General features: G+C 68.1%; 54 protein-coding genes, 1 tRNA gene and 1 riboswitch (2 of these 56 running past the window's edge). Of the genes, 27 read left to right on the forward strand and 28 right to left on the reverse strand.

Annotation, left to right across the window (positions count from 1 at the left end):
* The 4 genes in view from SGRAN_RS20690 to flgB are tightly spaced (at most 4 nt apart) and all read right to left on the reverse strand, a layout consistent with a single transcriptional unit that may run on beyond the window.
* On the reverse strand, positions 1-12 hold the 5' portion of the coding sequence (locus SGRAN_RS20690) for a flagellar hook protein FlgE (protein ID WP_067186545.1). 819 nt of this gene lie to the left of the window's left edge; the window shows 12 of its 831 coding nt (coding positions 1-12); the start codon lies at positions 10-12; its stop codon lies beyond the left edge, outside the window.
* Positions 13-16: 4 nt separating this feature from the next.
* Entirely contained in the window at positions 17-331 is a 315-nt protein-coding gene (locus tag SGRAN_RS20695) for a flagellar hook assembly protein FlgD (protein ID WP_067112837.1), read from the reverse strand.
* Positions 332-334: 3 nt separating this feature from the next.
* Positions 335-742, reverse strand: a complete 408-nt coding sequence (gene flgC, locus SGRAN_RS20700) for a flagellar basal body rod protein FlgC (RefSeq protein ID WP_067112841.1) — start codon at positions 740-742, stop codon at positions 335-337.
* Positions 739-1,095 (reverse strand): flagellar basal body rod protein FlgB, encoded by a 357-nt coding sequence (gene flgB, locus SGRAN_RS20705; RefSeq protein ID WP_067112854.1) that lies wholly within the window; start codon positions 1,093-1,095, stop codon positions 739-741. The genes flgC and flgB overlap by 4 nt, the downstream gene beginning before the upstream one ends.
* A gap of 281 nt (positions 1,096-1,376) precedes the next feature.
* On the opposite strand from flgB, the gene SGRAN_RS20710 reads away from it, so the two are divergent.
* From SGRAN_RS20710 to SGRAN_RS20735, 6 genes are all read left to right on the forward strand, one after another.
* The gene (locus SGRAN_RS20710; RefSeq protein ID WP_067186546.1) at positions 1,377-1,883 is read left to right on the forward strand and encodes a flagella basal body P-ring formation protein FlgA; all 507 of its coding nucleotides are present in this window, start codon (positions 1,377-1,379) and stop codon (positions 1,881-1,883) included.
* A gap of 499 nt (positions 1,884-2,382) precedes the next feature.
* Positions 2,383-2,691, forward strand: coding sequence for a flagellar biosynthesis anti-sigma factor FlgM (gene flgM / locus SGRAN_RS20715; protein ID WP_076078213.1), 309 nt, complete (start codon positions 2,383-2,385; stop codon positions 2,689-2,691).
* Positions 2,685-2,990, forward strand: a complete 306-nt coding sequence (locus SGRAN_RS20720) for a hypothetical protein (RefSeq protein ID WP_067186548.1) — start codon at positions 2,685-2,687, stop codon at positions 2,988-2,990. Before flgM ends, SGRAN_RS20720 begins: the two co-directional genes overlap by 7 nt.
* Positions 2,991-3,068: 78 nt before the next feature.
* Positions 3,069-3,890, forward strand: coding sequence for a transglycosylase SLT domain-containing protein (locus tag SGRAN_RS20725; RefSeq protein ID WP_067187227.1), 822 nt, complete (start codon positions 3,069-3,071; stop codon positions 3,888-3,890).
* Positions 3,887-6,010, forward strand: coding sequence for a flagellar biosynthesis protein FlhA (gene flhA, locus SGRAN_RS20730; RefSeq protein WP_067186550.1), 2,124 nt, complete (start codon positions 3,887-3,889; stop codon positions 6,008-6,010). The genes SGRAN_RS20725 and flhA overlap by 4 nt, the downstream gene beginning before the upstream one ends.
* Positions 6,000-6,743, forward strand: a complete 744-nt coding sequence (locus tag SGRAN_RS20735; RefSeq protein WP_067186552.1) for a sigma-70 family RNA polymerase sigma factor — start codon at positions 6,000-6,002, stop codon at positions 6,741-6,743. The genes flhA and SGRAN_RS20735 overlap by 11 nt, the downstream gene beginning before the upstream one ends.
* 19 nt (positions 6,744-6,762) lie before the next feature.
* Here SGRAN_RS20735 and SGRAN_RS20740 read toward each other — a convergent pair whose 3' ends face one another.
* The 4 genes from SGRAN_RS20740 to SGRAN_RS20755 are packed head-to-tail and all read right to left on the reverse strand — an operon-like array spanning position 6,763 to position 8,651.
* Positions 6,763-7,251, reverse strand: coding sequence for a winged helix DNA-binding protein (locus SGRAN_RS20740; RefSeq protein WP_067186554.1), 489 nt, complete (start codon positions 7,249-7,251; stop codon positions 6,763-6,765).
* 32 nt (positions 7,252-7,283) lie between these two features.
* The gene (locus SGRAN_RS20745; protein ID WP_067186556.1) at positions 7,284-7,694 is read right to left on the reverse strand and encodes a hypothetical protein; all 411 of its coding nucleotides are present in this window, start codon (positions 7,692-7,694) and stop codon (positions 7,284-7,286) included.
* Positions 7,695-7,720: 26 nt separating this feature from the next.
* Positions 7,721-8,101: a hypothetical protein gene (locus SGRAN_RS20750; protein ID WP_067186558.1), complete on the reverse strand. Its 381-nt coding sequence runs from the start codon at positions 8,099-8,101 to the stop codon at positions 7,721-7,723.
* Positions 8,102-8,159: 58 nt separating this feature from the next.
* Positions 8,160-8,651 (reverse strand): response regulator transcription factor, encoded by a 492-nt coding sequence (locus SGRAN_RS20755; RefSeq protein WP_067186560.1) that lies wholly within the window; start codon positions 8,649-8,651, stop codon positions 8,160-8,162.
* A 528-nt stretch (positions 8,652-9,179) separates the two neighbouring features.
* On the opposite strand from SGRAN_RS20755, the gene SGRAN_RS20760 reads away from it, so the two are divergent.
* Genes SGRAN_RS20760 through SGRAN_RS20775 form a run of 4 tightly spaced genes read left to right on the forward strand, consistent with a single transcriptional unit; the run spans position 9,180 to position 13,975 of the window.
* Positions 9,180-9,827, forward strand: a complete 648-nt coding sequence (locus SGRAN_RS20760) for a TetR/AcrR family transcriptional regulator (RefSeq protein WP_067186562.1) — start codon at positions 9,180-9,182, stop codon at positions 9,825-9,827.
* Positions 9,820-11,505 carry an MFS transporter gene (locus SGRAN_RS20765; RefSeq protein WP_067110415.1) on the forward strand — a complete coding sequence of 562 codons (1,686 nt, stop codon included), beginning with the start codon at positions 9,820-9,822 and terminating at the stop codon, positions 11,503-11,505. Before SGRAN_RS20760 ends, SGRAN_RS20765 begins: the two co-directional genes overlap by 8 nt.
* Positions 11,502-12,605 carry an HlyD family secretion protein gene (locus SGRAN_RS20770; protein WP_067186564.1) on the forward strand — a complete coding sequence of 368 codons (1,104 nt, stop codon included), beginning with the start codon at positions 11,502-11,504 and terminating at the stop codon, positions 12,603-12,605. The genes SGRAN_RS20765 and SGRAN_RS20770 overlap by 4 nt, the downstream gene beginning before the upstream one ends.
* Positions 12,606-12,607: 2 nt before the next feature.
* Positions 12,608-13,975, forward strand: a complete 1,368-nt coding sequence (locus SGRAN_RS20775) for an efflux transporter outer membrane subunit (RefSeq protein WP_067186566.1) — start codon at positions 12,608-12,610, stop codon at positions 13,973-13,975.
* Positions 13,976-14,120: 145 nt separating this feature from the next.
* Here SGRAN_RS20775 and ligD read toward each other — a convergent pair whose 3' ends face one another.
* The 3 genes from ligD to SGRAN_RS20790 all read right to left on the reverse strand — a co-directional run bounded on the left by ligD (position 14,121) and on the right by SGRAN_RS20790 (position 19,311).
* On the reverse strand, positions 14,121-16,646 hold the full coding sequence (gene ligD, locus SGRAN_RS20780; RefSeq protein WP_067186568.1) for a DNA ligase D: 2,526 nt from the start codon (positions 16,644-16,646) through the stop codon (positions 14,121-14,123).
* 1 nt (position 16,647) lies between these two features.
* Entirely contained in the window at positions 16,648-17,520 is an 873-nt protein-coding gene (ku, locus tag SGRAN_RS20785; protein WP_067186569.1) for a non-homologous end joining protein Ku, read from the reverse strand.
* 90 nt (positions 17,521-17,610) lie between these two features.
* Entirely contained in the window at positions 17,611-19,311 is a 1,701-nt protein-coding gene (locus tag SGRAN_RS20790) for an N-acyl-D-amino-acid deacylase family protein (protein WP_237233593.1), read from the reverse strand.
* Between the two features lie 161 nt (positions 19,312-19,472).
* On the opposite strand from SGRAN_RS20790, the gene SGRAN_RS20795 reads away from it, so the two are divergent.
* On the forward strand, positions 19,473-21,938 hold the full coding sequence (locus SGRAN_RS20795; RefSeq protein WP_067186570.1) for a serine/threonine-protein kinase: 2,466 nt from the start codon (positions 19,473-19,475) through the stop codon (positions 21,936-21,938).
* A complete protein-coding gene (locus SGRAN_RS20800) occupies positions 21,931-22,305 on the forward strand; it encodes a sulfatase/phosphatase domain-containing protein (protein WP_067186571.1) in 375 nt (124 codons plus the stop codon). The genes SGRAN_RS20795 and SGRAN_RS20800 overlap by 8 nt, the downstream gene beginning before the upstream one ends.
* 52 nt (positions 22,306-22,357) lie before the next feature.
* Here SGRAN_RS20800 and SGRAN_RS20805 read toward each other — a convergent pair whose 3' ends face one another.
* Positions 22,358-22,903: an ECF-type sigma factor gene (locus SGRAN_RS20805; RefSeq protein WP_067186572.1), complete on the reverse strand. Its 546-nt coding sequence runs from the start codon at positions 22,901-22,903 to the stop codon at positions 22,358-22,360.
* A gap of 183 nt (positions 22,904-23,086) precedes the next feature.
* Between SGRAN_RS20805 and SGRAN_RS20810 the strand changes: the two genes are divergently transcribed.
* A complete protein-coding gene (locus SGRAN_RS20810; protein ID WP_067186574.1) occupies positions 23,087-25,219 on the forward strand; it encodes a YadA family autotransporter adhesin in 2,133 nt (710 codons plus the stop codon).
* Between the two features lie 47 nt (positions 25,220-25,266).
* Here SGRAN_RS20810 and SGRAN_RS20815 read toward each other — a convergent pair whose 3' ends face one another.
* The 5 genes from SGRAN_RS20815 to SGRAN_RS20835 form a co-directional block, all read right to left on the reverse strand.
* Positions 25,267-25,902, reverse strand: a complete 636-nt coding sequence (locus SGRAN_RS20815) for a uracil-DNA glycosylase family protein (protein WP_067186576.1) — start codon at positions 25,900-25,902, stop codon at positions 25,267-25,269.
* Between the two features lie 55 nt (positions 25,903-25,957).
* Positions 25,958-26,512, reverse strand: a complete 555-nt coding sequence (locus SGRAN_RS20820; protein ID WP_067186578.1) for a DUF488 domain-containing protein — start codon at positions 26,510-26,512, stop codon at positions 25,958-25,960.
* A complete protein-coding gene (locus tag SGRAN_RS20825; protein WP_067110379.1) occupies positions 26,505-26,720 on the reverse strand; it encodes a hypervirulence associated TUDOR domain-containing protein in 216 nt (71 codons plus the stop codon). The genes SGRAN_RS20820 and SGRAN_RS20825 overlap by 8 nt, the downstream gene beginning before the upstream one ends.
* A 114-nt stretch (positions 26,721-26,834) precedes the next feature.
* Positions 26,835-28,856: a TonB-dependent receptor family protein gene (locus SGRAN_RS20830; RefSeq protein WP_067186580.1), complete on the reverse strand. Its 2,022-nt coding sequence runs from the start codon at positions 28,854-28,856 to the stop codon at positions 26,835-26,837.
* Between the two features lie 68 nt (positions 28,857-28,924).
* Positions 28,925-29,314 (reverse strand): DUF2946 family protein, encoded by a 390-nt coding sequence (locus tag SGRAN_RS20835; RefSeq protein WP_067186582.1) that lies wholly within the window; start codon positions 29,312-29,314, stop codon positions 28,925-28,927.
* Between the two features lie 106 nt (positions 29,315-29,420).
* Positions 29,421-29,640, forward strand: a riboswitch (cobalamin riboswitch).
* A 180-nt stretch (positions 29,641-29,820) separates the two neighbouring features.
* Between SGRAN_RS20835 and SGRAN_RS20840 the strand changes: the two genes are divergently transcribed.
* From SGRAN_RS20840 to SGRAN_RS20860, 5 genes are read left to right on the forward strand one after another with little or no spacing between them, the layout of a single operon-like run.
* Positions 29,821-31,749 (forward strand): TonB-dependent receptor plug domain-containing protein, encoded by a 1,929-nt coding sequence (locus tag SGRAN_RS20840; RefSeq protein ID WP_234002523.1) that lies wholly within the window; start codon positions 29,821-29,823, stop codon positions 31,747-31,749.
* Between the two features lie 14 nt (positions 31,750-31,763).
* On the forward strand, positions 31,764-32,630 hold the full coding sequence (locus SGRAN_RS20845; RefSeq protein ID WP_404950387.1) for an ABC transporter substrate-binding protein: 867 nt from the start codon (positions 31,764-31,766) through the stop codon (positions 32,628-32,630).
* Positions 32,631-32,632: 2 nt separating this feature from the next.
* Positions 32,633-33,631, forward strand: a complete 999-nt coding sequence (locus tag SGRAN_RS20850; RefSeq protein WP_067187235.1) for a FecCD family ABC transporter permease — start codon at positions 32,633-32,635, stop codon at positions 33,629-33,631.
* Entirely contained in the window at positions 33,625-34,401 is a 777-nt protein-coding gene (locus SGRAN_RS20855) for an ABC transporter ATP-binding protein (RefSeq protein WP_067186584.1), read from the forward strand. Before SGRAN_RS20850 ends, SGRAN_RS20855 begins: the two co-directional genes overlap by 7 nt.
* Positions 34,398-35,852 carry a cobyric acid synthase gene (locus SGRAN_RS20860; RefSeq protein WP_067186586.1) on the forward strand — a complete coding sequence of 485 codons (1,455 nt, stop codon included), beginning with the start codon at positions 34,398-34,400 and terminating at the stop codon, positions 35,850-35,852. Before SGRAN_RS20855 ends, SGRAN_RS20860 begins: the two co-directional genes overlap by 4 nt.
* A 47-nt stretch (positions 35,853-35,899) precedes the next feature.
* Here the strand turns inward: SGRAN_RS20860 and SGRAN_RS20865 are convergent, their stop codons facing one another.
* Positions 35,900-37,663, reverse strand: a complete 1,764-nt coding sequence (locus SGRAN_RS20865; protein ID WP_067186587.1) for a DUF885 domain-containing protein — start codon at positions 37,661-37,663, stop codon at positions 35,900-35,902.
* 149 nt (positions 37,664-37,812) lie between these two features.
* Positions 37,813-38,847 (reverse strand): PLP-dependent cysteine synthase family protein, encoded by a 1,035-nt coding sequence (locus SGRAN_RS20870; RefSeq protein ID WP_067186589.1) that lies wholly within the window; start codon positions 38,845-38,847, stop codon positions 37,813-37,815.
* Between the two features lie 118 nt (positions 38,848-38,965).
* Between SGRAN_RS20870 and SGRAN_RS20875 the strand changes: the two genes are divergently transcribed.
* Positions 38,966-39,424 carry an Lrp/AsnC family transcriptional regulator gene (locus SGRAN_RS20875; protein WP_067186591.1) on the forward strand — a complete coding sequence of 153 codons (459 nt, stop codon included), beginning with the start codon at positions 38,966-38,968 and terminating at the stop codon, positions 39,422-39,424.
* Between the two features lie 193 nt (positions 39,425-39,617).
* On the opposite strand, the gene metW is transcribed toward SGRAN_RS20875, so the two are convergent.
* Entirely contained in the window at positions 39,618-40,205 is a 588-nt protein-coding gene (gene metW / locus SGRAN_RS20880; RefSeq protein ID WP_067109378.1) for a methionine biosynthesis protein MetW, read from the reverse strand.
* A 2-nt stretch (positions 40,206-40,207) separates the two neighbouring features.
* Entirely contained in the window at positions 40,208-41,326 is a 1,119-nt protein-coding gene (gene metX / locus SGRAN_RS20885; RefSeq protein WP_067109381.1) for a homoserine O-acetyltransferase MetX, read from the reverse strand.
* Positions 41,327-41,405: 79 nt separating this feature from the next.
* Between metX and hisC the strand changes: the two genes are divergently transcribed.
* Positions 41,406-42,521, forward strand: a complete 1,116-nt coding sequence (gene hisC, locus SGRAN_RS20890) for a histidinol-phosphate transaminase (RefSeq protein ID WP_067186593.1) — start codon at positions 41,406-41,408, stop codon at positions 42,519-42,521.
* A 5-nt stretch (positions 42,522-42,526) separates the two neighbouring features.
* On the forward strand, positions 42,527-43,435 hold the full coding sequence (locus SGRAN_RS20895) for a prephenate/arogenate dehydrogenase family protein (protein WP_067109387.1): 909 nt from the start codon (positions 42,527-42,529) through the stop codon (positions 43,433-43,435).
* A 91-nt stretch (positions 43,436-43,526) separates the two neighbouring features.
* On the opposite strand, the gene SGRAN_RS20900 is transcribed toward SGRAN_RS20895, so the two are convergent.
* From SGRAN_RS20900 to ftsE, 5 genes are all read right to left on the reverse strand, one after another.
* Positions 43,527-43,868, reverse strand: a complete 342-nt coding sequence (locus SGRAN_RS20900) for a hypothetical protein (RefSeq protein ID WP_067186594.1) — start codon at positions 43,866-43,868, stop codon at positions 43,527-43,529.
* 84 nt (positions 43,869-43,952) lie between these two features.
* Positions 43,953-44,678, reverse strand: coding sequence for a lysophospholipid acyltransferase family protein (locus tag SGRAN_RS20905; protein WP_067186596.1), 726 nt, complete (start codon positions 44,676-44,678; stop codon positions 43,953-43,955).
* Positions 44,675-45,205 carry a YdcF family protein gene (locus SGRAN_RS20910; protein ID WP_067109397.1) on the reverse strand — a complete coding sequence of 177 codons (531 nt, stop codon included), beginning with the start codon at positions 45,203-45,205 and terminating at the stop codon, positions 44,675-44,677. The genes SGRAN_RS20905 and SGRAN_RS20910 overlap by 4 nt, the downstream gene beginning before the upstream one ends.
* On the reverse strand, positions 45,202-46,110 hold the full coding sequence (locus tag SGRAN_RS20915) for a cell division protein FtsX (protein ID WP_067186598.1): 909 nt from the start codon (positions 46,108-46,110) through the stop codon (positions 45,202-45,204). Before SGRAN_RS20915 ends, SGRAN_RS20910 begins: the two co-directional genes overlap by 4 nt.
* Before the next feature lie 4 nt (positions 46,111-46,114).
* Complete coding sequence (gene ftsE, locus SGRAN_RS20920) at positions 46,115-46,843, reverse strand: cell division ATP-binding protein FtsE (RefSeq protein WP_067109442.1); 729 nt, start codon at positions 46,841-46,843, stop codon at positions 46,115-46,117.
* A gap of 188 nt (positions 46,844-47,031) precedes the next feature.
* On the opposite strand from ftsE, the gene SGRAN_RS20925 reads away from it, so the two are divergent.
* The 4 genes from SGRAN_RS20925 (at position 47,032) to SGRAN_RS20940 (ending at position 51,885) form a co-directional block, all read left to right on the forward strand.
* The gene (locus tag SGRAN_RS20925; protein WP_067186600.1) at positions 47,032-47,802 is read left to right on the forward strand and encodes a zinc-ribbon domain-containing protein; all 771 of its coding nucleotides are present in this window, start codon (positions 47,032-47,034) and stop codon (positions 47,800-47,802) included.
* 352 nt (positions 47,803-48,154) lie between these two features.
* Positions 48,155-48,231 (forward strand) — tRNA-Arg (locus tag SGRAN_RS20930).
* A gap of 365 nt (positions 48,232-48,596) precedes the next feature.
* On the forward strand, positions 48,597-50,765 hold the full coding sequence (locus SGRAN_RS20935) for a TonB-dependent receptor (protein ID WP_067186601.1): 2,169 nt from the start codon (positions 48,597-48,599) through the stop codon (positions 50,763-50,765).
* Positions 50,766-50,805: 40 nt separating this feature from the next.
* Entirely contained in the window at positions 50,806-51,885 is a 1,080-nt protein-coding gene (locus SGRAN_RS20940; RefSeq protein ID WP_082737389.1) for a PepSY-associated TM helix domain-containing protein, read from the forward strand.
* A 388-nt stretch (positions 51,886-52,273) separates the two neighbouring features.
* On the opposite strand, the gene SGRAN_RS20945 is transcribed toward SGRAN_RS20940, so the two are convergent.
* Positions 52,274-53,290, reverse strand: a complete 1,017-nt coding sequence (locus SGRAN_RS20945; RefSeq protein WP_067186602.1) for a copper resistance protein B — start codon at positions 53,288-53,290, stop codon at positions 52,274-52,276.
* Positions 53,287-55,095, reverse strand: coding sequence for a copper resistance system multicopper oxidase (locus SGRAN_RS20950; RefSeq protein ID WP_067186603.1), 1,809 nt, complete (start codon positions 55,093-55,095; stop codon positions 53,287-53,289). Before SGRAN_RS20950 ends, SGRAN_RS20945 begins: the two co-directional genes overlap by 4 nt.
* A gap of 42 nt (positions 55,096-55,137) precedes the next feature.
* Between SGRAN_RS20950 and SGRAN_RS22435 the strand changes: the two genes are divergently transcribed.
* On the forward strand, positions 55,138-55,512 hold the full coding sequence (locus SGRAN_RS22435; RefSeq protein ID WP_148650940.1) for a hypothetical protein: 375 nt from the start codon (positions 55,138-55,140) through the stop codon (positions 55,510-55,512).
* Between the two features lie 466 nt (positions 55,513-55,978).
* Positions 55,979-56,145: the 5' portion of a heavy metal translocating P-type ATPase gene (locus SGRAN_RS20955; RefSeq protein WP_067186604.1), read on the forward strand. The gene runs 2,209 nt beyond the window's last position; 167 of the gene's 2,376 nt are visible here — the first part of the coding sequence; the start codon lies at positions 55,979-55,981; its stop codon lies beyond the right edge, outside the window.

Raw genomic sequence — 56,145 nt, forward strand, 5'->3', positions numbered from 1 at the left:
ATAGAATGACATGCTCTTATCCTTCCTGCGTGGATTGTGTGGTGGGGGTCGCGGCGATCTGCGCCGCCTTGATGTCCTTGAGCAGCGCGGTCTGCGCGCCGAGCTGGTCGGCGATGCTCTTCAGCGTCGTGTTGGTCTCGCTGATCCCGGCCAGGCTGGAGAATTGCGCCATCTGAGCGACCATCTGCTGGTTGTCGACCGGGTTGAACGGGTCCTGCTGCGACAGTTGCGCGGTCATCAGCCGCAGGAAATCCTGCTGGCCGAGCTGGGTGCCGCTGTTCTTCGGCACGACGGCGATATTGCTTCCGTTGACGGCAGAGGTGCTGGTCATCGCTTATTGTCCCAACCGCAGCGTTTCGTTGATCAGGCCCTTTGCGGTTTCGAGGACCTGGACATTGTTCTGATACTGGCGGGCGGTCTCGACCATCTCGACCAGTTCGGCGGCGCTATCGACCGCCGCTTCCCAGACGTTGCCGTCCTTGTCGGCGAGCGGGTTGTTCGGGTCGTACCGCTTCGTCGGCGCCATCTTCGACGTCGCGACCTGGTCGACCTGCACGGTCGCCCGGCCGGCGTCGTCCATCACGGTGCGGAACACCGGTTTCATCGACCGGAAGGCCGAGGTTTCGCTGCCCGCGACGGTCCCCGCATTGGCCAGGTTCGACGCGGTGGTGTTGAGCCGGACGAGCTGCGCCGACATCGCGCGCCCGCTGATGTCGAAGATCGAGAAGCCGCTCATCGTCATTCGCCCTTCAGCGCGCGCGTCAGCGTGCCGATCCGGCCCTGCAGGAACGCGAGGCTGGAGCGGTAGGCGAGCGCATTTTCGGCGAAGGCGGTCTGCTCGGTCGCCATCTCGACGGTGTTGCCGTCGAGCGACGACTGCACCGGCACGCGATAGGCGACCGCGCCTTCGAGCGCCTGCCCAGCCGACCCGCCCTGCTGCTGCGCGAGATCGAGCGCCTTGGAGAAATCGAGGTCGCGCGCCTTGTAGTTGGGCGTCGCGGCGTTGGCGATGTTCGACGCGATCAGCATCATGCGCTGGCTGCGCAGCTGAAGCGCCGTCGCATGTAGGCCGAAAAGCTTTTCCGAAGCCATCATCATCATCCTTCTTTCGCCGCCTGCCGTTCGAACCGGACGGACCGGAGCGGCATGCGGAAAAACACGCGGGACATGATGCAATGCCCATGCCAATTCCCGATTACGGCCATTTTTCAAACGCCTGAGCGAAGGTTTCGGTGGCCGGCCGTGCCCGGCGCGGCGGCTCGTCAAAAGTTTGACGGCGGCGGCGCGGTGGGCGCGGGAAAGCGCGGCGGCGCGTCCTTGGCACGCTTCCTGCACCGCGCGGGGCCGGCATTTGGGACCGACGAAGGAGATGGGTCATGCAGGGGAAGACGATGGCGAGCCTGGCGCTCGCACTGGCCGCGATCCCGGCGGCAGGCGCGCAGCAGGCGACCGAGGACTGGCAGACGATCGACACGCTCACCGCGATGGTGGCGAACGCGATGGGCCGCAGCGCCGCCCCGATCGACCGCCGCATCAAGCTGGCCCGCTGTCCAGAGCAGGCGTCGATCACAGCGATCGACAGCCAGACGCTCGCGGTCCGCTGTCCCTCGCTCGGCTGGCGGCTGCGCGTCCCGATGACAGGTCCGGCCGGCGCCATGCCGGTCACGGCGCAGAGTGCCAGGCCCGCCGCCGCGGCGCCGGCGATCCGCCGCGGCGATCATGTCCGCGTTTCGATCGACACCGAAAGCTTCTCGATCGCCTATACCGCGGTCGCCGCCGAGGACGGCAGCGTCGGCGAAGCGATCGCACTGCGCGGCAGCGACGCCAGGACCATGCTGAGCGCCGTCGTCACCGGCCCCGGCCGCGCCCGCCTCGCCGATTAGGGTCCGGGAGGATTCGGCCTTTCCACAGGCTGGCCTGCGCCTTCGTCATGCTGAACTCGTTTCAGCATCCATGGCCGGGCCCTTCCTTTTTCGCCGTCTTTCGGTCGAGGGTGGACCATGGACCCTGAAAAAAGTTGGCAATTATCCCCTTCCGACAAGTGAGCGTTCCCCGGCGAAAGCCGGGGTTCAGCTACGTGCGCCTGCCTCGCATGGACCCCGGCTTTCGCCGGGGATCACCAGTGTCCCTGTCTTAAGGGTATAAACGCCAAACAAGTTCAGGGTCCTCTCTGGGGATGACACATGACGTGTCTCCGCGCAGACGGGATCCGGAGCGGCGTGACACCGGCCTTGGTCCCTGCGTCACCGACCCGACGCATCCGACGGGCCGGTCCTTTTTTTAACTTTTTCACAACTTCCGCTTAATCCGTCGCCGCGCTCGCCGTTAAGACAGGCACAGACGGTTCCGTCGCTTTTTCGGCGGCACAGGATGGAGGCGAAGATGTCGGGTGACAGCAAGATCGGGCTGCAGGTCGGCGGCGTTGTCCGCATCGGCACCGCGCGCAGGATCGGCGGCAGCGCGCCTGCCGCGACGCAGGCACCGGCGCCCGTCCGTCCCGCGGCCGAATCGCTTCCCGTCACGCGTCTCGCCGGGCTCGCCCGCGACCTCGCGGGGCAGGACGCGCCGGTCGACGCCGAACGCGTCGCCGCGCTGCGCAGCGCGATCGCCGACGGCCGCTACACGGTCGATCCCGGCGCCATCGCGGGCGCGATACTCGATTTCCACCAGCGCCAGGATACGTCATGCTGATGCAGATGGACGAGATGCAGGCGCGGCTCGACGCGCTGGTCGAAGCGCTCGACGGACAGGACCCCGGCACGATCATCGCCGCGTCGGAGGCGCTGGCGACCGCGGTCATCCTGTTCCGCAACAGCACGATCCCGGCGGGCGCCGAACAACGCGCGCGCCTGCTGATCACGCGGACGCTCGGCCAGCTCGAAGCGGCGGCGATCCGCGTCAACATCCTGAAGAACTGGACGCGTCAGAGGATTGACAGAAACCATGCGATCCGTGGCATGGCGGCGCAGGGCGCGGCCCTAACCTATTGATAACCATATAATACACGGCCATTTATAAAAATGGCACGATGATTGCTTCAGGTTTCGCGAACCAGCGGAACCGACAGCATGACGTCTATCAATTCCTCCCTGCCCTCGACCAGAAGCCCGCTTCCCGTCATGGATGCGATGCACAGCGCCTCGGCGCGCACGGGGGTCGATTTCGACTATCTGGTCGACGTCGCACGCGTCGAAAGCCGCTTCAACCCGACCGCCCGGGCATCGACCTCGTCGGCGCGCGGGCTGTTCCAGTTCACCAAGCAGACGTGGCTCGCGACGCTGCGCCGGCACGGCGCCGGGCACGGGCTCGACTGGGCGGCGGGCGCGATCGGCCAAGACGGCGCTGGGCGCTTCTTCGTCGCCGATCCCGCGCTCCGCCAACAGATATTCGACCTGCGCGACGATCCCGCCGCGGCATCGAGCATGGCGGCGGCGCTGACCGCCGACAATCGCACCGCCATCGAAGGACGGCTCGGCCGCAGCGCCGAGCCCGTCGACCTCTACCTCGCCCATTTCCTCGGCAGCGCGGGCGCGGTGCGCTTCCTCGCCGCGTGGGAGGCGAACCCCGATCAGCCCGGCGCGACGATGCTGCCCGAGGCGGCCGCCGCCAACCGCTCGGTCTTCTATGCCGGCGACGGCAGCATGCGCAGCCTCGGCGAGATTCGCGAACGCTTCCGCGCCAAGCTCGACGAGGACGGCGGCCCCGCCGCGCTTCCCGCCGGGCCCGCCGCCGCACCGGGCTGGCAATTGCATATGGCCCGCTCGGCGGGCGTCGAAGGCGGCCGGGCGCCGCTGCCCATGATGGATATCGAACCGATGCCCCAGAAACTGTCGATGGACTTCGCCGCGCGCACCTATCGGCGCCTCGCCTCGCTGGGAGGCGCGGCATGATCGCCGGTTTCGACCTGCGCCAGGCGGGCCGCATGGCCGGCGCCGCCGCGCTGCCGGTGGCGATGCTGGTGCTCGTCGCGCTGATGGTGATCCCGGTCTCGCCGACGATCCTCGACATCAGCTTCATCGGCAACATCATGATCAGCCTCGCGATCCTGATGGTCGCGCTGTCGGCGTCGAAGCCGCTCGATTTCTCTTCCTTCCCGACGGTGCTGCTGCTCGCGACGCTGTTTCGCCTCGCGCTCAACGTCGCCTCGACGCGCGTCGTGCTCGTCCACGGGCACGAGGGGACGGCTGCCGCCGGCCACGTCATCGAGGCCTTCGGCCGGGTGCTGATCGGCGGCGACTATGTCGTCGGCCTGTTCGTCTTCGTCGTGCTGATGATCATCAACCTCGTCGTCATCACCAAGGGCGCGGGGCGCGTGTCCGAAGTGTCGGCGCGTTTCACCCTCGACGCATTGCCCGGCAAGCAGATGGCGATCGACGCCGACCTCAACGCCGGGCTGCTGACCCCCGACGAAGCCAAGGCGCGCCGGCAGGAGGTCGCGACCGAGGCCGATTTCTATGGCTCGATGGACGGCGCCTCGAAGTTCGTGAAGGGCGACGCGGTCGCCGGCCTGCTGATCCTGTTCGTCAACATCGTCGGCGGGCTGATTCTGGGCATGTCGAGCCACGGGCTCAGCTTTTCGGAAGCCGGCGCCACCTATGTCACGCTGGCGATCGGCGACGCGCTGGTCGCGCAGATTCCGGCGCTGCTGCTGTCGATCGCCGCCGCCGCGATCGTCACCCGCGTCGCGTCGCCGCACGACCTGTCGGGCCAGATCGGCAGCCAGTTCGCCTCGCCGCACGTCTGGATGGCGGTCGGCGGCATCCTGTTCATCCTCGGCCTCGTCCCCGCGATGCCGCAGATGCTGATCCTGCCCGCGTCGGCGCTGGCCTTCGCGATCGGCTGGCAGATGCGCCGCACCGCCGCAGAGGCCGAGGCCGCGCCGCCCCCCGCGGCGCCCGCACCCGACCCGCACCACATCGAATGGGCCGACGTCAGCGACATCGGGCCGTGCCAGCTCGAGATCGGCTATGCGCTCGTCGCGCTAGTCGACGACCGCAAGGGCGCGCCGCTGATGGGCCGGATCACCGGCATCCGCCGCCAGCTGTCGCGCGAACTGGGTTTCGTCGTTCCAGCGGTGAAGGTCACGGACGACCTGTCGCTGCCCGGCAACGCCTATCGCATCTCGATCGCCGGGGTGATCGTCGGCGAGGACGAGGTGTTCCCGCATGAGATGCTCGCGCTCGATTCGGGCGACCTCGTCACCAAGGTCACCGGACGGCCATGCAAGGACCCGACCTTCGGGCTCGACGCGCTGTGGATTCCCAAGGCGTCGCAGAACGACGCGATCGCGGCGGGATACACCGTCGTCGATCCGGCAACCGTCGTCGCCACGCATCTCAACAACAGCATCATCGCATCGGCGGCCGAGCTGTTCGGCATCGACGACGCGCAGGCGCTGATCGACCATCTGAAGGCGCATTATCCGCAGCTGGCGCAGAATCTCTGTCCGCAGGGCTATGCGCTGCCGCGCGTCGCGGCGCTGTGCAAGGCGCTGCTCGTCGAGCGCGTGCCGCTGCGCGATTTCCGCAAGATCGCCGAGGCGATGGTCGCGCTCGCCGGCCAGCAGCTCGGCGACGTCGAGCTGGTCGAGGCGGTGCGCCAGCGCATCGGTGCGCTGATCGTCCAGACGATCGTGCCATCGCGCATGCCCCTGCCCGTCGTCACCTTCAGCCCCGACGTCGAGATGCTGCTCAACCAGTCGGTGCGTGCCAACCCCGGCGCCGAATGGCCGTTCGAGCACGGCATGGCGATGAAGATCATCGAGCAGATCGGGCAGGCGGTCGAACCGCTGCTGCTGTCGACGCGCAGCTTCGCGCTCGTCGCCTCGCCGCTGTGCCGGTCGGCGCTGTCGCGGCTGGTGCGCGCGACCTTCCCCGACGTCGCCGTCATTTCCTACCTCGAAATCCCGGCGAACAAGGCGACCGAGATCGTCGCGACGATCGGCGCCGAAGTACCGCGCCTGACCGGCGATTCCGCAGCAGCGATGGAGGAGCATCAGCATGAGGATTGAGCCCGCCGCCCACTTCGCCGGGTCGGCGCAGCCGCTGCGTCCGCACGCCTACCTGGGCAGCGTCGAGGCGCTGGTCGAGGAATATGCGCCGCTGGTGCGCAAGATCGCCTGGCAGGTCTTTTCGCGCGTGGCGCGGACGAACGAGCTGGAGGACCTGATCCAGACCGGGCTGATCGCGCTGATCGAGGCGAGCCGGCACTATGAGGAGCGCGGCTATGCCTTTGCCACCTATGCGACGACGCGGATCCGCGGCGCGATGATCGACCAGCTGCGGCGCGAGGCCGATGTCGGCCGGTCGGCGATGGTCGCGAACAAGCGGCTGCGCGCGATGCGCGCGGCGCTCGAACAGCAAAATATGCGCGCGCCGACGACCGCCGAAATGGCGGCGGCGTTCGACATGACGGCAGAGGAATATTTCATGTTCGAACAGAATGCGGCGCAGCGCCGCTCGGCCTCGCTCGACGAGATGATGGAGGCCGGGAGCGTCCTGATCGCCGACGACGCGCTGGCGACGGGCGAGCTGTGCGAGCGAAGCGACCTGCTCGCCGCGCTGCGCGACTGCATCGACGCGCTGAACGAGCGCGAGCAGATGGTGCTGCAGCTCTATTTCTTCGAGGAACTGAACCTGCAGGAAATCGGTAGGACGCTCGACGTCAGCGCCGCGCGCGTCTGCCAGATCAAGCGCGACGCGATGGCGAAGATCGAGGCGATGATGCGCGCGCGCACCGAATGAGCCGTGCGCGGAGCGCGCGTCACATCGCGATGGTCCGGCGCGTTTGCCGGATGAGCGCGATCTCCTCAAAATAGCTCGCCATCCGCTCGATGCCCTTCTCGGTCAGCCGAACGAGCGACCGGCGGCGGTCGCGATCGTCGATCGAACGGTGCGCGAGGCCGAGCCGTTCGAGCGCCGCGATCATCCGCAGTCCCGACGACAGCGGCACCCCGGCGCCGGTGGCGAGGTCGCTGGCGCTCAGATTGCGTCCGCTCGTCTGCGCGACCATCAGGTCGAGCATCATGTCCCACGTCGGCCCCGAAAGCGGTTCGTCGCCGAAGTGCCCCTTGCGCAGCCGCCGGATCTGGATGTGAAAGGCCAGCTGGTCGAGCAGCCGGACATTCGCCGCGGCCGCCGTCGGCGCGTCTGGACCGTCATCCGCCTCAGGGCCGCGTGCGGCGAGAAGCGCATGGATCTGGTCGATGCGCGAGCGCAGCTCGGCAATGTCATGGTTCGAGAATTGCTGCATGCGATGCCATCCACCCTCTGGGATTCATCCCGTCAGGCCGCAACCTCGCTCCGTCTGGACGAACCCGATGCATAAAGGATCAGAAGCAGGATCGGGTAGGATATGTAGATCGAAAGCAGCGAATAGGGCCGCGCCAATATCTCCGGAAACATCATCTTCTGGATATGGCCGAAAATGGCGATCAACTGCCATCCGGTGATCCAGTAGGGCCAGAAACGCTGCGTCTTCAGGGCGATGAACCAGAAGCTCAACAGAACCAGCACGTCGATGAAGAAGATATTATATTCGATGCTCGTCCAGGTCGGGGCGGGTGCGACGAGACTGGTGAGGACCGAGGCGATCAATGCCGTATAGGCTGCCCCGCGTTCAAGGGGACCGCCGCGTCGAACCGCGACGGCCACCGTGATGAGCAGAACGGCATAATAGAGCGCCACGGACCCCATGGGACCTCGTCAACCCTGCGCCGGACTCACGACGCCCGGGCGAGCGGCAGCGCCACGACGTCGGCATCCGCCGCGCCGTCGGCGCCCTCGTCGACCAGCGTCGCGCTGGCGGGCTTCACCCCGGCACCGAACATGCGGGTGCCGAGGCCGACCTGCTTCTGCGTCACGGTCAGCGCCTGATGGGCGTCGATCAGCAGCTGGCGAACCTCCCCCGCGGCGGCGAGCGCATTGGCGATCTTCGCCACCGCTTCCTGGCCGACGATCGCCGACATGTTGGTTTCGCGGCGCGCCGCAGGCAGCGTCGCGGCGAGCTGGGCGATACGGATCATCGTTTCGTCGATCGCGTCTTCGGCCCGGTGCAGTTCGGCGGCTATCTTCTGCGCTGCGGAAAGGCGTTCGTTCAGCATGATCTTTGGTCCTTGAAAGAGAATGCCGACGGACCCCCCCGCAGCATTCGGTTCGACATCAGGTCAGAACCCGGCCGAGGCCGACAAGGATCGAATAGAGGGCGGAAAAGGCCAATATGGTCGCCAAGGCGATCAGGATCGGCCAGATGATCCTTTCCATCAACCCATGCCGGTTGGCCGGCTGGGACGCGGTGGGAAACGGCGTGCCGATATCGAATATCCGCCAAAGCCGACTGCGCCCCGGTCCCGCATCGGCGGGGGGCGGACCATCGCCTAGGTCGTCCAATTGATATGTCAAAGGCTGATAGGGAGTAACCTGACCGAAGACACCGTTACGCGCCAGGATGGTCGCCGCCTCTATCCTATTGGAAACATTGAGCTTTCTTAGCGATCGTCGAACCCGTTCATCGACGGTGTGCGGCGATACGTTCATCAGCCGCGCAATTTCCTTGGAATTTTTGTGCTCGAAAACGTGCCGCAACGTTTCGATTTGCGCGGCAGAAAGGAGGCTGATGTAATTGTCGGGGTCGCCCTGCACGGCGCCGTGCATAGAGCATCGGGTCCCGAAATCAAGTTTGGCGGGCCGCGACTCGCGGATGTAACCGTTACATGGTCCGACACGCGCCGCCATATCAACCGATGGCACGCCGCGACAGTGAAATCATTTTGCATGGGACTGCCGAACATCGTCTCCCACCCGCCTGCAGGAGGGGCAGCGAGGCTCGCGAACTCGTTCGCTAGTGCATGATGATGTGAGTTGGAATCGTCATTGCGAGCGGAGCGAAGCAATCCAGGGTGGTTTACACCGCTCTGGATTGCTTCGCTCCGCTCGCAATGACGAGGTAGATCGGTCAATGTCATCAGACTCTGGCCGCAGCGGGTTGGGCAACCGCAACGGTGCCGGTCCACCCCCGCCCCGCCCGCAAGCGGGAGGGGCGATCGAATGGCCGCATAGAGTTCGAAATGCCCCCGCTGACACCACCGCTATTCCGATTCCGCCGCTTATTTCATCACTTGTTGAATTAATCCACGGATCACGCTATCGGAACGATGCGGCCAGCGAGAAGGTTCCCGATCGATGCATGGAGCAGCAACGACAGGCGCGGCGTCGCGCCGCGGGCGCCGGCCCGCCGACCGCGGCGACACCGAACGGACGATCCGGCGCGCCGCGCTGCGGCGTTTCGCCGACCTCGGCTTCGACGCCGCCGCGCTGCGCGACATCGCGGCCGACGCGGGCGTCGATCCCGCGATGATCGCCTATCGCTTCGGGTCGAAGCTCGGCCTGTGGAAGGCGGTGGTCGAGGCGGTCGGCGCGGGAAAGATGGACATGCTGCGCCGCACCGCGGCGGCCAAGGCGAGCGCGGCCGCTTCGCCCCTCGCCGCGTCGATGGAGGCGCTCGTCGACCTCTATTGCGCCAACGAGACCGTCCCGCGCTTCCTGCTGCGCGACGCTGGTCACGATCCGGAACGTGCCGCCTGGGTGTTCGACCATGTCTCGCGCCCGCTGCTCGATCACTTCCTGCCGCTGATCCGGCGCGCGAACGAGACCGGGCGGATCGCCACCCCGGTCCCCGAAATGTTCCTCCTCAGCTTCGCCTATGGCGTCGCGGTCAGCGTCGTACGGCGCGAGATGCTTGCCGGCTTTGCGCCGCAACTCGCCAACGACAATGATTTCCGCGCCGCGCTCTACGCAACGCTGATCGAGCCGCGGCTCCGCCATGGCTGAGCCCGCCGCCCCGCCCGCGCCGCCCGCCGGCGGCTATGTCTTCAAGCCGCACGAGCGCCCGCTGATGCCGGGATCGCCCGCGTCGCCCGACCATCCGCTGCGCCGCCAGATCTTCTATCTGCTGATCGGCCTCTATCTCGCGATCGTCGGCGGCTTCCAGAACGGGCTGCTGATCGCCAACCTGACCGCGATGCAGGGACATCTCGACCTGACCCCGGTCGACGCCGGCTGGGTGACGGTCGCCTACAACATGACCAACGCGTGCATGAGCATCCTGCTCTACAAGTCGCGCCAGCAGTTCGGCATCCAGCGTTTCGTGCGCGCGGTGATGATCGCGCTGCTGATCGCCAATTTCGTGCAGCTGTTCGACGCGGGCTATCGCATGGAACTCGTGGCGCGCGGCGTGTCGGGGATCGCGGCGAGCGGGCTGTCGACGCTCGCCGCCTTCTACATGATGCAGGGCCTGCCGCAGAAGCTGCGCATCGCGGGCTTCCTGCTCGCGATCGGGCTGACGCAGGTCGCGGTGCCGCTGGCGCGCGCGATGTCGCCGCTGCTGCTCGCCGACGGCGACATCGCCAACCTGTTCGTCTTTCAGTTCGCGCTGTCGCTCGTCGCCGTCGGGCTCGTCAACATCCTCCATCTGCCGCCCGGCGAGACGATGCGCTCGTTCGAGAAGCTCGACCTCGTCACCTTTCCGATGCTCGCGGTCGGGGTCGGGCTGCTGTGCGCCTTCCTTGTCCAGGGTCGCATCCAGTGGTGGTCGACGCCGTGGCTGGGCGGCGCACTTGCGGCGGCGGTGGTGCTGATCGGCTTCGCCTTCCTGATCGAGCATTACCGCGCCAATCCGATGCTGCAGACGCGCTGGATGGGAAGCCGCGATCTCGTCAAATTCGCGCTCACCGGGGCGCTGGTGCGCGTCCTGACCTCCGAGCAGAATTTCGGCGCCACCGGCCTTCTCTCGACGGTGGGGCTGGTGAACGACCAGCTCGTCACCTATTATGTCGTGCTCACCGCCGCGACGCTGCTCGGCGCCCTGCTCGCGATCGCGCGGCTCGATCCCACCGACCTGCGCCGCCCGACGCTCGTCTCGCTCGGCGTGATCGCGGTCGGCGCCTGGCTCGACACCCATTCGGGACTGCGCACCGGCCCCGTGAATCTTTATTTCTCGCAAGCCGCGATCGCCTTCGCGGCGGTCTATTTCATGGGACCGATGCTGATGGAGGGGCTGCTGCGCGCGCTGACCAAGGGACCGTCCTATCTCGTCAGCTTCGTCGGCGTGTTCAGCCTGTCGCAGACGCTGGGCGGGCTCGCCGGGGTGGCGGCGCTGTCGGCCTTCCACACGCTGCGCACCAAGGCGCACCTGATGACGTTGGGCCAGACGCTGGCGACGACCAACCCCGACCTTGCGCGCGGAATCGAGACGATCGCCGCCGGCCTGACCGGCAGCATTTCCGACCCGGCGCTGCGCAGCGCGACCGCCGCGTCGCAGGTGGTGCGCGAGGCGGCGCGCGAGGCGACCATCCTCGCCTTCAACGACGTGTTCTTCGTGATCGGATCGCTGGCCGGGATCGCGTTCCTGATCATGCTCGCGCGCTGGGTTTACGATCGGCGGCGCGGCCACAATCCGCTCGCCGCCGAGCTCGAGGCATTGCAGAAGATGAGGGCTGCCAACCTATGACCGACGACCCGAAAACGCCCGCGCCGGCCGAGGCGCCCACCGCGCCGCCGGAAGAGGGCTGGAAACCCGAGCAGTCGCGCGGCCGCATCCTGCTGTTCGGCAGCCTCGTGCTGGTCGGCGCGCTCGCCATTCTCTACGCCTGGGGTCTGCCGCCCTTCCGCCCGGCCAGCCAGACCACAGACAACGCCTATGTCCGCGGCCAGACGACGATCATCGCGCCGCAGGTCGGCGGCTATGTCACCGAGGTGCTGGTGCAGGATTTCGAGCGGGTGAAGGCGGGCCAGCTGCTCGTCCGCATCGACGACCGCATCTATCGCGAGCGCGTCGCGCAGGGCGCCGCGAGCGTCGCCGCGCAATCGGCGAACCTCGACAACAGCGCGCAGAGCCTGCGCTCGGCCGAGGCGCAGGTGCGGCTTCAGGACGCCGCGACGGCGAGCGCGCGTGCGCAGCTCGCCCGCGCGCAGGCCGACATGCGGCGCGTGAACGAGCTGGTCGACGCCGGATCGGTGTCGCTGCGCGAGCGCGACCAGACGCTCGCCGCGCTCCGCCAGGCCGAGGCGGCCGTCCGCCAGGCCGAAGCGCAGCGCGCGATCGCCGCCGAGCAGCTGCGCTCGGTCGGCGTCGGGCGCGGCGGGCTGGAGGCGGGAGTCGCCAATGCGAAGGCGCAGCGCGAGCTCGCCGGCATCGACCTGCAGAACAGCGCCATCCGCGCCCCGCGCGACGGGCGCCTCAGCGAGGTGAGCGTGCGCGTCGGCCAGCTCGTCAGCCCGGGCACCCAGCTGATGTATCTGGTTCCCGAGCGTCACTGGGTCGTCGCCAATTTCAAGGAGACGCAGACCGCGGGCATCCGCATCGGCCAGTCCGCGACGCTGCGCATCGACGCGCTCGGCGGCGCGAAGCTGAAGGGGCATGTCGAGCGCATCGCCCCCGCCGCGGGCAGCGAGTTCAGCATCATCAAGCCCGACACCGGATCGGGCAATTTCGTCAAGGTGCCGCAGCGCATCGCGGTGCGCATCCGCATCGACGACGGCCAGGCGCTGAGCCAGCGGCTCGGCCCCGGCATGTCGGTCGTCGCGACCGTGCATACGGGGCGACCGTGACGATGCGCCCCGTCCCGCGCGCGGCGCTGGCCCTGCCGCTGCTGCTCGCCGCCTGCGCGCCGCCGATCACGCCGCGCCCCGAAGCAAGCACGGTCGCGCCGCCCGCCGACTGGCGCACCGACCTTCCCGCGAGCGGCGCGATCGACCGGCAATGGTGGGACCGCTTCGGCGACCCGCAGCTCGCCGTGCTGGTCGATCGCGCGCGCGCGAACAACAGCGACCTTGCGATCGCCGCGGCGCGCGTCGCCGAAGCACGCGCGCAGGAAAGGGTCGCGCGATCGCTGCTGCTGCCGTCGCTGAGCGCCAGCGCGCCGGGCGCCGAATCGCGCAGCCTCAATCCCTTCGGCGTCGCGACCGAGGGCTTTGCCGCGCAGCCCGTCTTCCAGGCCGCCTATGAAGTCGATCTGTTCGGCCGCAACGCCGCGCAGGTCGAGGCGGCGCGCGCCAACGCCGCGGCGGTCGCGGCGGCGCACGAGGCGGCGACGCTGTCGGTGAGCGCGGCGGCGGCAAGCGGCTATATCGCCCTGCTCGCGCTCGACGCGCGGCGCGAGCTGCTGCAACAGACGCTGGCATCGCGCGGCGAGGCGCTGCGCATCGCGCGCGACCGTGCCGAGGCGGGCTATACCTCGCAGCTCGAACTGCGGCAGGCCGAGGCCGAGTATCGCGCGACCGAGCAACAGGTCCCGGCGATCGAGGCGGCGATCGCGCGGCAGGAGAACGCCCTGTCGCTGCTCGCCGGCGAGACCCCGCACGCGATCGCACGCGGCGCGGGCTTCGGATCGCTGACGACGCCCGCCGTCCCCGCGATGCTGCCGTCGCAACTCGTCCGCCGCCGGCCCGACATCGCGCAGTCCGAATATGCGCTCGCCGCAACCGACGCCAACCTGCGCGCCGCGCGCGGGCAATTCCTGCCGCAGCTTCGCCTGTCGGCGTCGGCCGGCGCGGTGATCTCGTCGGCGCTGTCCGACCCGGTGGGCATCTGGTCGGTCGGCGGCAGCATCCTCGCCCCGCTGTTCCAGGGCGGGCGGCTGCACGGTCAGTTCGACGCCGCGACCGCGCAGCGCGACCAGGCCGCCTTCGCCTATCGCCGCACGGTGCTCACCGCCTTTCGCGAGGTCGAGGACCAGCTCGCGGTGATCGACCGGCTCGGCGCGCAGGAACAGGCGCTGGTCGCGCAACGGACCGCGGTCGCCGACGCGCTGCGCCACGCCACCAACCGCTATCGCGCCGGCTATTCGCCCTACCTCGAACAGATCGACGCGCAGCGCGCGCTGCTGTCGGTCGATCTCGCGCTGATCCAGATGCGCGCCGACCGCCTCACCGCCTATGTCGCGCTCTATCAGGCACTCGGCGGCGGCGCTGAACGCTAGATTGCCGTATTTGCAATCTTCACCACCTACCCCGCCTGTGCCGAGCTTGTCGAAGCACCGCCCTTCTCGCGGCGCGGAAAGAAAGAACGGCCCTTCGACAAGCTCAGGGCAAACGGCGCATATTTGTGGTGTGACCCTTTAGCCCTCACAAATCGGGAAGCGTCTGGCGCGCGAAGCCCCAGCCCTTGAGCTCGGCGCTCGCCGCGCGTTCGAGCAGCGCATCGGCGTCGGCGATCGTCCAGTGGCGCGGGCTGTCGATGTCCGCCAGCGCATCCCAGCCGATCGGCGCCGCGACCGGCGCGCCTTCGCGGGCGCGGGCCGACCAGGGCATGATCGCGGTGCTGCCGCGCTGGTTGCGCAGCCAGTCGATGAAGATCTTGCCCTTGCGCTTCGCCTTGCTCATCGTCGCGGTGAAACGGTCGGGCTCGGCGAGGCTGAGCGCTTCGGCGAAGCGCTTCGCGAAATCCTTGTGCGCGTCCCAGTCCGGCCCCGGGTCGAGCGGCACGACGACATGCACCCCCTTGCCGCCCGACAGCATCGCGAAGCTGATCAGGCCGATGTCGGAAAGCTGGCGATGGAGGTCGGCCGCCGCCTTGCGGACGTCGCCGAAATCGAGCCCTTCGTCGGGGTCGAGATCGAAGACCATCCGGTCGGGCGCCTCGAGCGTGTCGACATGGCTGCCCCAACCGTGGAATTCGATCGTCCCCATCTGGACGCAGGCGAGGATGCCGCCGGCGTCCTCGACATAGAGATAATCCTCGACCCCGCCGTCCTTCTCGCGGATCGGGACATGGTGGACCTGCGGACCGAACGATCCCGAATCATGCTTCTGGAAAAAGCATTGCTTGGCGCGTCCTTGCGGGCAGCGGACGAGGCTGACCGGACGGCGCGCCATGTGCGGCAGCATGATCGGCGCGACCGCGGCATAATAGTCGGCAAGGTCGCCCTTGGTCGCCTTCGATTCGGGAAAGATGACGCGGTCGCGGTTGCTGATCCGCACGTCGGCGGTCGGGCGGGGCGCCGCCTGCTTCGTCTCCGGAGTCACGTCCTTCGCCTCCTTGTCCTCGCGCAGGCCGACGAAGCTCGCGTGGCGCACCGATCCGCCGGCGGTATATTCGGCGAAGGCGATTTCGGCGACGAGGTCGGGGGTCAGCCAGCGGACGTCGCGCGCCGCCGCGCGTTCGACCGCCAGCGGCGGGGTCTTGCGCGCACGGCTCGCGAACTTGCGCGCCAGCATCGCCATCGTCGCAGCGTCGAAGCCGGTGCCGACATTGCCCTTGTAGACCAGCGCATCGCCCTCGCGCTGCGCGAGGAGCAGCGAGGCGAAGGGGCGCGCCTTCGCCGAAGACGGCTTCCAGCCGACGATGATGAATTCCTGGCGGCGGGTGCATTTGACCTTGACCCAGTTGCGCGTCCGGCGGCCGGCATAGGGAGCGTCGGCGCGCTTCGAGATGATGCCTTCCTGCCCCGCGCCGCACATCGCCGTATACAGGCGTTCGCCCGCGCCGATGACATGATCGGCGACCGCGATCGGCGGCGCGGCGGCGCGCAGCAGCGCTTCGAGCCGTTCCTTGCGTTCGAGATTGCCCAGCTTCGCCAGCGACTTGCCATCCTCTTCGAGCAGGTCGAAGGCGAAGAAGTTCAGCGCCGTATCGGCATCCTGCGCGCCATGGCCGCGCTTGATCACCGCCTGCAGCGACGAGAAATCGGGATTGCCCGCACCGTCATAGGCGACGATCTCTCCGTCGATCAGGCACGGCGGCAGGTCGAGCGCGGCGAACTGCGCGGCGAGCGGCGCGAACTTGTCGGTCCAGTCGAGGCCGTTTCGCGTATGGATGCGCACTGCGCTCCCCGCCGCCGCGACGAGCGCGCGATAGCCGTCATATTTGATCTCGTGGAACCAGTTGTTGCCGCCCGGCACCGCATCGACGAGCGTCGCGAGCTGGGGCTTGCGAAAGGCGGGCGGCTTGCCCCCGCCGGCGCGGCGCTTCGCGACCGCCGCATTATGCTTCGCCGCGGCCTTCATCTTCTGCGTGAAGGCGGCGCCCTTCGCACCGCGCAGCGACTGCGCGCCACCCACGTCGCCCGCGATCTCGGCCATGGTGCGGCCGGTGAGGACGCTCGTTAGATGGCGCCCGACCAGATCGTCGCTGCCGCCGGCATGGGCGTCGTCGATCTTGCGCAGCAGCCAGTTCTCGCGCTTTTCGCCCGCGCGCGGCTTCATGCGGACGAGTAGCCATTCGCCCTTCATCCGTTCGCCGTCGAGCGTGAAGTGCAGATGGCCGCGATCGATGTCCTTCGCGCTCTTGCCCGCGACCGGCGCCCAGGTGCCGCGGTCCCACAGCATCACCGTGCCGCCGCCATATTCACCCTTGGGGATCGCGCCCTCGAAATCGGCGTAGGCAAGCGGATGATCCTCGGTGCGCACCGCGAGCCGCTTGTCGGCGGGATCGGCGCTCGGCCCCTTCGTCACCGCCCAGCTCTTGAGCACACCGTCGGCCTCGAGGCGGAAGTCATAATGAAGGCGCGTCGCGTCGTGCTTCTGGACGATGAAGCGCCCGCCTTCCGCCTTCGCCGCCTTTCCCTTCGCCACCTGCCCCGCCGGCTCGGGGGTGGCGGCGAAGTCGCGCTTGGCCTTGTACTGCGCGAGCGGGTCGGCGCGCCGCGCCATGTCAGGCGCGCTTCTTCGCCGGCGCGCGGCGCGTCGAAGCCTTGCGCGCCGGGGCCTTCGTCCTTGCCGCCGGCGACGACTTGCGCCCGTCAACCGACGCCTTGAGCGCCGCCATCAGGTCGATGACGTTCGATCCCTCGCGCGCGGCGGCGGGCTCCTCGACATCCTCCAGCACCTTGCGGCCCTTCGCCTTGGCCTTCTTGGCGATCAGCCGCTTCAGCGCGTCGACATAATGGTTGTGATAGTCGCTCGCGTCGAACCGGCCGCTCTTCCTGTCGATCAGCGTCTCGGCCAGGTCGAGCAGGTCGGCGTCGGGCTTCGCGGCGCCGACGTCGCGGAAATAATTCGCTGCCCGATTGACCTCGTCGGCGTAGCGCAGCACTTCGAGGACGAGGCCCTTGCCGCACGGGCGCAATGCGACGAGCTGCTCCTCGCCGCGCAGCGCGAGCTGGCCGAGCCCGACCTTGCGCGTGCGGCGCAGCGCCTCGCGCAGGACGATATAGGCTTCCTCCGCCAGTTCGTCGGCGGGGACGACATAATAGGGCTTTTCATAATAGAGGATGTCGATCTCGCCCGCGTCGACGAACTGGACGAGCTCCAGCGTCCGCTTGCTTTCGAGCTTGACCGCCTCGATCTCCTCTTCGTCGAGCAGGACGTAACTGCCCTTCGACAACTCATAGCCCTTGACGATATCGTCCTTGTCGATCGGCCCGATGCCCGGGACGACCTTCTCATATTTAACCGGCTTGCCGCTCGGTTCGTGGATCTGGCGAAAGCTGACGCTTGCGCCCGACCGGGTCGCCGGATAGATTTCGACGGGGATCGACACCAGCGCGAGCCGGATCTGCCCCTTCCAATAGGCGCGGGCGGGCATGGCATCCTCCCATGAGCGTGACCCATGGGCAATGCGCGAGGGCGCGGTGCGGTTCCCTTTCGGCCGGGCGGTGCCCGATGCCGCCCGCTCCTAGCGGCACGTCCCGAAGCCGGCGCCGCGCAGCGCGCGGCCGGGCGTCGCGCCCGTCGGCTCGCCGCCTTGCAGCGCCGCGACGCCGTTCACGAACACGTCGCGCACCCCGACCGCATATTGGTGCGGCGCCTCGAAGGTCGCGCGGTCGGCGACGGTCTTCGGGTCGAAGACGACGACGTCGGCATAATAGCCGCGCCTGAGCGCGCCGCGCTCCTTCAGCCCCAGGTTGGTCGCGGGCAGCGTCGTCAGGCGATACACCGCCTGTTCGAGCGGGATCAGCTTCTCGTCGCGCACATAGCGGCCGAGCAGCCGCGCGAAATTGCCGTAGGTGCGCGGGTGCGCGCCCGATTTCAGGAACACGCCCTCGGTCGATTGCGACGCGGCGTCCGAGCCGAAGCTCATCCACGGCAGCCGGATCTGCTGGCGGACATTGTCCTCGGACATCAGGAAATAGACGGTGCCGACGCGCGAACCGTCCTCGACCACCAGGTCCATCGCGGTATCCTCGGGCGAGGTGCCGCGCATCGCCGCGACCTCGGCGAGCGTCTTGCCGGTGAGCGGCTTGAGCGCCGGATTCTTGAAGCCGGTGAGAATCATCTTGTCAGCCCCGGCGCCGAAATAGAGATTCTCCCAGTCATCGCCCGGCGCGCGCATCTCCGCGGCGACGCGCGCACGGACCTGCGGGTCCCTCAGCCTCTCGATCCACGCCTCGAGCCCGCCCACCTGCACCCAGGTCGGCATCGCGGCGTCGAGCCCGGTCGCCCCGGCGGTATAAGTGTACATGTCGGCGGTGATCCGCAGCCCCGCCGCGCGCGCCGCCTCGATCTTCGCGACGACGGGGGCCAGCTTGTCCCAATTGGCGCGCCCGCCCATCTTGAGGTGATAGATTTCGGCCGCCGCGCCCGACCGGCGCGCGATCTCGATCAGCTCGTCGACCGCTTCCTCGACCCGGTCGCCCTCTGAGCGCATGTGGCTGATGTACATGCCGCCGCAAGCGGCCGCCGCCTGCATCAGCGCGACCAGCTCGTCGGTCTCGGCATAGGAACCGGGCGCATAGATCAGCGAACTGCCGACGCCCAGCGCGCCCTCGTCCATCGCCTGGCGCACCAGCGCCTGCATCCGGTCCAGCTGTTCGGGGGTCGGATCGACGTCGCCTTCGCCCAGTTCGTGGACGCGCACCGTCGCGGCGCCGACGAAGCTCGCGACATTGGGCGCGATGCCGCGCTTTTCGAGATAGGCGAAATAATCGCCCAGCGTCGTCCATTCGATCGGAAAGCGGATGTCGCCCTGGCGTTCGGTCTCCTGCGCCTTCATCGTCGCGTTGAGCGGGCCCATCGACCAGCCCTCGCCCATCACCTCCAGCGTCACGCCCTGCCGGATGTCGCTCTGGCTGCGCGGATCGGCGATCAGCGATTCGGTCGCCCAGCTGAGCATGTTGATGAAGCCCGGCGCGACCGCCATGCCGTCCGCCCGGACCTCGCGCGCGCCGCGCCCCTCGACCGTGCCGACCGCGACGATGCGGTCGCCGCGGATCGCGACGTCGCCGACCAGCGGCGCGCCGCCCGACCCGTCATAGATGGTGCCGCCGCGGATCACGACATCATAGGCGGCGGGGGCTGCCCCGCCCGCCTGCACGGGGGAAAGGAAGGACGCGCCGAACAGCGCCGCCGCCATGCCGAAATATCTGCCCCTCGCCATCATCGCCAACCCCTTCCCTGTCCGTATCGACCGGCGGCCATTGTGCCGCAAGCGCGGGCGGGATCAAGGCCCCCGTCACGGTCAAATAAGCGATTGCGCGGCGCCGCATCTTCGGATCAACTGTGCCGGACGATCGGGACCGGACGATCGGAGGAGGGGCGATGGAGGCGTTGAACCGCAACGACTGGCAGGCCGTCCAGCGCCTCTTCGAGCAACTGGTCGACCTTCCGCCCGACATGCAGGCACAGCGCCTCGCGAAGGCGCCGCAATCCGCGGGGATCGTCGAAACGACGCACCGCCTGCTGCTCGCCGCGCGCGGCGACGGCATATTGGACGGCGCGCCGCCATCGCTGGCGCCCCCGTTGCCGGCGGGCGAGTCGGCGCCCGCAAACTTCGGCTCGCTCGCCCCCGGGCAGGCCATCGGCGGCTTCACCGTCGAACGGCCGATCGGACGCGGCGGGTTGGGCGAGGTCTATCTCGCGTATCGCACGGGGGCCGATTTCGACCAGCGCGTCGCGCTGAAGCTGCTGCGCGTCGACGCCGCCGAGCGTGCCGAGAGCTTCGCGCGCGAGCGGCGGCTGCTCGCGCGGCTCGATCATCCGGGGATCGCGCGGCTGATCGACGCCGGGGTTGCTCCCGACGGGCGGCCCTATATCGCGATGGATTATGTCGACGGCCAGCCGATCGACGCCTGGTGCACCGCACATGGCGCCGACCTCGACACGCGGCTCGACCTGTTCCGCACCGTCTGCGACGCGCTCGCCTATGCGCACGGCAACCTTGTCGTCCACCGCGACATCAAGCCGTCGAACATCCTGATCGACGCGGGCGGCAAGCCGCGCCTGCTCGACTTCGGGATCGGCAAGCTGCTCGACGACAGCGCGGCGCTGCCCGCGACGACGCAGGCGATGCTCACCCCCGACTATGCCGCGCCCGAACAGCTGGGCGGCGAGGAAGCGACGGTCGCGACCGACGTCTACGCGCTCGGCGTCCTCCTCTACGAACTGGTCAGCGGGCGGAGCCCCTGGCGCGGCGGCAAGGCGTCGGTGCCGATGATGATCCGCCGCGTCCTCTATGAGGACCCCGAACTGCCGAGCCGCGCCGCGGCACGTGGCGAGGCGCCGGTGCCGGCGCGGCGGATCGCGGGCGACCTCGACGCGATCGTCCTGAAGGCGATGCGGCGCGACCCGGCGCAGCGCTATCGCAGCGTCAGCGCGCTGGCCGAGGACATCGCACGCCACCAGCAATATCTGCCCGTCCATGCGCGCGACGGATCGACGCGCTACATGCTCGGCCGCTTCCTGCGCCGCTATCGCTGGGGGGTCGCGGCGACCGCCGCGGTGCTCGCGGCGCTGCTCGTCGGCGCGGGCGGCATCGCATGGCAGGCGCGCGAGACCGCGGTCGAGCGCGACCTCGCGGTCGCCGAGGCGCGGCGGTCGGAGGCGATCAACCGGATGCTGACGGTGATGGTGCGCGACACCGCCGAGGATGCGAACAGCGAGAATGTCACCGTCAAGCAGATGCTCGACCAGACCGCGACCCGCCTCGCCGCCTCGCTCGACACCAGTTCCAAATCGGCCGACCTGATCGTCACATTGTTCGACCTCTATGTGAATCTGGAGGATACGGCGGGTGCCGACGCGCTGATCCAGAAGGCGCTGGCGCGCGGCGTCGGACGCGGCGACCCGGTGGCGACCGCGCAGCTTCGCATGCGCGCCGCCGCCGCCGCGGGGGGCCTCGGCCGGACCGAGGAGATCGGCCCCAACATCGACGCCGCCGAGCCCGTGTTTCGCGCCGACCCCGCGCATTTCCGCCGCGAACTGGTCGAGATCGCCCTCGCGCGCGCGCAGTTGTGGCGGCGCACCGGGCGGCTGGAGGATGCGATCGCGCTGCTGATCCGGACGCTGCCCGATGCCGACATCGTCTATGCCGAGAACCACCGCGACCTGCTGACCACCTACAACAACCTGCTGGTCTATATGGCCGAGGCGAACCAGCTCGACGCGATGCCCGCGATCTTCGACCGCGCCGAGGCGGTGATCCGCCGCACCGGGCAGGAAGCGAGCATGCAGGGACTGACGATCGCCCAGTTGAAGGCCGTGCGCCTGCTCAAGCTCGACCAGCCGGCCGCCGCCGAGCGGATCGTCACGCGGGTGGCGGCGCAGCGGCGCGCGACCTTCGGGCGTTCGGCGGGGCTCGCGGTCGATCTGCTCCAGCTCGGCCGCGCCAGGCTGGCGCTCGGCAAATATGCCGACGCGAAAGCGGTTCTCGCCGAGGCGCGCCCGATGGCGGCGCAATATCTGAGCCCGCGTGCGGCGCCGACGCTGATCATCGCCGCGGGGCTGATCGAGGCGCAGGCCGAATCGGGCGATATCGCGGGCGCGCGCCGCACGATCGCCGAGACGCAGCCGTTGATCGACGCCTTGCCCAAACCCGGCCTGCCGCAGGCGATCTTCGCCCGCGCGAAGGCGGTTACGCTGCTCAGGCAAGGCAGGCTCGCCGAGGCGCGGCAGGAAACCGACCGCGCCGCAGCGCTGTTCGAGGCCGAGGGCGCAGCGGGCGCCTCCTACCTCAAATCCTTCCCCGCGCTGCGGGCACGGCTGGGGACGAGCTTATCCCATGCGTAGCGTGCGCACGCCGAAGTGGAAGTATATCTCCAATCTGCACCCCGAATATGTCTGTACGACGCATATCGACCAATATGTGCGAAACATCGACGATTCGGGACGCTATTTCCCGTCGTGGCGTCGTTCGACCGATCCCGCCGCTCAGCAGATCGTCAAAAGCTATTACCGGCGGCCGGCGGAGGAACTCTATGACCTCGAGGCCGACCCCGCCGAACGCAACAATCTGGCGGCGGATTCGCGCTACAAAACAGTCCTGCGGTCGCTTCGCCAGAAGCTGAAGGTCTGGCGAACGAAGCAGGGCGACACGCGTCCCGTCGAAGGGACGCCGCACTTCCAGGAAGGGCCGATCGACGGCAAGGTCGACTGAGCCGCTGAACGACGATCATCGGCGCGCCAGGTCCTTTCGCTCAGGGCAGGGATCAGGCCGCCGCCATCTCGTGGTGGATCCACGCGCGCGCCTGCACCCACCAGCGACGGATCGTGCGGTCGGAGACGCCGAGGATCAGCGCGGTCTCCTTCTCGTCCATCCCCGCGAAGAAGCGACAGTCGACGACCTGCGCGAGGTTGGCGTCGAGCCGTTTCAGTTCTTCGAGCGCCTCGCCGAGCCGGACGACCTGTTCGTCCTCCGGAACCGCGGCGGCGAGCGAGTCGAGGCTCTGGGTGAAGCTGTAGGTCGGCGCATTCCGTTTCGAGGCGAGCCGCGCGCGCGCCGCGTCGATCAATATGTGCCGCATCGCGGTCGCCGCGCAGGCTAGGAAATGCGACCGGCTGTCCCAGCCGTCGGCTTTGCGCAGCTTCACATAGGCTTCGTTGATCAGCGCCGTGGTCTGGAGCGTCTGCGGCTGTCCGGCGCGATAATGCTCGCGCCGCGCGATGGCGCGCAATTCGCCGTAAAGCCCCGCGATCAGCGCGTCCGGGCCCTCCGCCCCATTTTTTTCGGCCGGCGTGTCCGCTTCCTCGGAAATTTCCCGTCTCGCTCTCTGTCAGGCGTCCGCCGTTCTTCGCAGGTCGGCGGATGCAAGGCAAGCGCGGCAAGGCAAGCGCGCCGCGCGCGAACGGGAAGAGGCGCCGGGGCAGGCGTCCGCCCGCCGGGTCGAGACATCCACCGTGGGGGCCGATGGCCTTCGCCCGATAGGAGGGAAGAGAATATGCGTAAATTGAACCTGCTGATCGCCGCAGCCGCTCCGGCCATCGTCATCGCGATGCTGACGGCCGCCCCGGCGCGCGCCGACGTCACCCCCGAATGCAATGTCAATGCGGGCCCTGACGGCATATCCGGCAACGCCGATGACGTGAGCGGCAGCACCGAATGCGGCGAAGTCAGCGTCGCGAGCGGCCTCGTCAGCACCGCCGTGGGCAGCAACAGCTCGGCAACCGGCGAAGAAAGCACCGCGCTGGGTCAGGCGACCGAAGCAAGCGGCGAGCGCAGCACGGCGGTCGGTCGCAACGCCCGCGCCACGTCCGCAAGCAGCACCGCGCTGGGCCAATCGAGTCGCGCGACCGGGGACAACAGCACCGCCGTCGGCCAATTGGCGAACGCTGATTCGACCAACGCCACTGCGATCGGCAAGAGTTCCAACGCAACCGCCGCCTTCACCACCGCAGTGGGGCAGAACTCCGGCGCCACCAGCAGCGGCGCCACCGCACTCGGCGTATCGACCCAGGCCTTCGGCTTCAACAGCTCCGCGCTCGGCAACACCAGCAAGGCGACCGCCGATTACACTACGGCGGCAGGCGCGTTCAGCGAGGCCACGGCCGAATATGCGAGCGCGTTCGGAATGCTCGCCAAGGCGTCGGCGGAAGGCGCCACGGCGCTAGGCCAGAATGCGCAGGCATCCGCCGAGCGCAGCGTGGCGATCGGTGCGGGGTCGATCGCGGACCGCACGAACAGCGTCTCGTTCGGCACGGCGACTTACCAGCGCCAGCTCACCAATGTCGCCGCGGGCATGCAGGCGACCGACGCGGTGAACAAGGCGCAGCTCGACGCCGTGGCGGCGGGCGCCGTCAATCCCTATGTCGCGATCAATTCGGTGGGGGCAGGTGCGAGCGCCACGGGGATCAGCGCGATCGCGATCGGCCGCACTGCCGGGGCCACGGGGATCGACTCGGTCGCCCTCGGAGACGCCGCCAACGCCGCGGGTTACGCGGTCGCGGCAGGAGGCAGTTCCATCGCCAGCAAGGCCGGCGCCTCTGCATTCGGCTATCTGAGCGAAGCCTCCGGCTCGGCCAGCACGGCGGTAGGCGCCAACAGCAAGGCGGCGGGCGACGATGCGACAGCCGTCGGGAGAATGAGCGAGGCGACGACCTTTTACACGACGGCGCTGGGTACACTGGCCAAGGCAACGGTCATCAGCGCCACGGCGGTCGGCTATGGCGCGGAGGCCACGGCCGCGGGCAGTGTCGCACTCGGCACCGGATCGATCGCCGATCGCGCGAACAGCGTCTCCATCGGTTCGGCGGCCCTGCAACGCCAGCTCGTCAACGTCGCCGCCGGGACGCAGGCGACCGACGCCGTGAACAAGGCGCAGCTCGACGTCGTGGACGCGAAGGCGACCGCCGCGCAGACCACGGCCAACGCCGCGCTTGCCGCCGCGACGGCGGGTGCAGGCAGCGCGGTCGCGGCGCAGGCGACCGCCGACGCCGCCGTCGCCAGTGCGGCGGCTGCGCAGACGACCGCTGATATCGCCCGCAGCGAAGCGGCCGCGGCGCAAGGGACAGCGAACTCGGCACTCGCCAACGCCGCGACGGCGCAGGGCACCGCCGACACGGCGCTCGCCGGCGCGGCGACCGCCCAGTCCAGCGCCAGCGCCGCGCAAGCGACCGCAAACATCGCCGTGCTACGCGGCGACACCGCCGGGGCCGGCCTCGCCTCCGCGCTCGGCGGCGGCGCGGCCTACAATGCCGCGACGGGCGCGGTCAGCGCGCCGAGCTATTCGGTCGGCGGCACCGCCTATCACGACGTCGGTTCGGCGATCGGGGCTCTCGACGGCAATATCAGCGCACTGAACGGCCGGATCGACGCGCTGAGCATCGGCAACGACCGCCGCTTCCGCGAAGCGACGGGCGGTATCGTCACCGCGATGGCCATGGGCGGCACGATGATCGTCCCCGACAGCAATGTCTCGGTCTCGTTCAACCTCGCCACCTATCAGGGCGAACAGGGTTTCTCGGGCGCCGCCGTCGTGCGCCTGACTCCGCGCGTCTACGTCAGCGGCGGCTTTGCCGGATCGACGGTGAAGGGCACCACCGGCGGCCGGGTCGGGATCGCCTTCGGCTTCTGACCATCGTCCCTTCCCGGCCCGCCGGCCGGGAAGGGCTCCGCGCCCGATCAGGCCAGCAGGGCGTGCACCTCGCGCCGCAGCTCGGGCAGCAGGTCCTGCTCGAACCAACCGTGGGTCTTGAGCCAGCGATTGTTGTGCCACGACGGGTGCGGCAGCGGGACGATGCGCGGCGATGCGCCGGCGGCGCCGATCTCGCGCCAGGCGCGCACGGTTTCGGTGACGCCGCGCCGGGCCCATTCGGCACCCAGATGCCAGCGCAGCGCATGGCCGCCGATGACGAGCAGCAGCTTCAGGTCGGGCAGCCGCGCGAACAGCCGGTGCTGCCAGATCTCGCGGCACTCGCGCCGCGGCGGCAGGTCGCCTCCGGCGCCGACGCCGGGAAAGCAGAAGCCCATCGGCAGGATCGCGACGCGCGAGGCGTCATAGAATTGCGCCTCGTCGATCCCCATCCATTCGCGCAGGCGCACCCCCGACGGGTCGTCGAACGGACGCCCGCTGGTGTGCGCTCTTATGCCCGGGGCCTGGCTCGCGATGCAGATTCGCGCGCTTTCCGACAATTGCAGGATCGGGCGCGGCTCGTGGCCCAGCGGCGGCCCGTAGCGCGGCGCGTCGCGGCAGATGCGGCAGGCGCGAACGGCCTCGACGAGGCTTTCGAACGGCTCGTCCGCCTTCACCCCGTCCATTGCCGCCTTCCCTCCCCTTTGCCGATCGCCGAGTCGCGCGCCTGCGCCGCCCGCGCTATACGCCTTTTTCCGGCGCGGGGGCGGGATAGACGATCGAACCGTCGGACCGCGGGATCGCCCCGTGCGTCAGCCGCGCGGGCTCCGGGCCGCGCTCCATGATGTGCGCGACGGCGGCGCCCGACACGATCAGATAGTCGGCGACGATGCGGCGGTGGCAGCGCCACCAGACGGCTTCCGAGCACATGATCGCGCAGCGGCGCTCGCGGCCGACGTCGATCAGATGCGCCAATCCCTCTCGAAACGCGGCGCCGAGCGCATAGTCGGCATAATTGTGGAAGCTGGCGTTGGTCCAGAAGCCGTTGAGCGCGCGCGGCACCTCGCGCTCGCGTTTGCGCAGGCCGCCGAGCGCCGCGATGCGCTCCCACGACAGGCCGCGCGCCGCGAGCGCATCGGGCAGGACGTCCTCGTTGAACTGCGGGTTCGACCGCGATCGCGGCATCCGCCGGATATCGACGAGGTGACGGACGCCGGCGTCCGCGAGCAGCCCGGCGAATTCGTCGAACGAGCGGCTGGAATGACCGATGGTGAAGAAGGGGACGGCCTCAGCCATCTATGCGTTCGAGCGCGCCGCCCTTGTGCGCCGCGACATGGTCGGTCTTGTCGCTCTTGATCTCATATTGCGGATCGTCCTTCGACGCGCGGTGGGTGTGGCCCTTGTAGTCGAAGTCGGCGGTGTGCACCTTGATGATCTTTCCCGAGACATGGCCCGCCTCCGAATTCCAGCGAACATGGTCGCCGATCCTGAACCGCTTCGTCATCGCCTGCTCTCCTTTCCGCTTCGCCCCTTTCCATAGAGTCGCGGACCCGCGTCAAGGTTCCGTCGCTCCCGCACGCCCCTCCCCCGGCCGGGCGGAGCGTGCGGGAGCACGGCGTCAGAAGCGGGCGCGCAAGCCCGCGGAAACGGCGCGGCGCTCGACCGGGTAATAGATCGCCGATGCGGCGTCGGCGGCGATCACCGCGCTGACGTCGCCGATCGCCTTCTTGCCGGCGATGTTGCGGACGTCGACGAAGGCGTCGATCCCGTCGGCAATGCGCGCGCCGCCGGTCAGGCCGACCAGCGCATAGCCCGGCGTGCGCACCCGGTTGGCATAATCGGCCCACGGTCCCTGCGGCACCCATTCGAGCGTCGGCGCGACGTGCAGCGCCTCGCCGCCGATGCGGACCTCCGCCCGATAGACATGCCTCGGCACCACCGGCAGGCGATTGTCGCCGAACTGCGCGTCGCCCCGGAAGCGGAAGTCGCTGTAGGCATAGGTCTGGCGCAGCCGCAGCCAGGGTGCGAGGGTCAGCTCCAGCCCGGCCTCCACCCCCCGATGCAGCGTCCGGTCGGCGTTGAAGGTCGCGGCGGGGATGCTGCTGTTCACCGTATATTGCAGCATCTCGCCGGTGATCGCCGCGCGATACCAGGCGACGTCCCAACGCACCGGACCCATCGTTCCGCGCGTGCCGATCTCCGCCGTCCAGGCGCGCTGCGGCCGGATGTCGGCGATCAGCGCGCTGGCGGGCGGCATGCCGATCGACTGGAACACCTCCCCGAAACCGGGAAATTCGGCCGAGCGGCTGTAGTTGGCGAAGATCTGGACATGCTCCGCCGGTTCGACCAGCACGCCGAACTTGGGCGAAAAGGCGTCGAACGCGACGCGCCCGTCGCCGGCCGGGGTCGCCGAAAAGCCGACGCGCCGCTTGCGCATGCCATCGGCATAGACGCCCCCCGCGATCAGCGTCACTGGCGGCACCGGCCGCACGCGCAGTTCGCCATAGAGGCTCGCGGTCCGCGCCTCCTGATCGGCGTCGAGGGTCAGCGCGCCGCGCCGGCCGGCGACGTTGACGAACTGCCGCGCGTGGGTGCTGCCACGGCGAATCTCGCCCCCCAGCGTCACCTCGACCGGCCCCGCCGCATAGTCGATCCGCGCGAACCCGCCGACGTCGGTCGATTTCTGATCGATCAGCTGAAAGATCGGGTGAAAGAGCGATTTCGCGTTGACGAAACCCCCGACCTCGAGCGTCGCGGTGCCGAGGTCGAAGCGGGTGCGGTTCTGCAGGCGCAGCGAATCGATGTCGCGCCGCTGGTCGCCCGCGACGCTGCTCGCATTGGCGCCGCGCGGGGCGGTCAGCGCCTGCGCCTCGGTCAGCGCGCCCGGCAGTTGCTGGCGGATGCGGTTGATGCTCGCATAGAAGCGCGTCGCGACCCCGTCGCCGAGCGTCAGCCCGACATTGCCGTGGAAGCGCAGGCTGCGGCGCTGCGCATGGTCGCGGTCGCCGTCCGACGTGTCGGCGCTGACCGCGCCCCAGGCGTCGACCGGCCCGCTGGCGACGCCCGCCGAAACCAGGCCGCGAAGCAGGCCGAAGCTGCCGGCATCGCCGCGCAGATAGACGCCCTGGGCGGTGCGCCCGGTCGGGGTCACGCCGTTGATCGCGCCCCCCAGCGTTCCCGAACCGAAGCGCAGCGCATTGGCGCCGCGCCAGACTTCGAGATGGTCGAAGAAGATCGGCTCCAGCTCCTGAAAATCGCCATTGTCGTCGGCGAGGTTGATCGGCACCCCGTCCTGCAACAGCGTGACGCCGCGCATGTGGAAGCCGCGCGAGAGGCCCGAGCCACGGATCGCCAAGCGCACCTCCTGCCCATAGCGCGGCTGGAGGTAGACGCCGGGCGAGAAGGCGAGCGTATCGCGCAGCGACACGATCGTCTTGTCGGCATAATCCTGATGCGTGACGACGTCGGTGCCGCCGGGGGTCTGCGCCGCGCGCTGCTGCGCGGCGTCGGCGAGCGTCGGCGCGGTGACGATGATCGTCGCCTCCTCGGCGTGAGCGGCCGTGGAAAACAGCACCGGGGAAAAGGAAAGGACGAGGGCGAGCGCCGGCAGGGGCGCCGCACGGGTAACGGAACGGGTCATGGAAAATCCTTCGCTGAAAATCAGGCAAGGCCGGCGCGCGCGAAAGCGCGGCCGGCGATCGGTCTGAATCAGGCGAAGGCGGGCGGGCCGGTGCTGGGGGGAAGCGGCGAGGCGATGCCCGGCGCGAAGCCGAGCGAGGGGATCGCCGGCGGCGCGGGGTCGACCCGCACCGGCGCCGCGGGCAGCGCCGGGGCATCGGGCACGATCGGCGCCACCGCGAGCGCGCCCCACGGGCAATGCTGCTGCCCCTCTCCATCGGGATGATCGCCCGCGGTCTGGACCGGGATGGTCATCGTCCCGCCGGGGTTCGACGGGTCCGAACAGACGCGGACGGTGATCGACCCCCCGGCATCGGGCCCGATCATCCAGCCCGGCGCGACCAGCACCCGCGCGAGCAGCGCGAGAAGCACCGGCAGCAGCAGCCAGCCCGGTCGGCGGAAGGCGGAAAGATCGGCCACGCCGCGCTCCTAGTCCCGGCGGACGGTTCGGGCAAGCGCGCAGGCCCCGCAAAAGCCGATTGCCAAAATGCGCCGAGGCGCTATGGGCGGGCGCCGCAAGGGCAACCTTGCATTGATCGCGCCGGTGCCCCGATGGGGCTTAAAAGGGAACGCGGTAAGGGGGTCCGGCCGGACCTTCGAAACCGGGGCTGTCCCTGCAACTGTAAGCGGCGAGCGCGATGCACCGACCCGGTCCCCGACCGGGTCTGCCACTGGGGCGACCTGGGAAGGCGTGCATCAAGCGACGACCCGCGAGCCAGGAGACCTGCCGGCGTGGGTCGCTCAATGCCTCGGTCCAGGGAAAGGCCAGGGCACGGAGAACTCCGTCGAGCGACGACCCAGCGGCCGGGGCCGCTTCGGGGCACGAAATGCGGGCGCCTTGCGCCAGCCCGCCGCCCGTGCGCCGGTCGATCGCGCACGCGGCTCGGCAGGTCCCCGCCTTCGCTCTCGGCGCGTGGGGGACTCCCATGTTGAAATACGGCCTTTCCATCGTGGCGCTGGCGGCGACCTCGCCGGCGCTGGCCCAGACCGGCGATGCCGCCGCCGACCCGCGCCCCGGCGACGCGATCATCGTCACCGCCTCGCGTTCGGGCGAAGGGGTCCGGGCGGACCAGCTCGGCGCCTCGGTCACGGCGATCGACAGCGAAGCGCTCGAACAGCGCCAGACGCGCATCGTTTCCGACGTGCTGCGCGACGTGCCCGGCGTCGCGGTCAGCCGCACCGGCGGCCTCGGCGGCATGACCGATATCCGCATCCGCGGCAGCGAAGCCAATCACGTCCTCGTCCTGGTCGACGGCATCGAGGTCGCCGACCCCTATCAGGGCCAGTTCGATTTCGGCGGTCTGCTCGCCGACCCCGCCGCGCGGATCGAGGTGCTGCGCGGCCAGCAATCGTCGCTCTATGGCTCCGACGCGATCGGCGGCGTGATCCATTACATCACCCTGTCGGGGCGCGAGGCGCCGGGCCTGAGCGCCCGGATCGAGGGCGGGTCGTTCGGCACCGTCGCCGGCAGCGCCCGCGCCGCGGGCGCATCGGACAGCTTCGACTATGCGATCACCGGTACCTATTACGGCGCGAACGGCTATCCGACCGCGCGCGGCGGGGTGCGCGACGTCGGGATGCAGACGGTCGGCGCGAGCGCGAAGCTGGGTTGGACGCCGAGCGACGCCTTCCGGCTGAACGCCGTGCTGCGCTATGGCTTCAGCGACGCCGACAACAACGACAGCGAATATGACACGACGAGCCCGCGCTTCGGCTATATCGTCGACAGCCCCGGCGTCCATGTCGAGACCGAATCCTTCCATGCCCTGCTGGCGGCCGAACTGACCGCGCTCGACGGGCGCTGGGTGACCAGCCTGTCGGGGCAGCTTTCCGACACCGCGCGCCACGGCCGCTCCCCCTTCGGGTTGGACTATGGCAGCAAGGGACAGCGCTACAAGGGATCGCTGACCTCTAGCATCCGCTTCGGGACCGATGCGATCGCCCACCGGCTGACCGGTGCGGTCGATGTCGAGCGCGAGGCGTTCCGCACGCTGACGCCGGGCGCCTTTCAGGGAAAGCGCCACACCGACAATCTGGGGCTGGTCGCCCAATATGAGCTGACCGCGGGCGCGCTCTCGCTCGGCGCGTCGCTGCGCCACGACGACAACAACCGCTTCGACGATGCGACGACCTGGCGCGTCCAGGGCAGCTATCGCCTTCCGACCGGCACGCGCATCCGCGGCGCCTATGGCACCGGGGTCAAGAATCCGGGCTATTTCGAGCTGTTCGGCTATATCGACGGCCGCTACATCGGCAATCCCGACCTGAAACCCGAAAAGTCCGAGGGCTGGGAAGCGGGGATCGAGCAGAGCTTCGGCGCCGACGACTGGGCGACGATCGGGGCGACCTGGTTCGATTCGACGCTGAAGGACGAGATCTTCACCAACTATCCCGCGCCCGACTTCACCGCGACTCCGGCGAACCGCGCGACGACGAGCAAGCAGCACGGCATCGAGGCCTTCGCCAGCGCGCGGCCGCTGCCGCAGCTTCGCTTCGACCTCGCCTACAGCTGGATCAAGGCGCGCGAGAACGGCGCGCCCGAAGTGCGGCGACCGAAGCATATCGCCAGCTTCAACGCCACCGTGTCGAGCAGCGACCAGCGCTTTGCGGGGACGCTGACGCTGCGCTACAACGGCCGCACGACCGACCTCGCCTATATCAACCCCAGCTATGTCCCGGTCGTGGTCGCGATGAAGGACTATGTGCTCGTCAACCTTGGCGCCGATTACCGGGTGACCGACGCCATCTCGGTCTTCGGGCGCGTCGAGAATCTGCTCGGGGTCGACTATGAGGAAATTTTCAGCATCGCGACGCCGGGCCGGGCCGCCTATGGCGGCGTCCGCCTGCGCTTCTGAGGGAAGGAACGCGCTTGACGCCATACGCCGCCCTGCCCGCGCTCGCGCTGCTGCTCGCCGGCGGCGGCGCGCTGTGGGCGCAGCAGGGCGGCCGTACGGCACCAGCGGCGACGCCGCCGGCCGCGCCGCAGCGCGTCGTGTCGCTCAACCTGTGCGCCGACCAGTTGCTGCTCGCGCTTGCCGACCGCGACCGGATCGCCGGGCTGACGCGCAACGCGACCGATCCCGGCATGTCCGCGGCCGCCGCGGCGGCGCGCGGGCTGCCGCTGATCCGCAACGCCGCCGAACAGATACTGGTCGCGGCGCCCGACCTGATCGTCGGCATGCCCGCGAGCGGCAGCGCGGCGGTCGCGGCGCTGCCGCGCGGCAGCTTTCGGACGCTCGACCTGCCGACCGCCGACAGCTTCGACGTCATCCGCCGGACGATCCGCCTGACCGCGACCGCGCTCGGCGATCCGGCGCGCGGCGAAGCGCTGATCGCGCGGATGGAGCGCGACCTCGCCGGCGTGCCCCGCCCGGGGCGCGGCCGGGTCGCCGCCTATTACCAGCGGCGCGGCTACATGACCGGGACGGGGACGCTGATCGACGAGATGATGGGGCGCGTCGGGCTGGTCAATCTTGCCGCAAAGCTGGGCAAGCCGCCGCTGTCGCAGCTGAGCCTCGAGGAGATGGTGGCGGCGAACCCCGATTTCCTGATCGTCGAAAGCGCGAGCGACACCATCACCGATCAGGGCAGCGAGATGCTGCACCACCCCGCGCTTCGGGGCATTCCGCGGCTCAGCGTGCCGGAGGCGTGGACCGTTTGCGGCGGCCCCGCTTATGGGGCGGCCGTGCACCGCCTTGCCAGGCAGATCCAGCGCCACGACGGCGCGCGCCGATGACGATGCGCGAGGCCCGATCGCCCCGGCGGCTGACGCTGGCGCTGCTCGCGCTCGCATGCGGGGCGGCGGCGGCTTCGCTGTGCTTCGGCACCGTCGACCTGCCGCTCGCCCGCCTGTTTGCCGCCGCATCCGGCCGCGGCGATCATGTCGCGACCGTCATCCTCTTCGACCTGCGCCTGCCGCGCCTGCTGGTCGGGCTCGCGGTCGGCGCCATGCTCGGGCTCGCGGGGGCGGCGCTGCAAGGCTATCTGCGCAATCCCCTCGCCGAGCCGTCGGTGCTCGGCACCTCGAACGCCGCGGCGCTCGGCGCGGTCGCCGCGCTTTATTTCGGGCTCGCCAATCTTCACCCGGCGGCGCTGCCGCTGCTGTCGATCGTCGGTGCGCTGCTGTCGCTCGCGCTGCTCTTCGCGCTCGCCGGCCGCTCCGAAAGCCCGCTGACGCTGATCCTCGCCGGCATCGCCGTCGGCACCCTCGCGGGGGCGGGCATCAGCCTCGCACTCAACCTGTCGCCAAACCCCTTCGCGGCGATGGAGATCATGACTTGGCTGATGGGCAGCCTCGAAAATCGTTCGTTCGGCCATTTGTGGGCGGCGCTGCCGTGCATCGGCGCCGGGATGGCGCTGCTGCTGTGGAACGGGCGCGCGCTCGACGCGCTGACGCTGGGCGAGGACGGCGCGCAGGCGCTCGGCGTCGACCTCGCCCGCACGCGCCTGCGCCTGCTGCTCGGCACCGCGATCGGGGTCGGCGGCGCGGTCGCGGTGTCGGGCGCGATCGGCTTCGTCGGGCTGATCGTCCCGCATCTGATCCGCCCGCTGACCGACCGCAGCCCGTCGGCGATCCTGCTGCCCTCGGCGATCGGCGGCGCGGCGCTGCTGACGCTCGCCGATCTCGCGGTGCGGCTGATCGACACCACCAGCGAGCTCAAGCTGGGCGTCGTGACCGCCTTTCTGGGCGTGCCCGTCTTCCTGTTCCACCTGATGCGCGAGCGCCGGCTGTGGTGACGCTGACGCTCGATCATGTCGATGTCCGCCTCGGGCGGCGGCCCGTCGTGCGCGACGTCAGCGCAGCGCTGGCCGGGGGCACGCTCACCGGCATCGTCGGCCCCAATGGCGCGGGCAAGTCGACGCTGGCGCGCGCGCTGCTCGCGCTGGTGCCGAGCACCGGGCGCATCCGCATCGATGGCGCCGACGTCGCCGCGATGCCGCGCGCGACGCTCGCGCGATGCGCCGCCTATCTGCCGCAGGGCCAGACGCTCCACTGGCCGCTGACCGTCGAGCGGCTCGTCGGGCTCGGCCGCCTGCCGCACCTCGGCCCGATGTCGCGCCCGGGCGCCGCCGACCTCGCCGCGATCGAGCGCGCGATGACGCGCGCCGGGGTGCTCGACCTGCGGGACCGCGACGCGACCCATGTGTCGGGCGGCGAGCGCGCGCGCATCCTTCTGGCCCGCGCGCTGGCGGTCGAAGCGCCGATGCTGGTCGCCGACGAGCCGCTCGCCAGCCTCGATCCCGGCCACCAGATCGACGTCATGGACCTGCTGCGCGGCGAAGCGCACGGCGGCGGCCTCGTCATCGCGGTACTCCACGACCTGACCATGGCGGCGCGCTATTGCGACCGGCTGCTGCTGATCGACAAGGGCGCGATCGTTGCCGACGGTCCGCCCGCCGCGGTGCTGACGCGCGCGAATCTGCGCGCGGTCTATGGCATAGAGGCCGAGGTCGACCTTGGCGGCGCCTGGCCGACGATCACCGCGCTGGGGCGCAGCCGCGAATGAGCGGCGCGCTGATGCTGCAAGGCACGGGGTCGGACGTCGGCAAGTCGGTGCTCGTCGCCGGGCTGTGCCGCGCCTGGACCAACCGCGGCCTGCGCGTCCGCCCCTTCAAGCCGCAGAACATGTCGAACAACGCCGCGGTGACGGCCGACGGCGGAGAGATCGGCCGCGCGCAGGCGCTTCAGGCGCTCGCCTGCCGCGTCGAGCCGCACAGCGACATGAACCCGGTGCTGCTGAAGCCGCAGGCCGACCGCAGTTCGCAGTTGATCGTCCACGGCCGGGTGCGCGGCACGCTGGGCAGCAACAATTTCCGCGAAGCACGCGGCGCGCTGCTGGCCGATGTGATGCAGAGCCACGACCGGCTGCGCGCCGAATGCGATCTCCTGCTCGTCGAGGGCGCGGGGTCGCCCGCCGAGATCAATCTGCGCGCCGGCGACATCGCCAACATGGGCTTCGCCCGGGCGGCGGGGGTGCCGGTGGTGCTGGTCGGCGACATCGACCGCGGCGGCGTGATCGCATCGCTGGTCGGCACGCGCGCGGTGATCGACCCCGCCGATGCCGCGATGATCCGCGGCTTCCTGGTCAACAAGTTCCGCGGCGACCCCGCGCTGTTCGCGGACGGCTATCGCGCGGTCGAGGCGCGGACCGGGTGGCGCGGTTTCGGCATCGTTCCCTGGCTGCCCGCCGCCGCCCGCCTGCCGAGCGAAGATGCGGTGATCCTCGACCGGCGCTCCATGCCCGACAGCGGCCGCCGGATCGTCGCCTGCCCGATCCTGCCGCGCATCGCCAATTTCGACGACCTCGACCCGTTTCGGCTCGAACCCGGCATCGAGCTCGTCATGGTGCCGCCCGGGCGCCCGATCCCCGCCGAGGCCGCGATCGTCGTCCTGCCCGGATCGAAGGCGACGATCGCCGACCTCGCGGCGTTGCGCGCCGAAGGCTGGGACATCGACATCCGCGCGCATCATCGGCGCGGCGGCCTGATCGTCGGCCTGTGCGGCGGCTATCAGATGCTCGGCCGCCGCATCGCCGATCCGCACGGCATCGAGGGGGTGCCGTCGGAGGTCGACGGGCTCGGCCTGCTCGACGTGACGACCACCCTCTCCCCCGTGAAGGTCCTGCGCCGCGTCCGCGGCGAAGCGCTGGGCGTCCCGGTCGAGGGGTATGAGATGCACATGGGGGAGACGCGCGGCCCCGGCACCGCGGCGCCCTTCGCCAGGCTCGACGGAGGCGGCGCCGACGGCGCGATCGACCCGGGCGGAACGGTGATGGGAACCTATCTCCACGGCCTGTTCGCCGCGCCGGCGCTCCGCCGCGCGCTGCTCGCCCATATCGGGGTCGCGGCCCGCGCGCACGACCATGGCGCCGACGTCGATGCCGCGCTCGACGCGATCGCCGAAACGCTGTCGGACCATATCGACATCGACGGCCTGCTCCGCCTCGCGGCCAGCTGACGGACCGCGGTTAGGGTCAGTTGCTCGGCTTCGTCCAGCCGGCGCGATCAGACCGCGCCGGGGAAGGGGTTCTTGCCGCCCTCGGCGGTCCAGCGCTCCATTTCCTGCTCGAACACGTTGAGCGGCACCGACCCGAGGCTCAGCAGCTTGTCGTGGAACCAGCGCTGGTCGAAGGCGGGACCCAGCGCCGCCTCGGCTTTCGCGCGCTGGCGGCGGATGGCCAGTTCCCCCAGCTTGTAGGCGAGCGCCTGTCCCGGCCAGCTGATATAGCGGTCGACCTCGGTCTCCACCTCGTGCCGCGACAGCGCGCTGTGATCGGCGAGGTAGGCGATCGCCTGATCGCGCGTCCAGCCATAATGGTGGATGCCGGTGTCGATGACGAGACGGCAGGCGCGCCAGATTTCGTAGGACTGGCGGCCGAACTCCTCATAGGGCGTGCGATAGATGCCGATCTTGCTGCCCAGCCATTCGGTGTAGAGCCCCCACCCCTCGCCATAGCCCGAAAAATAGGTCTGCTTGCGGAACTCGGGCCGGTCGGGAACGGGCGCCTCCATCGCGATCGCCCCCTGCAGGCTGTGCCCGGGGGTGCATTCGTGGAGCGTCAGCGCCGGAATCTGATACAACGGGCGCGACGGCAGGTCATAGGTGTTCATCAGGCACGCCTCGCGCCCGCCGCGGCCCGCGGTGAAGAAGGGCGCGATCGCATCGGGCACCGGCCGGATGGTGAAGCGGTAGCGCGGCAGGAAGCCGATGGTGGTGCGGAGCAGCCCGTCCATCCGCTTGGCGGTATAGGCGGACACGCCCATCAGCTCGTCGGGCGTCCGCGCATAGAATTGCGGATCGGTGCGCAGGAAATGGATGAACGCCTTGAGGTCGCCCTTGAACCCGGCGGCTTCCCGGGTCTTCTCCATGTCGGCGGTGATGCGCGCCACTTCTTCGAGGCCGATGCGGTGGATCTGCTCCGGGGTGAGGTCGGTCGTCGTATATTCGCGGATCTGCGCCTGATAGAAGGCCTTGCCGTCGGGCATCGCCTCGGCCGCCAGCGTCTGGCGCGCCTGCGGCAGATATTCGTTGCGATAGAATGCGAGCAGCTTCGCATAGGCGGGAACGATCTTCTGCGCGATGATCTGCCTCGCCTCGGCCTGGATCGCGGCCTTCTCGCTCGCCGGAATCGCGGCCGGCAGATCGGCGAACGCCCCCCAGAAGGGATTGTTTTCGGGGTCGGCGACCATATGCGCCTCGATCGACTTGTCGCGCCCCGCCAGCGTCACCCCGGGCACGCTGAAGCCGCGCTTCAGCCCCGCGCGCATGTTGACGATCTGCTCGTCGAAATAGCGCGGCAGGTCGGAAAGGCGGGCGAGGTAGCGCCGATATTGCGCCTCGGTCCGATAGGGGGTGCGCGCCGCGATGCCCGACCAGAACTGGCTGTCGGCGTTGAACGGCATCTCCCAGGTGCGGAACCGCCCGTTGGCGACGAACGCCTCCAGGCTGGTGCGGAACACCGCGGCGTTGATCCGTTCCTCGGGCGACAGCCGGTCGACCGGAATCCGGTCGAGCGCCTTCAGAATATCCGCCCAATGCGCAACGCGCGCCTGCTGGCTCGCGGCATCCACCCTGGGGAAATGGTCGAGCGGCCCGGTCTCGTCATCGCCGCGCCAATGGCCCAGCTCGGTACCGCGCCACGCCCATTCGGCCTCATAGAGTGCGCGAAGCTGCTCGTCGGCGCTGTCCGCCGGGGCCGGCGCTTGCGCCTGCGCAACGAGCGGCGCCGCAAGCGCCAGAAACAGGACTCCAGGGCGACCGTAGCTCATCGAAACTCTCTCCCGCGTTGCCGGACGCGCCGTCGGCGATGGCGCCACGCCATGGCATCGTCCGCGGCGGGACTATATCGACGTGCGATCTTGTCCCACAAGCGCATAAATTTGCGGGAAGAAAAGCGGGCGTCCGCTTGCTTCGCGCCTCAGCAAGCCCGGATCATCGACACATGGTCGAAGCGGACGTCGCCGACGATCGAGCCCGGCCGTGCCGGCTCCTCGCGCGCGAGATCGGTCGACAGATAGCGCAGGCTGTTGTCGCAAAAGACCGTCGCCACCACCGCCGCCTCGTCCAGATCGCGCGCGACCTCGATCGCGGCGAGCAGGTTGGCGCCGCTCGAGATGCCGACCCCCATGCCAAGCTCGCTCCCCAGCCGCTGCGCCATGCGGATCGCGCAGCTGTCGGAAATCGCCACCGGCCGCGCGAGCCGGTCGAGCCGCACGATCGGCGGGATGAACTCGTCCGAAATGCCCTGGATGCGGTGATGGCCGACCTTGTGCCCGGTCGACAGCGTCGGCGATTCGAGCGGCTCGACCGGGTGGACCGACGCCGCGATCCCCGCCGCCGCGAAGCATTCGGCGACCCCCATGACGGTGCCGCCGGTCCCGACCCCGGCCGCAAAGGCATCGGGCCGCAGCCCGAGCGCGGCGAGCTGGCGCAGCAGCTCGGCCCCGGTGCCGTCGCGATGCGCGCGGACATTGTCGGCATTGGCAAACTGCCGCGTCAGGAACGCCCCGCGCTCCGCCGCATAGGCTTCGCTCAGGTCCAGCGCGCCGCAAAAGCCCCCCTCGTCGCGGCTCACCAGCCGCAAATTGGCACCGAAGGAGCGCAGCAGGCCCCGCCGTTCCTCGCTCATCCAGTCGGGCATGAAGATCGTCACCCTGTGCCCGAGGCTGGTGCCGATCGCCGCCAGCGCGATGCCGGCGTTGCCGCTGGTCATCTCGACGATTTCCTGGCCGGGCGCCAGCTCGCCGCGTTCGCGCGCGCGCAGGATGACCGATGCCGCCATCCGGTCCTTCGTCGATCCCGTCAGGCTGTGGAACTCGGCCTTGGCGAAGATGCGGCAGGCGCGCCCCGCGACCGTAAGGTCGAGCCGGATCAGCGGCGTGTTGCCGATCAACGCATCGAGCCCGAAACCGGTGGCGGCCGTCGGTGAGCGAAGGGCGGTGACAGCATTCATAGGGCGGCGTCCTCCAGATTTCGACAGGACGGGCCTAGCAAAGCGGGCGCGATGAAATCATCGCAGAATCCCCCGATTATTCTGGCATATCCGGGAAAATATTCCTATAAATCCCCATATGGTCGAACTCGATGAGACAGATCGCCGCCTGCTTCGCAAATTACAGGCGGATGCCTCGCTTTCGCTCGAACAGCTCGGCGCGGCGGTGCAGCTATCGACGAACAGCGTGTGGCGGCGCGTCAAGCGGCTCGAGGCGGAGGGCGTCATCACGCGGCGGATCGCGCTGCTCGATCCGCAGGCGGTCGGGCTGGGGCTGACGGTGTTCGTCGCGATCAAGACCGGCGATCACAGCTTCGCCTGGCTGTCGCGCTTTCGCGAGGCCGCGTCGGCGCACCCGGAAATCGTCGAAATCTATCGCATGGCGGGCGACACCGACTATCTGCTCAAGCTGCACGTCGCGGGCATGGAGGATTATGATCGGGTCTACAAGAAACTGATCGCCAAGGTCGCGCTCAGCGACGTGAGTGCGAGTTTCGCCATGGAAACGCTCAAGAACGAGCGCGCCCTGCCGGTATAGCCATGGCAGGGATTCCCCGCGCCGGTTCCGGCGGTGTCACCCGGAACTCGTATGGCAATTGCCCCCCCCTTTTTGACAAGGAACCGTTCCCCGGCGAAAGCCGGGTCCCACGCGGGACAGCGCCATGCCATCTGGACCCCGGCTTTCGCCGGGGAACGGGCAGGCTATCGGTCGCACCCGGGAGCGCGCCGCTTCAGCCGCGCGAGATCAGGAAGATCGCGTGCTCGGCGCGCCAGCTCGCCGCGGCGGCGCTCGTCGGCCGGTCGCCCGACAGATACCAGGCACGCTCGACGACGATGCCGCGCTCGCGCAGTAGCTCGCGGAAATCGCTGACCGTCAGATGGTGGATGTTCGGCGTCTCGTACCACGCGACGGGCAGCAGCCGCGTCACCGGCATCCGCCCGTTCCACAGCAGCGCGAGCCGGATGCGCCAGTGTGCGAAATTGGGAAAGCTCACGAAGGCGTGCGGCGCGATGCGCAGCAGCTCCTCGATCACCCGGTCGGGGCGCTCGGTCGTCTGCAAGGTCTGCGACAGGATCGCATAATCGAAGGCGCCCGCCGGATATTCGCCGAGGTCGTGGTTCGCGTCGCCCTGCACCACCGACTGGCCGCGCGCGATCGCCGCGGTGACGTTGGCGGGGTCGATCTCCAGCCCGCGCGCGTCGACGCCCTTGTCGCGCAGCGCCGCGATCAGCGTGCCGTCGCCGCAGCCGACGTCGAGCACGCGCGTTCCCGCCGGCACCGCGTCAGCGATGATGGCGAGGTCGGGGCGCAGCGCCATCGTCAGCCGCCGTTCCGCAGCGCGCCGGCGACGAGGCGGTCGAGCGCGGGCACGTCGAGCAGGAAGCTGTCGTGGCCGAAGGGCGCCGACAGTTCGACGAAACTCGCCGCCGCGCCGACGCTTTGCAGCGCCTGGACGATGCGCCGCGATTCGGCGGTCGGATAGAGCCAGTCGGTGTCGAAACTGACCAGCGTGAACCGCACGTCGCCCGCGCCGGCGAAGGCCGCGGCGAGCCGCCCGCCATGCGCTTCGGCGAGGTCGAAATAATCCATCGCGCGCGTGATGTAGAGATAGGCGTTGGCGTCGAAGCGGTCGGTGAAGGCCAGCCCCTGATAGCGCAGATAGGATTCGACCTGGAAATCGGCGTCGAAGCCGAAGCTTTTCGCATCGCGCGCCTGCAGGCGCCGACCGAACTTCTCGGTCAGCCCGGCTTCCGACAGATAGGTGATGTGCGCGGCCATGCGCGCCACCGCCAGCCCCTTGGTCGGGGCGTGCGCGGCATAATATTGGCCGCCCTGCCAGTCGGGATCGGCCATGATCGCCTGGCGGCCGACTTCGTGGAAGGCGATGTTTTGCGCCGAATGACGCGCCGCGCTGGCGATGACGATCGCCGAGACGAGCCGTTCGGGATAGGCCGAAGCCCAGGCGAGCGCCTGCATCCCGCCCATCGATCCGCCGACGACCGCGTGCAGCCGCGCGATGCCCAGATGGTCGAGCAGCATCGCCTGCGCGCGCACCATGTCGGCGATCGTGATCACCGGAAAACCCATGCCGAAGGGCGCGCCCGTCGCCGGATCGACCGTCGCCGGTCCGCTCGTCCCCATGCAGCTTCCCAGCACGTTCGCACAGAGGACGAAATAGCGGTCGGTGTCGATCGGCTTGCCCGGCCCGACCATGCGCGCCCACCAGCCGGGCTTGCCGGTCGTCGGATGGTCGCACGCGACATATTGGTCGCCGGTCAGCGCATGGCAGACGAGCACCGCGTTCGACCGGTCGGCGTTGAGCGTGCCATAGCTCTGGTAGGCGATCGTCACCGACGCAAGCTGCTGCCCGCTGTCGAGCGGCAGCGGCCGGTCGATCGTCACGTCCTGGTGCCGAAACTGGTGGAGGAGGCTCGCCATGGTTTGCGCGGGGCTAGGCGCGCGCACGAAGGCTGTCAACGTGCTGGACTCGGGGCGCGCAGGCGCTAAACCGCGCGGCATGACCGACACGACCGCTCCCCTCACCCCCAAGCCGTGGATCAGCGGCATCGCGCCCTATGTCCCCGGCAAGTCGGCGGGGGCCGACGGGCGTCCGCTGGTCAAGCTCAGCGCCAACGAAAATCCGCTGGGCACGGGCGAAAAGGCGCGGGCCGCCTTTCGCGCCGCCGCCACCGACGCCGACGCGCTGTCGCGCTACCCCGACCCCGGCGCCGCGGCGCTGCGCGAGGCGATCGCGGCGAAGTTCGGGCTCGACCCGGCGCGCGTCATCTATGGCACCGGGTCCGACGACCTGCTCCACCTCGCCGCGGGCGCCTATGCCGGGCCGGGCGACGAGATCCTCTATGTCCGCTATGGCTTCGCGGTCTACGAGATCGCGGCGCGGCGCGTCGGCGCGACGCCGGTCGAGGCCGACGACCGCGACTATGCGACCGACGTCGACGCGCTGCTCGCCCGCGTGACCGAGCGGACGCGCGTCGTCTATCTCGCCAACCCCAACAACCCGACCGGCACGCTCGCGACGCGCGAAGAGGTCGCGCGGCTGCACGCGGGGCTGCCGCGCGACGTGCTGCTCGTCATCGACCAGGCCTATGCCGAATATCTCGACCCGCAGCAGGACGACGGCGGGCTGGAGCTGGCGAAGAGCGCCCCCAACGTCTTCGTCACGCGGACCTTTTCCAAGATTCACGGCCTGGCCGCCGAACGCATCGGCTGGGGCTATGCCAGCGACGAGGTGATCGCGGCGCTGCACCGCATCCGCCTGCCGTTCAACGTCACGCGCTGCGGACAGGCGGCGGCGATCGCGGCGCTGGGCGACGAGGATTTCGTCAACGCCAGCCGCGCCCACAACGCCCGCTGGCGCGCATGGCTGGCGCGGGAACTCGACGGTTTCGGCAACCACGGCGTCCGCGTGGTGCCGTCGGCGACCAATTTCCTGCTGGTGCTGTTCGAAGGCGACGTCACCGCCGAGGCGATGTACCAGAGGCTGATGGAGGCGGGCTATATCGTGCGCTGGCTGCCGGGACAGGGCCTGCCGCACGCGCTGCGGATGACGATCGGCACCGAGGACGAGACGCGCGGGCTCGCGGCGGCGATCCGCGCCGCGCTCGAAGGCTGAACCGCGTGGCGCGCACCATCGGGACGGTGACGGTCGTCGGGCTCGGGCTGATCGGCTCGTCGATCGCGCGCGCGGTCGTGGCGCAGCTGCCCGACGTGACGGTGACCGGCCACGACGCCAGCGCCGGGGTGCGCGCCGAGGCACGCGCGCTGGGCCTGTGCCACCGGATCGCCGACGATCCGGCCGACGCGGTGGCGGGCGCCGACCTCGTCATCCTCGCGGTGCCGGTGGGGCGGATGGCCGAAGCGGCGCGCGCCTGCGCGCCGGGGCTGAAGCCCGACGCGATCATATCCGATGTCGGGTCGTCGAAAAGCGGCGTCGGCGCGGCGCTGCGCGCGGCGCTGCCCGATCATCTCGTCATCCCCGCGCACCCGGTCGCGGGGACCGAGAACAGCGGCCCGGCGGCGGGCTTCGCGACGCTGTTCGAGGGGCGCTGGTGCATCGTCACCCCGGCCGCCGACGCCCCAGCGGACGCGGTCGCGGCGCTCACCGGCTTCTGGCAGGCGCTCGGCGCGCGGATCGAGACGATGGACGCCGCGCACCACGATCTGGTGCTCGCGGTGACGAGCCACCTGCCGCACCTGATCGCCTATACGATCGTCGGCACCGCCAGCGAGCTCGAAGAGGTGACCGAGAGCGAGGTGATCAAATATTCGGCCGGCGGCTTTCGCGACTTCACGCGCATCGCCGCGAGCGACCCGGTGATGTGGCGCGACGTCTTCCTCGCCAACCGCGACGCGGTGCTGGCGACGCTCCAGCGCTTCAACGAGGATCTGACCGTGCTCCAGCAGGCGATCCGCCGCGGCGACGGCGACAAGCTGGAGGCGTGGTTCACCCGCACTCGCGCGATCCGCCGCTCGATCATCGCCGAGGGGCAGGACGATCCCGCCCCCGATTTCGGGCGAAAGCACTGAACTCCATCGTCGTCCTGACTTTCGCTAGAGTTCGCTAGAGTACGTGGACAAATTCCGATTGTGCATTCTGGCAGGTTTTGGTGGATAGCGGTCAGTGAAGACCGTTCATGGCAATGTCCACTCCGACCATGAGAATGATCCAAATCGCATAAGCACATAAGGCGGCATACCCAGCCGCAACGATCCAGAATGCGACGGGCGAACTCTCGCGATCCTCGTTGTTTCCGTAGGGCATTGGCATACGACCAGTCTTAAGGCCCACGACGAGCAACCACCCCACTAACTGGGGGATCATGAGAAAGGAGGTTCCACCAACGAAAGCGCCAAGTTCGCCGGGAAACCACCCGAGTAACATCCACGGCGCCGCAGCGATGGCTAGCATTGCTGCCAGCAACAGTAGCTTTTGCTTCGTGGTCCAGTCCCACCAAAACATAGCCGTTCCTAATCAAACCGACCAATGCCCGCTATGGGGTCGCTTGCAGTCGCCCGAATTTGTCCACGCTACCTGGGACGACAATTATTCCGATACCGTTTCCAACGCTTCTGGCGGATTGAGCGCGTTGATCGCGCGCCAGACGCGGTCCTCCGCCTCGTCGCGCGGCAGGCCGGCGGGAATCGTCTCGCCGATCCGGTAGGTGATCGTGCCCGACCATTTGACCCAGCGGCGCGGCGGATAGGCGACGCCGCTGTTCACCGCGACCGGGATCACCGGCACGCCCAGCATCCGGTACATGCCCGCGAATCCCGCGCGCAGCGACGGTGCCTGGCCGTGCGGCACGCGCGTTCCCTCGGCGAACAGCACCAGCGGCCGGCCGTTGGCCAGCGCCGCCTTCGCCGCGGCGAGCATCGCGCGCATCGCCTTGCCGCCGCCGTCGCGGTCGACCGGGATCAGGCCATAAAAGCGCGCCGCCTGCCCCCAGACGGGGATCGAGAACAGTTCCTCCTTCGCGAACACCGCGGGCCAGCGGAACAGCATCGGCTGTTCGATCGTCTCGAACGCGCTTTCATGCTTGAAGACATAGAGGACCGGCGTGTCGGGCATCGCGCCCTCGACCACGACGCGGTGGCCGAGGATGAAGCGGCAGATCAGGCGGTGGAACTGCGCCCACAGCCGCACGAACCAGCGCGTCGCATGGTGCGAGACGGGAAGCGCGACGACCGCGCCGATCGAGCAGATGCTGCTCATGATGACGAAGGCGATCCAGAACAGGATCGACCGGACAAGGGCGAGCGCGTATCTCACAGGCCGAGCAGGCCGCCCGCGAGCCCGGCCAGAAATTTGTGATATTCGCGGAACAGCGTCGAAAAGCTCGGCTGGCTGCGCACCGCGTCGGGCAGGATCGTCACCTTGTCGCCGAGCGCGCGACCGAGTTCGTAGCGGGCGCGGCGCATGTGCCAGTCGGTCGTCACCAGCCGGATGCTGCGATAGTTGCGCCGCGCAACCCAGCTGGCGACCTCGGTCGCGTTCGAGCGCGTGTCCTCCGCCTCGAACCCCAGCGCGATGCAGCAGTCGAACAGCGCCTGCGGCCGCCGGTATTCGGCCGCCAGTTCCTTCGGCTTGACCTCGCGCGCGACGCCGCTGATCAGGACGCGCTTCGCCTGTCCCGCCTCGAGCAGGTCGAGCGCGCGGTCGATACGCCCGGGGCCGCCGGTGAGCACGACGATCGCGTCGGTCTTCTGCGGCGGCGCAGGCATCGGCGGCAGCAGCGCGAACCAGGCGAAGCCGAGCACCCAGGCCAGGAACAGGAGCGAGATCAGGCGCTTGATCATAATATCTTCTTGAGCGCGGCGAGCAGCGTCTGGCGCGCCGTCAGAGCGGCTAGCGCGATAGCCAATAGGGGCAGCGCCAGCAAGAGCGCCCAGCCCGCCGGGCCGAGCGAGGCGGTCGCGGCGAGGCCGGCGGTGACGCCCGACCATTGCCAGCCGATCAGCAGCAGGATCGCCGCCGCGACCGCGCTGCCGAGCGCGATGCCATAGGCGGTGTCGATCGCGATCCGGCGCTGGAACAGCCGCGCGATCTGGCGGTCGGTCGCGCCGATCAGGTGCAGCATCTCGATCGTCGCATAATGGGTGCCGAGCGCGGCGCGTGCCGTCATGATGACCACCGCGGCGCTCGCGGCGATCATCAGCAGGACGAGCCCGCCGGCCACCCAGGCGAGCGAGCGGATCAGCCGCGCGACGGGGCCCAGCCATTCGGCGTGCGGGATGATGCGCGCGCCCGGCGCCTCGGCGGCGACCAGCGCGCGCAGCCGCACCATCTGGCCGGCGCGGTCGCCGCCGCCGACGAAGTCGATGTCGACGAGCGCGGGAAGCGGCAGCGACTTCAGCACCGGGTCGTCGCCCCCCTCGCTGCCGAACCATTGCCCGAGCGTCGCGAGCAGTTCGTCCGGTTCGACAGCGCGCGCCGCGCGGACATAGGGCTCGCCCGCGGCACGGCGCCGCAGCGCCGCGGCCTGCGCGGCGCGCGCCACGGGGTTCGCCGTGACGATCTGCACCGTCACCCGCCCGGCGATCGCGTCGCCGATCGCGTTCGCCGATCGCGCCAGCCCGATCCCGGCGGCGGCGGCGAGCAAGGTCAGCATCATCAGGATCGCGATCACCCACGGGGTCGGCCCCGTCAGGCGGCGGTCGGGAAGCAGGCGGCGGTGCTGGACGGGAACGCGCGGGATGATCATGACGTCACGCGCGATTGGGCGGATAGCGCAGCGCGCCGGTGGGGTCGGACAGCCGTCCCTTTTCGAGCCGCATCATCTGGGCGTTGTCGATGCGGCTGATCAGGTGGATGTCGTGCGTCGCGACGACGACGGTGGTGCCCAGCCGGTTGAGCGCCTCGAACAGCCCCAGCAGACGCATCGCCATGTCCGGGTCGACGTTGCCGGTCGGCTCGTCGGCGACGAGCAGCTGCGGCCGCGCGATCACCGCGCGCGCGATCGCGACGCGCTGCTGCTCGCCGCCCGACAGCGTCGGCGGAAAGGCATCGGCGCGCGCGCTGAGCCCGATCCAGCTCAGCATCTCGCCGACCGGGCCCGCCAGATCCTCTTCGCTCACCCCCGCGATGCGCAGCGGCAGCGCGATATTGTCGCGCGCGCTCAGGTGCGGGATCAGCCGGAAATCCTGGAAGACGACGCCGATGCGGCGGCGAAAACCGGGCAGGCGATGGCGCGGCATCGCCACCAGATCCTCGCCGAACAGCCGTACGATGCCGCGGCTCGGCCGCTGCGCCAGATAGAGCATGCGGAGCAGCGACGTCTTGCCCGCGCCCGACGCGCCGGTGAGGAAATAGAAGCTGCCGGGCTGGAGGTTGAAGCTGATGTCGGACAGGATTTCGGCGTCGGGGCCGTAGCGCAGCCCGACCCCGCTGAACTCGACCATCGCGCCGCCGGGGCGCGGGGGCGCGGCGTCCGTCATGGCGTCACCGGCGCGCGGCATCGCGCCCCGCCGGGTTGCGGAAGAAGGGAGCCTCGGCGCTCATCCGCTGCCTGTTGCATGCCTTCCCCGCGACGTAAAGCGCTTAGCGGTGCCGTTTGCGGCCCCGGCGGCGCGCGGCCCGCCACGCGGCGCTTGCCAGCGCGCGACTCAGCGTGTTTAGAGGGGCCATGATCCTCGCCTGCCCTTCGTGCCACACGCGCTACGTCGTTCCCGATACGGCGATCGGACCGAACGGCCGCACCGTGCGGTGTGCCAACTGCCGCCACAGCTGGTTCCAGGAGCCGGCGGCGGCCGCCGCGCAGGCCGAAAGGATCGTCGTGCCGCCGCCCGCCGTCGAGCCTGCGCCGGCCGCACCGCCAGCCCACACCGCCGCCGGCGTCTCCGCCGCGCCACCGGCCGAACAAGCCGCCGATCCGGCGCCGCCCCCGCCGCAGGCTTTCGCCGCAGAGGCGCCTTCGCGCCCCGCCGCGCCACCGGCCGAGGAGCCGCTGCCTTTCCGCCGTCCGCGCCGCAATCCCGCGAAGCGCTGGACGCTGGTCGCCGCGGCGGCCGCGGTGCTGATGATCGGCGCGACCGCCGGCCTCTACATGTTCGGCCTGCCGGGCTGGGCGCAGGGGCTCGGCCTGCCGGGCACCGCCGCCGAGCCCGATCTGGTCATCGAACTGCCGCCCAATCAGGATCATCGCGAGCTTGCCGACGGCACCATCTATTTCGCGGCGAGCGGCACGATCATCAACCCGACCGACCGCGCCCAGACGGTGCCCCCGATCCTCGCCGAACTGCGCGACGCGCAGGGAACGATCGTCTACAGCTGGACGATCAAGCCGCCCGTGCGCACGCTGCCGCCCAACGAGAAGGTCAATTTCTCCGAAGCCAAGCTCGACATTCCGCGCCGCGCGACACAGCTCACGGTCAGCTGGTCGCTGCCGAAAGGCTGACCGCGCCGCCAGCCGCCGCGATGCCATGACGTCACCAGCGCAGGCCGAATGGTCGCCGGACGGCCATCACCGGGTTGTTTCGCCCAATGCCGCACAACGGTCGATAGACCATTGCTGGCACGCCACGCTCTTGCTAGAGGCCGCGCTCTACCGGCACCCGTAGCTCAGCTGGATAGAGCGCTGCCCTCCGAAGGCTGCACTCCTCCGTCAAGGCAAGGGTTTTATATAATAGTTTCCGTTGCTTGCAAAGATCGAAGAAAGGCCAGATTAATAAACTCACCAAAAACTCACCAATGCCGCTAGACTGCGGATTGACGTTTTTCGGTACTTTTCATAGGGCTTCAAGCCTCACGCATCCGTAGCTCAGCTGGATAGAGTACTGCCCTCCGAAGGCAGGGGTCACAGGTTCGAATCCTGTCGGATGCGCCAAAATTTCTAATTAAATCAAGCAGTTCAGACCGGCCAACGGCCCCTCTTCGAGCAGCGGCTTTTAAGAAAACTCACCAAAGAATCACTGGATTCAGCACAAGCACCTGTAATTACTTTATAAATTGAACGCCTGGTTCTCACCAACCCTTTGCGGACGGCCGTAAGCTGCAGTGAAAGGCGCTTTCTTTCATTTGCCTCCATGGTCGTACTCGCCAAATGCGATTAATGCTTGCGAATAGGTCGCATTAGCGATTATGCGCCCCTTATTGCCGTTCAAGGGGCCTATCAGGATGAAGAGAGTTTCGCGCGGCCGCTATCGTACTCTGTCACCGCGCATATTTTCGGTTTGCGCTCAGGGATCGTGCGTGATCGCCAGCCTCCTTGGTGTATCGGCTGCATGGGCACAGACGTCTCCATCGGCCGACCCTGCCCTTGCCGCGGAAGACGCCGGTACGGCTTCCAATGATATACTCGTCACCGCCCAGCGCACGCGCAACACCATTGTCGCGCCTGGCCATCAGGTCACGACCCTCGATCGTACGATGATCGAAACGAGCCGATCGGTGTCCGACACGCTTTCCACGATTCTGGCCAAGGCCGTGCCCGGGCTGGGCGATTCGAGCCACACGATCACCGATTTTGGCCAGACGTTGCGTGGGCGCGGTGCGCTCGTGCTGGTGGATGGCGTGCCCTACAACACCAACCGGGACAGTGCCCGCAACCTGATCAGCCTTGATCCGTCGAACATCGAGCGGATCGAGGTGCTGCGCGGTGGCAGCGCGATCTATGGCAGCGGCGCCACCGGCGGCATCATCTCGATCAACACCCGCCCCGCTGGCGGCCCCTTGCGTATCGAGACGGTCGTGGGGGGCACAGCCTCTCTCTCGAAGCTGTCGAGCGCGGGGTTGGGTGGGCGCATTCAACAGTTCGTATCCGGCTCCGTGGGCGACGTGGATTTCGCGCTGGACGGCGGTTATCGGCGTATCGGCGGGAGCTTTGACGGGCATGGCGATCGCCGGGCGCCCGAGCCGAGCCAGGGGGATCTGTTCGACAGCAATGTCTGGAACGTCGGCGGCAAGGCGGGCGTGCGCCTTGGCGCGGACCAATATCTGCAAGTGTCGGCGAGCTATTACCGGGCCGATCAGAACACTGATTATGCCGCGGACCCTCGGGTAAACCTTCTGCCTGCGGGAACGCTATTGGCGCGGCCGCTCAAGGGCCTCGACCTCGCCGACCAGAACCAGATCCGCAGCACGGTCGTCACCGCCCATTATAGCAACAAGGATGTGCTCGGCAGCCGGCTGAGCCTGCTTGGTTATTATCGCGACTTTTTCACGCGCTTCACGCCTTTCGATGCGCGCGGGGTCGCGACGCGTGGCCGTAACGTCGATCAGGTCATGCAGAACAGCCAGGTTCTGGGCGGCCGCCTCACCATCGACACGCCGATCGCCGAGCGCACTTCGCTGACCTGGGGCGGCGACTTCAATCAGGAAAAGAGCGACATGCCGGACGATATCTTCGATCCGGCCGCCTATGATTCGAGCGGTGGACTGGTTTTCGATCGCATCGGTACGTTGATCTATATGCCGAAGCTCACCACCCGCACCTATGGCGGGTTCGCGCAGCTTCAGCACCGCTTTGCCGGCTGGTTGGCGGTCGAGGGCGGTGTGCGCTATGATCGCGCCACCGCATCATTCCATGATTTCGTGCCGCTTTCACAATATCGCGCCGCCAACCCGGTCACTATCCCCGGCGGCAAGCTGTCCTTCGACGCCTGGACCTTCAACGGCAGCGCGACGGTGACGCCGGTGGACGGGCAGGATTTCTATGCCTCCTTCAGCCAGGGCTTCCAGCTTCCCGATATCGGCCTGCAACTCCGCAACGCCACCGCCGGTTTCAACATCAACAATTCGGACCTGAAGCCGGTCAAGATCAACAGCTATGAAGTGGGCTGGCGCGGTCGCTTCGGCCGGGCGCGCGGCACGCTGGCCCTGTTCCGCACCACCTCGAAGCTCGGTGACGTGCAGAGCTTCAACAATGGGCTCATCCTGCTGCGTACCGCCGAAAAAATTCGCGGCGTCGAAGCGACCTTCGACCTTGGCGAACCGACCGACCCGATCCGCGTTGGTGCAACGATGACCTACATGACGGGTCGCGAGAAAGCGGCGACCGCCGCTGCATCGCAGATGATGAGCGGTTATCGCATCCCGCCGCTCAAGGTGACCGCTTACATCGAAATTTCTCCAACCGAACGCTGGGACGTCCGTCTGCAAGGCTTGCTGTCTGGCGACCGTGATTATCGGTTGAACGGGGTCACGAGCTTTGGACGCCGCAATGTCAGCCAATATGCGACGTTCGATCTTCTCAGCCGCTACCGCGTGACCGATAAGGATCAACTGACGCTCGGCATCGAGAATGTGCTGAACAAGCAATATCTGCCTGTCTACAGCCAGCTTCTGCGTAACAGCCTCAACACTAGCCGAGTGCCCGCGAACGGGGCGACGCTGACCGCCACCTACAAGCATATCTGGTGATCTGCGGAAATCGCCTATGACGCGACGGCAGAGCGGGGCGATGCGCACCATCAATCTTTTACACCGTTGGGCTGGGGGGCTGATCGGTTTGCTGCTGGCGGTGATCGGCGCGAGCGGTACGCTGCTGATGCATCAGGATGCCTGGTTACGGGCGATCGTGCCGCATGCCGCCGATACGTTTGTCCAACAGGATAGCGCACGGCTGGCGCCGATCGTGACGCGCTTGTTCGCCGATCCGGTAAACAGGCCGAGCGGCATTCTGTTTGCCCGCGAGGGATTCGGGCTGGACCGTTTATCCTATACGAATCGCGATGCCGGGGCTTATGTCGGCCAAGCCGGTAATGTCGTCACCCGCTGGTCCAGCAAATGGGAACGGCCCGAAGTCTGGCTGTTCGATCTCCATCATCATCTACTGGCAGGGCCGGCCGGCGATATCGTTGCCGGCATCGCGGGTCTGGCCGGCATCGGCTTCGTCGTCACGGGCGGGCTGCTGTGGTGGCGAACCCGGCGGACCTTTGCCTTCCGTCTGTGGCCCAGGCGCCTGTCGCGCGCTGCCATCCTGCGCCATCATCGCGATCTCGGCATTGTGGCAGCGCCGCTGCTCCTGCTCTCCTTCGTCACTGGCGCCATGATGAACTTGCCGCCGGTGGAGCGGCTCCTGCTGCGGCCCTTCTCGGCGCCTGCGGAAATAGCTCCGGTGCAAGCTCGGCCGAAAGGGATGAGCGGGTCGCTTGTTACGCCTGTCGATTGGCGCGGCATCCTCGATACGGCCCATGCACGTTTTCCCGATGCGGAGTTGCGGTGGATCGGCTTGCCCGCGGAACCGGGGGGGCCGATCAAGGTGAGGATGCGCCAGCCCTCCGAATGGACGCCTAATGGCCTGACGATACTCTGGTTCGATCCGGCCAGCAGCCGCCTTGCGGGTGTGCAAGATGCGTTGACCCTGCCGAAAGGCGCGCGGATCGCGGCCCTCGAATATCCGGTTCACGCGGGCAAGGTGGGCGGACTCGCATGGCGGTTCGTCATGACGCTTTCCGGCTTGGCCCTGACTATTCTTGGCACCATGGCGGTCTATGCGTTCTGGTTAGGCAGGGGTAGCCCGAATTTTTCTCGTAGATGACAGGCCGATTAGCGTGTTGTCGGTTCCAATACCTCCGCTGTGCGGAAGCGTCTCACCAGCCCTTTGCAAATGGTCGTAAGCTGCAGTGTAAGGTGCCTTTCTTGCATTTGAAGCCCAGGCAAGGCAGTCTAAAGCTCCGATGGTCGGAGGTCGCAATAACGCAGTTAGCGCGTATCCGAACGGCATAGATCGCCTTTTATCATCGCGTGGGCCAATGAGGATGTAGTTTGCCCTGCGGTATTTTAGGTGGGGCGGGCTTGGGCATAACCACTCCCTAAAGCGCTCGGTTCGGGATCCCAAAACGCAATTGCGCAACAAAGTGATATGACTGAAGGCACAGGATCGGCCTGTCTCAATGAGGCAGGCCGATCCGGAAATAATATCCCCGTCAGAACCAGGAGCGGATTCCGATCAGGAACTTCCATCCTCCCACCTTCTCGTCCCGGGCACGCCGGAAATTGGCCGTATCGCCAAACGCGCGCTCGTAGCTCACGCCGACATAGGGCGCGAACTCGGGCACGAATTGGTAGCGCAGACGCAACCCCAGCTCGGCAGTAGAAAGGCCGGAGCCTACGCCCAGTTCGGGAACGTCCTGCGCAGCGAAGTTCAATTCGGCTGCGGGCTGGAGGATCAGCTTTTGCGTCAGACGCAGATCATATTCCGCTTCGATCCGCGCAGTGACATCGCCCTTGTCCGATAGAAACAGGGCACCGTCGACTTCAAACCAATAGGGAGCAAGGCCCTGCACACCCAGCACGGCATAGCTGCGATCCCGGCCGGCTCGAAAATCGTGACGGACGCCGGCCTGGAGGTTCCACCACGGGTCGAGAGCACGGCTCCAGAGCGCCTGTACCTCAACGCTTTCCAAACGCTCGCCGAAGCGGCTCTCGCCCTCGGTCTTGAGCCAGAGCCTGTCGATATCGCCGCCATACCAGCCCTGCGCGTTCCACGCATAACCGTCCTTGCCCTTGCCGATGACTGCTTCGAGTTGATCGATCAGGATCATGCCGCTTTTGATATCGCCATGCTCCTTGCGAACCACTTCGCGCGCGGGGGCCATTGTCGCGGCGCCGAAAAAGGCATCCGCAGCGTGACTGGGGCCACTCAATGCCGCCGCCGATGGCGGCCCGACCGGCGGATCGGGAATGCCGGGCTCATGCCCGGCATGAGCATGGTGCGCGTCCGTTGCTGGGGCCGAAGGCATCTGGTGGCCGGCGTGCGGATCTGTCGGCTCGGAAGGCTTCGGCGGCATGTCGTGCCCGGCATGGGGATCGGCTGATTTTTCATCCATCTGATGCTGTGCATGTGGATCGGCCGGGGCCTGTTGCACGGCGGCGCCATGATTATGCTGTGCCAGGGCAGGCGTTGCGATCGTGACGAGGAAGACACCCAGGAGAGACTTCATGCTGCTTCTCCCTCAAGCGGGCGGACGGTGACGACACGAAACATCCCCGCGTGCATGTGGAGCAGCAAATGGCAGTGAAACGCCCAGTCACCCGGAGCATCGGCAGTCAGGTCGAAGCTGACCTTGCCGCCGGGCAGCACATTAACGGTGTGCTTGCGCGGATAGCTGCCGGTGTGGCCGTTCACCACCTCGAAAAAATGGCCATGCAGATGGATTGGATGGGTCATCATCGTATTGTTGATGAGGACGACGCGCGCGCGCTCGTTGCGTTCGAAACGGATCGGTTCGACGCCTTCGCTGAATTTTTCGCCATCGAACGACCACATGAAGCGTTCCATGTTGCCGGTGAGATGAACCTCGATCGTGCGCTGCGGAGGGCGCGTGTCAGGGTTAGGAGTGAGCGACATGAGGTCGCGGTAGGTCAGCACCTTATGGCCCACATCCTCCAGTCCGACGCCCGGGTCGCCGGTGCGATCGACCGGAGACATGGCGATGGCGTCCACGCCGACGCCAACCTTGACGCTGTCGGGCACCTTCGACTTATCGCGCATGTTCATGCCGCCCATCGAATTGGAACTGCCATGGTCGGCTGCCGCCGCACTCGCACCGGCGGCCATAGCACCATGATCCATCCCGGACATGGCACCATGGTCCATTCCAGCCATTGAACCATGATCCATGCCGCCCATGCCCATATCTTTCATGGTGAGCGTGGGACGCGGGCGAAGTGGCGGAACGGGCGCAGTCATACCAAGACGCGGCGCGAATGTGGCGCGCGCCATACCGGAACGCTCGATCGTTTCTGCTACGAAAGTGAACGCTTTGTCCTCGGTCGGTTGGATAATGACGTCATAGGTCTCGGCATTGCCGATCTGGAATTCGTCCACGGTCACAGGTCGGACATTCAGTCCGTCGGCGCTGACCACGGTCATTGGCAGGCCGGGAATGCGGATATTGAAGATCGACATGGTCGCCGCGTTGATGATGCGCAGCCGCACCCGCTCGCCGGGGCGGAACAGCCCGGTCCAGTTTTCCTGCGGTCCGTGACCATTGACGAGATAGGTGTAAGTGGCCGCCGTCACGTCAGCGATGTCGGCGGGGTCCATCCGCATCTTCCCCCACATGGCACGGTCGGACGCGGACATGCTCTCCTCGGGACCGCCACGCAACATACCGAAGACTGTCTGCTTCTGGCGATTGAAATAGCCGCCTTCTGCCTTGAGCTTGGTGACGAGTTGGTGCGGATGCAGGAAGGTCCAGTCACTTAAAACGATCACATGCTCGCGGTCATAGGCAACGGGATCGGGTTCGGCAGGATCGATGATCATGGGACCATAGTGGCCCTGCTGTTCCTGCAGGCCGGAATGGCTGTGATACCAATAGGTGCCGCTTTGCCGCAGCGGAAATTCATAGACGAAGGTCGAGCGCGGTTTGATCCCCGGGAAACTGACGCCTGGCACCCCATCCATCTGAAAGGGAACGATCAGGCCGTGCCAGTGAATCGAGCTGTCCTCATCGAGCGTGTTCTCGACGTGGAGGCGCACATTCTGTCCTTCGCGCAGGCGGATCAGCGGCGCCGGCAGCACGCCATTCATGGTGACGGCGTGGCCGGTGCGTCCGCCGACCGTGAAAGCCGTATTGGCAATCCTGAGGCGGATGTCCTCCCCAGACAGAGTGGGCAACGTCGGAGCGAGACCGGGGGAACCGGAGCGCGCCCAGGCAGGAACAAGTCCCGTGAAACCCAGCCCAGCCAGGCCGATAGCTCCGGCTCGTAAAAACGAGCGGCGTTCAATGGTTTGTGTCATGTTTAAATGTCCTACGGGCTCCTGACAAATCAGAAACCGTGAATGAAGGTCGAGGAAACCGGACGGAGAACGAACTGCCTTCAGCCCGGTCCAATTCTAATGATTATGTTCCGAATGTTGTCCGGCGGGCGTGTCGCCACTCGCCTTCTCGCAACACGCCATCTTCTTCATGTCGTCGGCCTTATTGGCCGCCGGGCTATCGCAACAGCAGCAATCTTTGGCGCTCCGATCAGGCGCGGACGTGCCATGATCGGAATGGACGGGATCGGCGGTCTGCGCGGCAACTGGGGTTGCGGCCGCAATCGCAATTGCGGTGACAAGCATTTTCATTGTTTCTTCTCCAGAAGGTTGTTTGGCTTCAAGCTTCTGGAAACAGGCGTGGAGGCCGACTTAACGCATCAGGCCCAATCCCCTTGAGGAGTGGGACAGGTTGCGACTCCAGGATTTGTCGAACATGGCCCATACCGGTTGCCATTTGTGGCTCTGTGGGTCGAACCGCTGCACAGGCGATCGCACAATCGACCATACCACCCATTTGCCTATCGGGGGATGTCCCGTGCTCCCCAATGCAATGCCTCGTATCCGACAATACAACCGGTGTGGTATGCGCCATCGCTGGTCCACTCGACATAGCCATGGGCATGAAGGACAAAGTGAAAGCCACGAATATTGCGGCAACGAGCCGCAACAGCGCCACGCGACCGGTCCCCTGACGGGAGTCGGATTGGCCTGCCTCTACTTTGGTCCGCCTTGCCCGCACGTCGCTTTAATTCCTTTGAGTCGCACAAGCCTATCGCACTTGACACTGTGGTAAGGTCAAGTGGCTATTGACTCTAACATCGTGTCAAGTCGCAGATAGTTGTGCGATGGAAGGAGACGGTTGATGACCGAGTCGAAGCATAGCGCGCATTCCGGGGGCCATGGTTGTTGTGGAAGCCATGGGGGGCAGGACGAGGGAACTCCGCTGGGCCTGGTGGTCGATCCCGTTTGCGGCATGACTGTCGATCCACAGAAGACAGCGCATCATGCAACCCATGCCAACCGTGAGTA

This window comes from Sphingopyxis granuli (assembly GCF_001559015.1).
Classification (GTDB): domain Bacteria; phylum Pseudomonadota; class Alphaproteobacteria; order Sphingomonadales; family Sphingomonadaceae; genus Sphingopyxis; species Sphingopyxis granuli.

Bases quoted from the DNA above. Each gene is read 5' to 3' on its own strand.
- metW (WP_067109378.1), bottom strand. From the start codon at position 40,205: ATGGCGCTGCGCCCCGACCTCGCCATCATCGCTGACGCGGTGCCGGCG.
- SGRAN_RS20750 (WP_067186558.1), bottom strand. From the start codon at position 8,101: ATGCTGAACGAACGCCTTTCCGCAGCGCAGAAGATAGCCGCCGAACTG.
- SGRAN_RS20775 (WP_067186566.1), top strand. From the start codon at position 12,608: ATGCGCCCCGTCCCGCGCGCGGCGCTGGCCCTGCCGCTGCTGCTCGCC.
- hisC (WP_067186593.1), top strand. From the start codon at position 41,406: ATGACCGACACGACCGCTCCCCTCACCCCCAAGCCGTGGATCAGCGGC.
- SGRAN_RS20875 (WP_067186591.1), top strand. From the start codon at position 38,966: ATGGTCGAACTCGATGAGACAGATCGCCGCCTGCTTCGCAAATTACAG.
- ku (WP_067186569.1), bottom strand. From the start codon at position 17,520: ATGCCCGCCCGCGCCTATTGGAAGGGGCAGATCCGGCTCGCGCTGGTG.
- SGRAN_RS22435 (WP_148650940.1), top strand. From the start codon at position 55,138: ATGAAGGTCGAGGAAACCGGACGGAGAACGAACTGCCTTCAGCCCGGT.
- flhA (WP_067186550.1), top strand. From the start codon at position 3,887: ATGATCGCCGGTTTCGACCTGCGCCAGGCGGGCCGCATGGCCGGCGCC.
- SGRAN_RS20940 (WP_082737389.1), top strand. From the start codon at position 50,806: ATGCGCACCATCAATCTTTTACACCGTTGGGCTGGGGGGCTGATCGGT.
- SGRAN_RS20755 (WP_067186560.1), bottom strand. From the start codon at position 8,651: ATGCACGGCGCCGTGCAGGGCGACCCCGACAATTACATCAGCCTCCTT.
- SGRAN_RS20900 (WP_067186594.1), bottom strand. From the start codon at position 43,868: ATGTTTTGGTGGGACTGGACCACGAAGCAAAAGCTACTGTTGCTGGCA.
- SGRAN_RS20710 (WP_067186546.1), top strand. From the start codon at position 1,377: ATGCAGGGGAAGACGATGGCGAGCCTGGCGCTCGCACTGGCCGCGATC.
- SGRAN_RS20735 (WP_067186552.1), top strand. From the start codon at position 6,000: ATGAGGATTGAGCCCGCCGCCCACTTCGCCGGGTCGGCGCAGCCGCTG.
- SGRAN_RS20765 (WP_067110415.1), top strand. From the start codon at position 9,820: ATGGCTGAGCCCGCCGCCCCGCCCGCGCCGCCCGCCGGCGGCTATGTC.
- SGRAN_RS20795 (WP_067186570.1), top strand. From the start codon at position 19,473: ATGGAGGCGTTGAACCGCAACGACTGGCAGGCCGTCCAGCGCCTCTTC.
- SGRAN_RS20790 (WP_237233593.1), bottom strand. From the start codon at position 19,311: ATGGCGAGGGGCAGATATTTCGGCATGGCGGCGGCGCTGTTCGGCGCG.
- SGRAN_RS20945 (WP_067186602.1), bottom strand. From the start codon at position 53,290: ATGAAGTCTCTCCTGGGTGTCTTCCTCGTCACGATCGCAACGCCTGCC.
- SGRAN_RS20925 (WP_067186600.1), top strand. From the start codon at position 47,032: ATGATCCTCGCCTGCCCTTCGTGCCACACGCGCTACGTCGTTCCCGAT.
- ftsE (WP_067109442.1), bottom strand. From the start codon at position 46,843: ATGACGGACGCCGCGCCCCCGCGCCCCGGCGGCGCGATGGTCGAGTTC.
- SGRAN_RS20950 (WP_067186603.1), bottom strand. From the start codon at position 55,095: ATGACACAAACCATTGAACGCCGCTCGTTTTTACGAGCCGGAGCTATC.
- flgB (WP_067112854.1), bottom strand. From the start codon at position 1,095: ATGATGGCTTCGGAAAAGCTTTTCGGCCTACATGCGACGGCGCTTCAG.
- SGRAN_RS20850 (WP_067187235.1), top strand. From the start codon at position 32,633: ATGCGCGAGGCCCGATCGCCCCGGCGGCTGACGCTGGCGCTGCTCGCG.
- SGRAN_RS20860 (WP_067186586.1), top strand. From the start codon at position 34,398: ATGAGCGGCGCGCTGATGCTGCAAGGCACGGGGTCGGACGTCGGCAAG.
- SGRAN_RS20695 (WP_067112837.1), bottom strand. From the start codon at position 331: ATGACCAGCACCTCTGCCGTCAACGGAAGCAATATCGCCGTCGTGCCG.
- SGRAN_RS20815 (WP_067186576.1), bottom strand. From the start codon at position 25,902: ATGGACGGGGTGAAGGCGGACGAGCCGTTCGAAAGCCTCGTCGAGGCC.
- SGRAN_RS20800 (WP_067186571.1), top strand. From the start codon at position 21,931: ATGCGTAGCGTGCGCACGCCGAAGTGGAAGTATATCTCCAATCTGCAC.
- SGRAN_RS20740 (WP_067186554.1), bottom strand. From the start codon at position 7,251: ATGCAGCAATTCTCGAACCATGACATTGCCGAGCTGCGCTCGCGCATC.
- flgM (WP_076078213.1), top strand. From the start codon at position 2,383: ATGTCGGGTGACAGCAAGATCGGGCTGCAGGTCGGCGGCGTTGTCCGC.
- SGRAN_RS20820 (WP_067186578.1), bottom strand. From the start codon at position 26,512: ATGGCTGAGGCCGTCCCCTTCTTCACCATCGGTCATTCCAGCCGCTCG.
- SGRAN_RS20720 (WP_067186548.1), top strand. From the start codon at position 2,685: ATGCTGATGCAGATGGACGAGATGCAGGCGCGGCTCGACGCGCTGGTC.
- SGRAN_RS20865 (WP_067186587.1), bottom strand. From the start codon at position 37,663: ATGAGCTACGGTCGCCCTGGAGTCCTGTTTCTGGCGCTTGCGGCGCCG.
- SGRAN_RS20760 (WP_067186562.1), top strand. From the start codon at position 9,180: ATGCATGGAGCAGCAACGACAGGCGCGGCGTCGCGCCGCGGGCGCCGG.
- SGRAN_RS20770 (WP_067186564.1), top strand. From the start codon at position 11,502: ATGACCGACGACCCGAAAACGCCCGCGCCGGCCGAGGCGCCCACCGCG.
- SGRAN_RS20910 (WP_067109397.1), bottom strand. From the start codon at position 45,205: ATGATCAAGCGCCTGATCTCGCTCCTGTTCCTGGCCTGGGTGCTCGGC.
- SGRAN_RS20745 (WP_067186556.1), bottom strand. From the start codon at position 7,694: ATGGGGTCCGTGGCGCTCTATTATGCCGTTCTGCTCATCACGGTGGCC.
- SGRAN_RS20725 (WP_067187227.1), top strand. From the start codon at position 3,069: ATGACGTCTATCAATTCCTCCCTGCCCTCGACCAGAAGCCCGCTTCCC.
- SGRAN_RS20915 (WP_067186598.1), bottom strand. From the start codon at position 46,110: ATGATCATCCCGCGCGTTCCCGTCCAGCACCGCCGCCTGCTTCCCGAC.
- flgC (WP_067112841.1), bottom strand. From the start codon at position 742: ATGACGATGAGCGGCTTCTCGATCTTCGACATCAGCGGGCGCGCGATG.
- SGRAN_RS20810 (WP_067186574.1), top strand. From the start codon at position 23,087: ATGCGTAAATTGAACCTGCTGATCGCCGCAGCCGCTCCGGCCATCGTC.
- ligD (WP_067186568.1), bottom strand. From the start codon at position 16,646: ATGGCGCGGCGCGCCGACCCGCTCGCGCAGTACAAGGCCAAGCGCGAC.
- SGRAN_RS20870 (WP_067186589.1), bottom strand. From the start codon at position 38,847: ATGAATGCTGTCACCGCCCTTCGCTCACCGACGGCCGCCACCGGTTTC.
- SGRAN_RS20840 (WP_234002523.1), top strand. From the start codon at position 29,821: ATGTTGAAATACGGCCTTTCCATCGTGGCGCTGGCGGCGACCTCGCCG.
- SGRAN_RS20825 (WP_067110379.1), bottom strand. From the start codon at position 26,720: ATGACGAAGCGGTTCAGGATCGGCGACCATGTTCGCTGGAATTCGGAG.
- metX (WP_067109381.1), bottom strand. From the start codon at position 41,326: ATGGCGAGCCTCCTCCACCAGTTTCGGCACCAGGACGTGACGATCGAC.
- SGRAN_RS20830 (WP_067186580.1), bottom strand. From the start codon at position 28,856: ATGACCCGTTCCGTTACCCGTGCGGCGCCCCTGCCGGCGCTCGCCCTC.